Origin of the sequence: Chryseobacterium lathyri, from assembly GCF_003290185.1 — a bacterium.
Lineage (GTDB): Bacteria > Bacteroidota > Bacteroidia > Flavobacteriales > Weeksellaceae > Chryseobacterium > Chryseobacterium lathyri.
Window position 1 is genome coordinate 1 of the sequence record NZ_QNFY01000015.1, and the last position, 57,671, is coordinate 57,671.

Sequence of the window (57,671 nt, forward strand, 5' to 3'; positions counted from 1 at the left end):
AGCCCACCAGCGCCGATGGTACTGCGAAAGCGGGAGAGTAGGCCGCCGCCAGTTTTTATTAAAAGTCTCATACAACACAGTTTGTATGAGACTTTTTTTTGTTTTTATACCTTTATACCTATCCACCAAAAAATATCAATTATCTTTAAATAAGTAATAAATTCTATCTACAACCTCTGTAGAAATTTGTATAATCTGTGGTTTACCTTATTTATCCCCATTTATTCTAAATATTAATCAAGATTATTTTTATTCATAAAGATTAAAATAGATTAAATCTCTTAAAGGCCTTTTATTTATGTTGTAACTTTATTTCATGAAAGAGCATATCGTGAGAGGGTTCAGATTTGAAACTTACAAGGCACCAGAATTATCTGTATTTGATCGGCTGCTGGAAATTTTTACAGATTTGTTGACCCATACCTCGGGAGATTTTGATGAAGCGATTGACTGGCTTCGAATGTTGGATGAAGAATACCAACTTACTACTCCGGAATACACTATTGACGATTTTATTGAAGATCTTAAAAAGAAAGGATATATCCGTGAAGAAGTTGATCCTAATGGTGGAAATGGAATTCGCCTGAGCGCAAAAATGGAACAAAATATTCGTAAACAAGCGCTTAATCAAATATTCGGGAACCTTGGAAAAAGTGGCAATGGAAATCATAAAACCAATAAAAGCGGAACGGGGGAAGATACAACAGGGGAATTTCGTAGTTATAACTTTGGAGATCCGGTAGAGAAAATTTCTATTACCGAAAGTCTTAAGAATGCCCAGATCAATAACGGAATCGGAGATTTTCATCTTACTGAAGATGATTTAATTGTTGAAGACAGTATTCACCAATCTCAGATGAGTACGGTTTTGATGATCGACATCAGCCACAGTATGATTTTATATGGGGAAGACCGTATCACTCCAGCCAAAAAAGTGGCTATGGCGCTTGCAGAACTTATTACAACACGTTATCCGAAAGATACTTTGGATATTATCGTTTTTGGAGACGATGCATGGCCTGTTAAAATTCAGGAGTTGCCTTATTTGCAGGTTGGGCCTTACCATACAAATACGGTTGCCGGACTTCAACTGGCGATGGACATTTTACGCAGAAAAAGAAATACCAATAAACAGATTTTCATGATTACCGACGGGAAACCAAGTTGCGTTCGTCAGCCGGATGGTACATACTACATGAATTCTTATGGTCTAGATGAATATGTTGTTCAGAAATGTTATAATATGGCGTCTCAGGCTAGAAGACTACATATTCCGATTACTACTTTTATGATTGCGCAGGATCCCTATTTACAGCAATTTGTGAGTGAATTTACAGAAGCCAATCAAGGGAAAGCTTTTTATACAGGGCTTAATGGATTAGGGCACATGATTTTTGAAGATTATGAAACTAACCGTAAGAAAAGAATCCGCTAAAATTCATTATTCATAAAGATATATTTCAAGAAGTTAATAAATCAGATTTTAAATAAAATGACTGAAAAGCCAACTATAAAAACACTAGGCTCATTAAGAGCATCAGGATACCTATCAAAAAATATCAAAGACGAATTAAGAGATAATTTAAAAAGTAAAATTCGCAATAAAGAATCTGTATTTGAAGGAATTTTCGGATATGAAAATACGGTTATTCCTCAATTGGAGCATGCCATCCTAAGCCGGCATAATATTAATTTATTAGGATTAAGAGGTCAGGCAAAAACCAGGCTGGCAAGAATGATGACTTCATTGTTGGACGAATGGATCCCTTTCGTTGCAGGAAGTGAAATAAATGACGATCCATTCAACCCAATTTCTCGCTTTGCAAAAGAGTTAATTGAAGCAGAAGGCGATAATACTCCGATAGGATGGCTTCACCGCGATGAAAGATTTTTCGAAAAATTGGCAACTCCGGACGTGACTGTTGCCGACCTGATCGGTGATGTTGATCCTATTAAAGCTGCCAATCTGAAACTTTCTTATGCAGACGACCGTGTGATTCATTTTGGAATGATTCCTCGTGCGAACCGTTGTATTTTTGTCATCAATGAATTGCCGGATCTTCAGGCGAGGATACAGGTTTCCTTGTTTAATATTTTACAGGAAGGAGACGTACAGATTCGTGGATTTAAGGTGAGAATGCCTTTGGATATTCAGTTTGTTTTCACAGCGAATCCTGAAGATTATACCAACAGAGGAAGCATTGTGACTCCGCTGAAAGACCGTATCGGATCACAGATTTTGACACATTATCCTGAAAACATCAATATTGCAAGGGAAATTACCAGGTATGAATCCAGCTTAGATGGTCGTCAGAAAAATGGAGTATATGTTCCTTCTTTGGCGAAAGATCTTTTGGAGCAGATTGGTTTTGAAGCTCGTGACAGCGAATTTGTAGATTCAAAAAGCGGAGTGAGCGCCCGTATGAGTATCACTGCTTTTGAAAATCTATTGAGTACTGCAGAACGCAGATCTTTATTAACGGGTGATGAAACAACGTCTGTAAGATTAAGTGATTTTGTAGGTGTAATTCCTGCGATTACAGGGAAAGTGGAGTTGGTATATGAAGGCGAACAGGAAGGTGCGGAAGCAGTTGCCCAGCTATTAATTGATAATGCGATCAGAACTTTATTTACATTTTATTTTCCAAAAGTGGAAAAGCTGGAAAAAAAGAGTATTGATGGACCGTTTAGTCAGATTACGGATTGGTTTTTGGAAGACGACGGCTCTTTGGAAATTACTGATGAATCTTCAGATGAAGTTTATGCAAAATCTCTTAACAGAATTGCTCCTCTTGACCAGATCATTGAAAAATATCAACCAGATACGTTACCAGAAGATATTTTATTCTTAAAAGAATTTATTCTTTGGGGGCTGGCAGTTAATAAAAAACTGAATAAAGAGAGATTCAGAACGGGAGTGTTCTTTTCTTAGAATTCAAAAATTTCAACAGGATAAAAACAAAAGATGTGGAAAATCAATTCCACATCTTTTTTATTTTTAGGAAAATCAATATGATCAAACCTGGATAACTCCCAGGTTGAATTTCTCTGTAATAGGGGAATGATTGGCAGCTTCAATACCCATAGAAATCCATTTTCTTGTATCTGTAGGATTGATGATTGCATCTGTCCAAAGTCTTGCTGCAGCATAGGTAGCTTCTGTCTGCTTTTGATATCTTTTTGTAATAGTATTTAAAATCTCATTATGCTCTTCTTCGGTAATTTCTTTACCTTGCTTCTTTAAAGTAGATTCCTGGATTTGAACTAAAACTTTTGCGGCCTGCGAACCACCCATTACAGCGAGATCTGCCCAAGGCCAAGCTACTATTAATCTAGGATCATAGGCTTTACCACACATTGCATAATTTCCGGCTCCGTATGAGTTTCCTGTGATAATCGTGAACTTAGGAACTACAGAATTCGAAACGGCATTGACCATTTTAGCACCATCTTTAATAATACCTCCATGTTCAGACTTTGAACCCACCATGAATCCTGTCACATCCTGAAGAAAAACTAAAGGAATCTTTCTCTGGTTACAGTTGGCAATAAACCTCGTTGATTTATCGGCAGAATCCGAATAAATAACACCACCGAACTGCATTTCACCCTTACCGCTTTTTACAAGCTTTCTCTGGTTGGCTACAATTCCTACAGACCAACCATCAATCCTGGCTGTGGCACAAATGATGCTTTTTCCATAGTCCGGCTTATACTCATCATATTCTGAATTGTCAACCAAACATTTAATTATTTCGTATGTATCATACTGCTCTGTTCTTGAAACGGGAACAATTCCAAAAATATTATCAGGATTTTCCTTTGGCGGGAAACTTTCTATTCTATCAAATCCTGCTTTTTCATAAGTTCCAATAGATTTCATGATAGTTTTAATCCTGTCTAAGGCATCTTTATCATCTTTAGCTTTATAATCTGTAACGCCTGAAATTGAACAGTGTGTAGTCGCTCCACCAAGGGTTTCATTATCAATGCTTTCCCCGATAGCAGCTTTTACCAGATAACTTCCGGCAAGGAATATAGAGCCTGTTTTATCAACAATCATCGCTTCATCACTCATAATAGGAAGATAGGCACCTCCAGCCACACAACTGCCCATAACAGCCGAGATCTGGATAATTCCCATAGCGCTCATTTTAGCATTGTTTCTGAAAATTCTTCCGAAATGTTCTTTATCAGGAAAAATCTCATCCTGCATAGGAAGGTACACACCTGCTGAATCTACAAGATAAATGATAGGAAGCTTATTTTCCATCGCAATTTCCTGTGCTCTTAGATTCTTTTTTCCGGTAATAGGAAACCAGGCACCGGCTTTTACAGAAGCATCATTAGCAACAACAAGACATTGTTTGCCGGAGACATATCCCATTACGACTACAACTCCACCACCAGGGCATCCGCCATGTTCCTCATACATTTCGTAGCCGGCAAATGCACCAATTTCTATGGAATCTGAACCTTTGTCGAGAAGATATTCAATTCTTTCTCTTGCTGTCATTTTTCCCTCATCGCGAAGCTTTTGAAGCCTCTTTTCACCGCCTCCCTTTTTTATTTCAGCGAGCAATTGATTGATATCAGATAATTTTAATCTATTTTGATCTTCCCGTTTATTAAATTCAAGGTCCATAAAATTTTAATTTTTTACGGCTAAAGATACTATTTTTATAATGAATGGCGTTTGAAGTAAAACAGGTGTTTAATATATTGGTTCTCAGAAAATTGTGAAATTTTTAACAAAAAAATATTTTTAAATTACTGATATTTTTTCTAACTTTACTACAGAGTAAAAGGAATGATATTCCTTGTTAATTACTCTAAGTTCCTAGTTTATTTTTTTAATAGTTTATTATTTGAAGGCCCTGAACGTTGAACAAATTTTCAGGGTTTTTTATGCCATATTATGTGCAGATGAATTCAATTTTACATTTTCTGAATTTTCTTTGACTTAATTTATCTTTTTATCAGTATTTCTAAAAGCTATTTGTAAATTTGCCTGTTAAAAATTTACACAATTTAGAATATGCAAAAATTAGCACTTTTCAGGCTGCATTTAATTGTTTTTTTATGGGGGTTCACTGCAATTTTAGGAAAACTGATTCATGCTAATGCGCAGATCCTTGTATTTTACAGAATGCTGTTTGCAGCTGTGTTTTTATTTGTCTTTATCAGGGTTTATAAAAAGGAAAGTATTAAGGTATCCAGAAAAATATTTTTTCAGCTTGCCGGAATAGGTTGTGCTATGGCACTTCACTGGTATTGTTTTTTTTATTCCATTAAAGTATCCAATGTTTCTATAGCATTAAGCTGCCTGTCACTTTCTACCTTATTTGCTTCCATATTGGAGCCAGTTATTTTTAAAAGAAAGATTGATATATCAGAAGTTGTAATGGGCGTAGTAATAGTTGCCTGCATATTATTAATTTTTAAAACCGAGTTTCATTTTAAAGAAGGTATCATCTATGGGATTCTCTGTGCAGTATTCGGTACCATTTTCTCTGTTTTTAACGGTAAAATGTTTGGAAAAACAAGTTCAGGAAATATTATATTCTATGAAATTTTTTGTGGATGGTTTGTTCTGGCTGTATTTTATATGTTTACAGGACAGATTTTTCAGATGAATGAAATAAACTACAGAGATCTGGCGTTAATATGCTTATTGGCAAGTGTTTTTACAGCTTTTCCAATGCTGGAATCGGTGAAGCTTATGAAGTATATTTCGCCTTTTACTCTAATTTTAACAGTTAATTTAGAACCTGTCTACGGAATTATACTAGCTTTTTTTATCTTTGGAGAATCAGAAGAAATGAGTCCTATATTTTATGCAGCATCAGGCGTTATGATATTGGCTATCATTGTAAATGGATTAATAAAAGCCAGAAAACAAAAAAACTTTAACTAAGCATCAAATTTTATATGATGAAAAAATACTTTTTACTTGCATTTTCACTACTGTTTGGGCTGTCCCAGTCTCAGATTATAAGAAAATACTCCAATGAATTTTTGAATATCGGAGCCGGGGCAAGAGGGCTTGCCATGGGTGGGGCTGTAATTTCCAACCAGGATGATGTATATTCACCGATGTGGAACCCGGCCGGTTTAATGGCCATTGAGAAAGACTGGCAGGGAGCAGCAATGCACGCAGAATATTTTGAATCTATTGCGAAGTATGACTATCTGGCGTACGCAAAAGTCCTTGAAGAAGGAGTATTTGGAGTGTCAATAGTACGATTGGGAGTAGACAATATCCTGAACACAACTCAAATGATCGATGCCGAAGGTAATATCGACTATGATAAAATCACCAAATTTTCACAGTCTGATTACGCGGCTATTCTTTCTTATGCTTTCAATCCGGCAGGCAATCCTAAACTGGATGTGGGAGTAAATGCTAAAATTGTTTACAGGAATGTAGGTAAATTTGCAAGCGGTTATGGTTTTGGTTTTGATATTGGGGCTATTTATAAGGCTGACAACGGATGGAAATTCGGAGGAATGCTGCGTGATGCAACCACTACGGTAAACTTCTGGAGCATCAATCAGGGAGAACTTTCAACTGTAGTAAACGGTGAAGAGTTCAATCCGGCACCTAAAGATAAAATGGAGCTTACCATGCCTAAGCTGAATGTTGGGGCAAGTAAAATATTCAATATCAACAGCAGCGTGTATGTATTGCCGGAAGCTGGAATCAATGTCGATTTTGCTAAAACAGCAGCTTTGATATCTACAGATTTTGCAAGTATAACACCTTATGCAGGGGCAGAACTTGGGTATCAGAAAATGATCTTTGTAAGACTTGGGATAAACAGGTTCCAATCCATTACCGATATTGAAGACCTGAAAAGAAAAGTTTCTTTCCAGCCGAGTGCCGGTCTTGGAATAAGATATAGAGGACTTACACTGGATTATGCAATCACCAATTCAGGGATCGGAGGATCTAATTTCTATTCTAATTTTTTCTCGCTTAAATTAGATATGGGAGCATTCAGAAATGATTAAATTTAAAACAATGAAAAAAACTTCAATACTTACATTTATGCTGGCAGTAACTGCTGTTTTCGGGCAGAAAGTTTCTGACTATAAATATATTTCTATTCCTCAGACCTTTAAAGATTTCGAGACAGAATCCTATGGTCTTGATGATTCTTTAGCAAAGGCTTTAAAATCAAAAGGATATACGGTTGTCCAGGAAGGTAAAAGCCAGTGGCCTTCGGAAATAGAGAAAAGCTCTTGCAGCTTTGCTACAGGCAACATACTTAATAAAAGCAGTTTTCTAAGAAATAAAGTAGAGCTTGAGTTCAAGGATTGTAATGGAAAGGTATTATTTTCATCAAAAGGAAGTTCGAACATTAAAGAATATAAAGAAGGCTATCAGGATGCTCTTAAGCTGTCTCTGGTTTCACTTCCAGCTTCAAATCCTGTGGCAACTCTTCAGGTTATAAAGGAAAGCCCAAAAGAAAATGTTGTGACAAAAAGTGAAGAGAGTTCATCTGCACCTGTTACAGAAAATAAATCCGGGAAATATACTAACGGTAAGGTAAACCTTCAGAAAATCCAGGTAGATACCAATCAGTTTATCCTGGCAGACGGAGGAAGTTCTGTGCCATTTGCTGTTTTTAAAACTACTTCAAAAAGAGATGTGTTTAGAGTAAAACTTTCGGATGGAACTTATACTATCGGATATTATGAAAACGGAAATATAGTGATTGATATACCGCAAACGAACGGAGAATTTTCTAAGGAAGTATTTTCAGCAAAATAACAGATTATAAATAACATAATAATGATCCTTAATTCAATTAGAATTAAGGATTTTTTATTTCCTAATGGCTGTTGAAAAACTCCCAAATAACCTTCGCTTTACTTTTCCCCAGAATCTCTTCCAAAGTTTCCAAACTCGATTCCCTGATTCTTTTAACAGATTTCAGTTTGGAAAGTAAAAGCTCAATTGTTTTTTCTCCTACGCCCGGAATCTCTTCCAGCTCAGATTTGATGGTAGAATTTTTTCTTCTCGTCCTGTGATGCTTTACCCCGAAACGGTGCGCTTCGTCTCTTACCCGCTGCAGAATCTTTAATGTTTCCGATTTTTTATCCAGATATAAAGGAATAGAATCTTCAGGAAAGAAAATCTCCTCGAGCCTTTTTGCAATACCTACAATCGTGATTTTGCCGTAAAGACCTAATAATTTTAAACTTTTTACAGCGGAGGAAAGTTGTCCTTTTCCTCCATCTATAAGAATCAGTTGCGGCAGGTTTTCCCCTTCATCCAGCATTCTTTTATAGCGGCGGTAGATAACTTCTTCCATCGTGGCAAAGTCATTGGCTCCTTCTACTGTTTTCGGATGGAAAATTCTGTAGTCAGCCTTACTTGGTTTTCCGTCTTTAAAAACAACACATGCAGAAACAGGGTTCGTTCCCTGGATATTCGAGTTATCAAAACCTTCAATATGTCGTGGCTCCACTGGCATTCGAAGCAGCTTCTGCATTTCGGACATGATTCTGTTTGTATGCCTTTCCGGATCTATAATCTGGACCTGCTTTAATTTTTCTAAACGGTATTCTTTCGCATTTTTCTCCGAAAGTTCTACAATCCTTTTTTTATCACCTACTTTTGGAACGATCAATTTTACATTCGGGATTTCTACAGAAAGATGGAATGGTAACAATACTTCTTTAGAATCCGAGCTAAACTTCTGGCGGATTTCGATCAAAGCTTCTTCCATGATATCTTCATCCGTTTCCTCAAGGATCTTTTTGATCTCCGTGGTAAAACTCTGAATGATATTTCCGTTTCTGATCTTGAAAAAATTCACATAAGCAGCAGCTTCATCGCTGGTCATTCCAAAAACATCCACATCGTCAATATTTGGATTCACGACCGTATTTTTGGCCTGATAATCTTCCAGAATATCCAGTCTTTCCTTAATGATCTGTGCTTCTTCAAACTTAAGATTGGAAGCCATTTTCATCATCTGATTTACCAGATACTCTTTTGCTTTCCGGAAATCCCCTTTGATAATTCCGCGGATGGCATCGATTTTTTCATCATAATCCTCTTTGCTTTCCAGATCTTCGCAAGGTCCCTCACAGTTTTTAATATGATATTCCAGGCAGACTTTGTATTTTCCTTCTGCAATTTTAGCAGGTGAAAGATTAAGATTACAGGTTCTTAGCTTGTAAATATGTTTGATGGTATCCAGTAAAATCTTTGCAGGACGCACCTTAGCATAAGGCCCATAATATTCAGAGCCATCTTTGATTACATTTCTTGTGAGGAATATCCTTGGGAAACTTTCATTTTTAATACAGATCCACGGATACGTTTTATCATCCTTCAATAATACATTATAAAAAGGACGGTGTTCCTTGATCAGGTTGTTTTCAAGTAAAAGGGCATCATATTCACTGTTGACAATTGTTGTTTCAAGCCTTACAATCTTTCCCACCATGATTTTGATGCGGTAGCCCGGGAGATTCTTGTTGAAGTAGGAAAGAACCCTTTTCTTTAAATTTTTGGCCTTTCCTACATACAGTAATTGGTCGTTTTTATCATAATAACGATAAACGCCTGGTTCTGATGGTAAAGTTTTGAGCTGTAATTCTAAAGAAGGATTCATATAACAAAATTAAGGAAACTTTCCCTATTTAAAAAAGAAAACCTGCAGATGACTCTACAGGCCTATTTTATTATTCAAAGTATTTTATCCGTGGTTCATTTCAGTATATTGATAGATCAAAAAGCTTAGATAATCCCATTCTACAGAGTTTTTAGGATATTTTTTCATAAACTCGGCATTGTCTCCAAACAGGAAATCATAGTGGTCTTCAAAATCATCTTTATGAAGCCACATCACTTTGTCACCCTTTTTTATATAATAAGATTTTATGACACCGCCGCCAAATGCAGGAGCACCACCAAAACCTGTAGATATGGTTTCTGAAGCAAACGGATCATGATAAACTGTAATAAGTTCATTAAACTCAGGATTGATAACCTGCATTAAAAAAGCTTTGGGCTCTTTCTTGTTTTTTAAAGAAACAATCTGGTTTTCATATGGGATTGCATCATTGGTTACAGATTTATTGTATTTTTTAGTGCTGTAATTTCTCATGTTTGAAATAAACTTACCTGCTTTCATAGATTTTTCCATCTCTGTCGCATACAAATACATTTCAGCAATATCTGCCGCTGCAAATTTCATGGGCTTTCTCGTATCAACATCTTCAATTGTAATGGAAAGAATCTGTCCTCTCTGTTTTTCCCATGATTTACTGTAACCCTGGTATTCAGTATTGTCTTTTAAAATGATAGTAGAAACTTTTTTATCAGATGCAGTATTGAAACCTTCGTTAAACAGGTAACGATTCATTTCTTTTCTTTCTTCTTTAGAATATTTTACTTTCTGGGCGAAAGCAGTTGTGCTTGCTACACATACAGCAAGGAGTAGAGTTTTCAGTTTCATGTATTATTGTTTTTAATTTCGGCAGTAAAAATAGCAAAATAATCTACCAATAATCAGAAAAATATGAGACGGTAAAATTTAGCTTTTCCAATTATGGTTAAATGTGTAATTTTAAGGAAATTTTTAGAAATGATATACGGTGTAGATGTTTTTACTTTCCATGATGTCTTGGAAATCTGTAAAAAGCCAAATAAAGCTAAACTTAATAAAGTAGCTAAAGAACAGATCCTAAAATCCCAGAAAAATGTTCAGAAAATAGTAGAATCCGATAGATGTGTGTATGGGATCAATACAGGTTTTGGACCTCTTTGTGATACTAAGATATCAGCTGACGAAACGGCTCAGCTGCAATATAACCTTATCATTTCTCACGCAGTAGGGGTTGGAAAGCCCATTGACAAGGAATTTTCCAAAATCATGATCATTGCTAAAGTACATGCATTGTCCAAAGGGTTTTCAGGGGTTTCTCTGGAAGTGATTGAAAGACTGATCCTGATGCTTGAAAAAGATATCATTCCCGTAGTACCTGAGCAGGGTTCCGTAGGGGCTTCAGGAGATTTAGCTCCTCTTGCCCATCTTGTGTTACCATTACTTGGATTGGGACAGGTTTGGGAAGGAGATCAGATTTTCGAAACGATGGAAGTTTTAGACAGACATGGTCTTGAGCCACTAGCTTTAGGTCCGAAAGAAGGCTTAGGACTGATCAACGGAACTCAGTTTATTCTGGCCCACGCTATTAAAGGGTTAGAAAAATTCGAATACTTATTAAACTTAGCAGATATGACTGCCGCAATGAGTATTGAGGCGTATAGAGGCTCTGAAAGCCCATTCAAAAAAGAACTTCATGACATCAGACCTTTCGAGGGAAGCAAGAAAGTAGCAGCCAGAATGGTTAAGTTTTTAAAAGGTTCTGAAAACATGAAAGCTCATGAGGACTGTGAAAGAGTTCAGGATCCTTATTCCATGAGATGTGTGCCACAGGTGCACGGAGCCAGCAGAAATGCTTTTGAACACCTTAAACTGATGGCTGAAACAGAGCTGAATTCTGTAACGGATAACCCGATCGTCCTAAGTGCTGAAGAATCTATTTCCGGAGGAAACTTCCACGGACAGCTGATGGCTCTTCCTTTAGATTATGCTACGTTGGCTGCTGCCGAATTAGGAAATATTTCAGATAGAAGAAGCTATTTATTATTAGAAGGAAAATATGGACTGCCAAGATTGCTGACAGAAAGCTCTGGACTGAATTCAGGATTTATGATCCCTCAGTATACTTCAGCAGCTTTGGTTACAGAAAATAAAACATTATGCTTCCCGGCATCAGCAGATTCTATTCCGACAAGCTTAGGACAGGAAGACCACGTTTCTATGGGAAGTATTTCCGGTAGAAAATTCAATCAGGTGCTAGGAAACCTGGTCAATATTTTAGCTGTGGAATTAATGTTTGCCGCGCAGGGATTAGAATTCAGAAGACCTGCCAAATGTTCGAAAATTATTGAAGAAAACTATGCGGTGATCCGTTCTAAAGTTAAGAAACTGGAAGACGACAGATTGATAGGAAAAGATATGCTGGCGATTGCAGAGCTGATCAATAACAGAGAATTTAAAGTAGATTAATTTCAATTAAGAAATATAAGGCTTCCAGAAATGGAAGCTTTTTTTTGTTCAATAAAGTGCATAAACCGCTTTTAAAATACAGCAGGAAACAGATTTTTTGTATTAAGTCAACGAAATACCTTTGCCTGTAAAATAACACTATTCATAAAATATGTACACCCTCTATTTTGTACTTTGGTACCCCGGTAATACTTATTTCAACAGTAAATGAGAACAGCAGTTTCAATGCTGCTCCTATTTCATCCATTTTCTGGTTAGGCTGGCGTTGCGTAATTGGTATCTCTGCAGTATCTAAAACCTGTGAAAATTTGTTGAGAACCGGTGAGTGTGTCATTAATCTTCCTTCAGAAGATCAGGTGGGAATGGTTAATAAGCTTGCTCTGACAACGGGTTCTAATCCTGTTCCTCAAGGAAAGAAAAGTAAAGGATACCGTCACGAATCCCGAAAATTTGAAATTGCCGGAATGACGCCTGTTGAATCTACATTGGTTAATTCCCCCAGGATATTAGAATGTCCGGTACAAATGGAAGCCCGTCTTATTAAAATAAATCTATTGGCAGAGGATAATGAGATCCAGCGCGGAAATATTATCTATGCTGAACTGAAAATAGTAAGGGTGCATATGGAAGAATCCATACTGATGGACGGCCTTCCTAACCGGGTTGACCCGGACAAATGGCGCCCGCTTATCATGAGCTTTCAACAATTTTATGGACTTGGTATGAAGCTTCATGAGTCTACATTAGCCCAGATCCCGGAAGAACTTTATCGTACCGCTGAATTTAATTCTATTCAAGAAAGTAAATAAAAGTGGAGATAGTTTTCAATAAGGTAATCATTTATTAAATTTGTTGTGTCTGTAAAAGTTTAAAAATCAACAGAAATAATAATCTTTAAATATTTATTTAATTCGTAAAACAAAAAGATGATTACCAAAAGAACAGATTCTTCCAATATAGATTTCCAGAATTTAGTCAAACTCCTGGATGCTGATCTTGCAGTACGGGATGGAGAAGATCATGAATTTTATCACCAGTTCAACTCAATCGACATGTTGAAAAACTGTGTAATAGTTTACTCTGATGATACGGCGGTGGGCTGTGGTGCTTTCAAACCTTTTTCTGAAGATACGGTAGAAATAAAAAGGATGTATACGGATCCAGAAAGAAGAGGCAAAGGTTTTGCTTCGAAAATATTGAATGAGCTGGAAATCTGGGCCAAAGAAGAAAGATACAACAGATGCGTTCTGGAAACAGGAATCAAACAACCCGAAGCTATTGCATTGTATGAAAAATCTGGGTATAAGAGAATTCCCAATTATGGACAGTATATCGGGATTGATAATAGTGTATGCTATGAGAAAATATTGTAAAATTTTCAAAAATTAGAGATAACTATTAATATTCAGGTAATACTAAATTCATTTTTTCTAAGCTTTTAAATCACGTCAAAGTGTTATATTGTGGTTCCAAACCATAAAATTAAAACTATGAAAAAAAGAGTATTTTACCTCTTGGCATTGGTTTTTGTTTTGAATTCATGTACCAGAGATGAACTGCAAAACGAAAATCCTGTCATTGAAGCTGTTCAGAAAGATCCTTTGACGGGAAAGCAGATCAATGCAGAAATTAATAACACGATCAAGAACACCGGATCTTTTAACTGGAAAAATGCTTCAGATCATCTGCTTTGGAGTGCGATTTTCAGGGGAAACAGAATTGTATCCATCGGATTTGGTTCTTCAAAGGATGATTTTGACAGAAGTCTTTCTCCTGACAACAAAACAATGGAAGCCGAAATTTTAGGACTGATTCAGCAATATGAAGGTGTTGAGCAGACTAGATTTCTGATTTCTTCCGATCAGTATCTTAATCAGATGGATGTTATCATAGACAAAGAAGAAACCATCACAGCATTAAGAAAGATGAAAAACATCCGGTATGTGGAGCCGGGGGATTATCATTATTTTGAAATAGAAAACAGCCTTAATTCTAATGCAAAGTCCTCCAGTGGCTCATCAGGATGCGGATTTGAATCTACAGCTTTAAATGCTGCAGATTATACTACTACTGCTCCCAATGCCAAAGTGCCATGGGCATTTACGAAACATAATATTCCAAATGCGTGGAGCTATAGTACAGGAGCAGGAGTTACCATAGGGCTTATTGATACCGGAGTTTCACCGGAACAGACATTGCTGGGAAGCAGTTTTAATACAGGAGCGTCTTCTGGAAGAACAATTAGTAAATTTGGATCATATGTCAACGGATCTACTACAGACGGACCAGCAGATCAGTGCGGGCACGGAACAAAAATGGCTTCAGTGATGGCAGCCCCGAAAAATAATGCAGGACTTCCTGTAGGAGTTGCTTACAATGCCAATCTCATCACTTACCGTGCAGCTTCCAATGTGGTGCTGGAAACTTCCAGTGAGCAAAATGGAGTAAAAACAGCATTTACGGATCTGGCGAATAATACCAGTGTAAAGATCATTTCCATGTCAATGGGACATATTTTCTCGGTAGGAAAGATTGAAGATGGAGTGAAATACGCTTATTCAAGAGGAAAACTAATCTTTTGTGCAGGAGGAACCTCTACCAGTTTTACCAATTTTGTGGGTGTTATTTTTCCGGCAAGCATGTCTGAAACACAGGCTGTAACCGGAGTAAAAGAAGGAACATCCAACCAGAAATGTGACGTTTGCCATTCCGGAAGCCAGATCGATTTTACTTTCCAGATGGAAAGAGCCAACGGAAATACCGTTCCTGTTTTAAGCTATTATAACAATCAGGCAGATTATGTAGGCGGTTCATCCGTAGCAACAGCTGCCACGGCTGGAATTGCGGCTCTTGTCTGGGCTAAAAACCCTTCATGGACAAGAGATCAGGTACTCAATAAAATGAGACAGTCTGCTACGTATTATCCCACAGTGAATTCAAGCTACGGCTATGGAAATATCAATGTCCTGGCAGCTGTGCAATAATTTTTAAGTAAAAATACCAGGGAATATCTCAGTCTCCTAATTGATCAACAGGCAGAATTATATTTCAATTCTTTGAAAAATTATCTTACTTGATGATCAACTGATACAGATTGGTGATATTCCCTTCTTTTGAAACCTCCAATATCTTGCCTTCAGGAGGTAAGGCTTATCCTATCCTTACACTGGTCATGCTTAATGATCCGCCAATCAGTTCGTCATTAAATAAAGATAGATTCTCAGCATGATCTTTTAAGCCTAAGGTGTAAATCAGCGGAAGATAATGATCCGGTGTAGGAACCGCGTATTGCAGAAATGTTCCCTGCTTCTGATAGTCTATGATATTCTGAAAATTCCCATCCAGAAGCCAGTTATTTGTTTTTTCTCTGGCTTCCACAGCCCAGTCCCAGCCGGCGCCTACCTTATCGATATTCTTCCAGTCAATCAGCCGGAGATTATGGACGATATTTCCACTTCCTATAATGAGGATTCCTTTTTCACGGAGCTTATTCAGTCTTTTGGCCAGATCGAAATGATATTGTGGTGGCTTGGTATAATCTATGCTCAGCTGGATCACGGGAATATCAGCTTCCGGATACATATGTTTGATCACCGACCATGCGCCATGGTCAAGTCCCCAATTGTGATCTTCCTCTACCAAAACAGGGGCTAAAAGCTCAGCTGTTTCTCTCGCCAGTTCCGGGCTGCCCGGAGCAGGATACTGTACATCAAATAATGCTTTCGGGAAACCACCGAAGTCATGAATCGTTCTCGGCATATCCATCGCAGTTACAAAAGTGCCCTGCGTATACCAGTGTGCAGAAATACACAGAATAGCATTAGGTTTAGGAATCTCCTGTGCTGCCTTTCGAAATCCCTGTACAAACTGGTTTTCTTCAATGGCGTTCATCGGTGAGCCGTGCCCGAGAAATAAAACGGGCATTCTTTGAGTGTTACCAAAATTGTTGCTGATATTTTGCAGATCGTTAAGGTTCATGATAAGAATATAATTAAAAAGGTCCAAGGCTTTTAGAAATCCCTGAACCTTTTATGTTTTAATTGGTATAGATATTTTTGGAGAATCTCCCCAAAACTCAATTTTTATTATGCCTGTTTTACAAACTGTAATTCTCCGGCAACTTTTACTTCGTCGCTTACCATTACACCTCCAGCTTCAAGAGCTGCATTCCAGTTCAGACCAAAATCTTTTCTGTTGATCTTTCCTTCAAAAGAAAATCCAGCTTTCGTATTTCCCCATGGGTCAACATTGATCCCTCCGAAGTCTACATCCAAAGTAATAGGTTTTGTAATACCATTTACGGTAAGGTTTCCTGTTACTTTATCATTTAAAGCCTGAGATTCAAATGTGATGGAAGGATATTGTTCTGCATTGAAAAATTCTCCGGATTTTAAATGATTATCTCTGTCTGTATTATTGGTAAATACAGAATCAGTCTGGATAGTAGCTGTCGTTTTAGCATTTGCAAAGCTATCATCCTCAGCTTCAATTTCAGCGTTGAAAGTTCTGAAACTTCCTTTTACATTAGAGATCATCATGTGTTTTACTTTAAAAGTAATTTCACTATGTGTTGGGTCTAGGTTCCATTTTGTTGCCATTGTATTGTATTTTTTGTTTGTTATTAATACTGCAAATGTAGGGCGGAGATCATATACAAATCATTGATTTAGGTTAAGAAATGAAATAACTCCAATTTTAATGTGAATCGTTAATTTGCTTCGCAAGTGAAATGTCAATTATTTACGCTATAAAATTCACTATTGACCATTCACCCTAATTTTAATGTGAATCGTCAATTTGCTTCGCAAGTGAAATGTCAATTGTTCATGCCTATAAAATTCACTATTGACCATTCACCCTAATTTTAATGTGAATCGTCAATTTGCTTCGCAAGTGAAATGTCAATTGTTCATGCCTATAAAATTCACTATTGACCATTCACCCTAATTTTAATGTGAATCGTCAATTTGCTTCGCAAGTGAAATGTCAATTGTTCATGCCTATAAAATTCACTATTGATACTTCATCATTCACCCTAATTTTAATGTGAATCGTCAATTTGCTTCGCAAGTGAAATGTCAATTGTTTATGCCTATAAAATTCACTATTGACACTTCACCATTCACCCTAATTTTAATGTGAATCGTCAATTTGCTTCGCAAGTGAAATGTCAATTGTTTATACCTATAAAATTCACTATTGATAATTCACCATTCACCTAATTTCCCAACTATTAAGTTAAGAATTTATTTTTATCAATGCATTAATCCTGTTTTATGAATGTTTTATTTAACATTTATTAACGGATGATTTTTATTTCTTATTTTTGAAGGATTCAATTTTATACAATGAAATTACATAGATTTTCTTTATTGATGCTGGTTTTGGGCAGTTCTGCAATCGCGCAGACCCAAAAATTTACAATGGCGGAGGCAGTAAATGGACTCAGAACGAATCTTGCCGTAAAAAATATATTCCAGTTCTCATGGGCTGCAGATGGTAAATCATATATTCAGGCTGTAAAAGGCGGTTATCTGATTACTGATCTGAAGACTAATAAACAGGATACTTTAGTTTCTTTGACCCAACTGAACAGGTCATTTTCGGATGCTAAGCTAAAGGCAGTTCCTCAAATCAAATTTATCGGAGGTTCAAGCGGTTATTTCAACGCGAACGATAAAATGTTCTGGATCGAAAAATCGGGAAACGACTGGAAGATAAAGACAACAGCTGCAGTTGATGAAAATGCTTCCAATATGAAAATGTTCGGAGATAACCAGACCTTTGCCTTTACCATAAAGAATAATTTATATATCAATAAAAACGGTAAAACAATTGCTGTAACCAATGATTCTGATGAAAATATCATCAATGGAGGTGCAGCGGTTCACAGAAATGAGTTTGGAATTGATACAGGAATTTTCCCGTCTCCTAATTCTGATGCTGTAGCATTTTACAGAATGGATCAGACGATGGTGGCAGATTATCCTGTTATTGACTGGTCGATAACGCCTGCTGTAAATCATAATATCAAGTATCCTATGGCAGGGCAGAAGTCCCATGAAGTCACTTTGGGAATTTATAATATCAAAAATCAGTCAACTACTTTTCTAAAAATTGAAGGTGAAAAAGATCAGTATTTAACAGCTGTTACGTGGAGTCCGGATTCAAAATATGTTTTTGTAGGTGTTCTGAATCGCGGACAGAATCATTTAAAGATGAACCAGTACGATGCTGTTACAGGAAATCTGGTAAAAACCTTATTTGAAGAAACCAGCGATAAATATGTGGAGCCTCAGCATCCGCTTACTTTCTTCCCGAACTCCAATACAGACTTCATCTGGCAAAGCCAGAGAACAGGTTATAATCACCTGTTCCATTACAGTCTTGAAAAAGGTCTCGTTGCCCAAATCACGAAAGGAGACTGGCTGGTAACTGACATTCTAGGCTTTAATGAAAAGAAAAAAGAGATCTACTTTACATCTACCAAAGAGACACCGCTTGAAAAGCATTTATATAAGATCAACTGGACAAACTTTAAAATGCAGCGAATGGATGATGCATCTGGTGTACATACAGGAATCCTGAGCAGTGACGGGAATTATCTGTATGATACCTACAGCAATGCAGGCACACCAAGGTCTGTGAATATTATCAATACCAATACTGCTAAGTCAATCAATATTCTTACTGCAGAAAATACATTAAAAAATTATCAGAGGCCTGAAATTAAAAATGTGGAATTAAAAGCGGATGACGGAACACCGCTTTACGGAAAGATTATTCTCCCTACAGATTTTGATGCCACTAAAAAATATCCGGTAATTGTTTATCTGTACAACGGGCCACACTTGCAGCTGGTAACCAATACATTCCCTGCATCAGGAAACCTTTGGTACGAATATATGGCCCAAAACGGGTACATTATTTTCACCATGGACGGAAGAGGTTCTGCCAACCGTGGAATGAAGTTTGAGCAGGCTGTTTTCAGAAACCTGGGAACAACAGAAATGAACGATCAGATGAAAGGAGTGAACTATTTAAAATCTCTTCCTTATGTAGATGCCCAGAGAATGGGGATTCACGGATGGAGCTTTGGCGGATTTATGACGACAAGTTTCATGCTTCGTCAGCCTGATGTTTTCAAAGTGGGGGTTGCCGGAGGTCCGGTGATCGACTGGAAAATGTACGAGATCATGTATGGTGAAAGATATATGGATACACCTCAGGAAAACCCTCAGGGGTATGCCACGGCTAATCTATTGGATAAAGTTCAGAATTTAAAAGGAAAATTACTGATGATCCACGGTGCCCAGGACGATGTGGTGGTATGGCAGCATTCCATCAAATTTATAAAGTCCGCGGTAGACAATGGAGTTCAGCTGGACTACTTTGTTTATCCGGGACATCCGCATAATGTGATCGGGAAAGACAGGGTTCACCTGATGCAGAAAGTGACAGATTATTTTGATCAGTATCTTAAGAAATAATAGTGAAATCCAGCCTTTAGGCTGGATTTTTTATTGGTAACAGTATTCTTTAATAGCAAATCCGTTCTTAACAAACATCAATGTTTCTGAGCTTTTTCATCCGTAATTTTGTGTATCTAAAATCTAAAAATATGGAATTAGGAATAGGAATGTTTGGGGACCTGGCTTTTGATCAGGCTACCGGAAAATATAGAGATGCAGGCGTGAAGATCCGTGAAATACTGGATCAGGTAAAATTAATGGATGAGGTAGGCATTGATGTTTTTGCAATGGGAGAACATCACCGTCCGGATTATGCAGTTTCGTCACCGGAAATGGTATTGGCAGCAGCAGCGAGCATCACCAAAAATATAAAGCTGGCAAGCGGAGTTACGGTGTTAAGTTCTTCAGAACCCGTGAAAGTATATGAAGACTTTTCAACTTTGGACCTGATCTCAGACGGAAGAGCTGAAATATTTGTCGGAAGGGGAAGTTTTATCGAATCGTTTCCGTTGTATGGCTATTCACTGAATGATTACGAAGAACTTTTTGACGAAAAACTTGAATTGCTGCTAAAGATCAACTCAGAAGAAAATGTAACCTGGTCAGGAAAACTTCGTGCGCCAATGCAAAACCAGACTGTTTATCCGAGAGCTAAAAACGACGGAAAATTATCGATCTGGAGAGCAGTAGGTGGAACTCCGCAATCTGTTTTAAGTGCAGCAAAATTAGGAATGCCATTGGTGGTAGCCATCATTGGAGGGATGCCGGTACAGTTTAAAAATCTGGTTGAATTTTACAAGCAAGAGTATCAGAAAGCAGGGCATGACGTATCCAAAATGCAGATCGCAATTCATTCACACACGTTTGTAAGTAATGATCAGGCTGTAGTGGACGGATATTTCAATAATTATAAATCTCAGATGGACAGAATCGGGGCAACCAGAGGCTGGGCTCCTTATACGAAAATGCAGTATGACGGCGGAAGAGCTAGAGAAGGCGCCCTGTTCATCGGAAGTCCTGCAGAAGTGGCTGATAAAATCACCTACATGAAGGAGATTTTTGGCATTACAAGATTCATCGGGCATATGGATATTGGTGATCCTGCTCACGATATTATGATGAAATCTATTGAACTGTTCGGGGACGAAGTAAAACCGGCTATTCAGGATTTATAAACTATTAATTCTAAGCAGAGAATTTCTTAATGGACGTAGTTATTTTTTATCATCTTTCATTAAAGCTTTAGCTGAAAATTTGAAAATGTATTAATTAATTGTATTTTTGGTTAAAACAATACAATGAGAAATATTCTGATTGTCTTATTTACTTTTGCTTGTACAGTTATTGCCGCTCAAAATGTAGAAAACATTGCAAAAGAGGTAAAAGAAGAAGGAATTGCACTTTATCACAGTGAAATGGCTAGCTGGTACGGCACAGATATTTTTAGAGAGAATTATGATAAAATGGACAATGTGGGTGGATATTTCTCTTACGTGGATAAGACAGTTCCCAAATGCATTTTCTTTTCTAAGAATAATAAAGTGATTGCAACGATATCTTTTCCTGCAAATTTTAATCCGAAGGATGCTAAAAAAGATTTCAACGAAAGAGAATTTACAGCTACTGAGAATGATTATTTTAACATTCGACAGAAGGCATTGACAAGAGTTCAAAACGATACTATTTTTAAAAATTATAAAAATGCAAGTCTTAATTTGATTCCTGTCATTAAAAATAATATTAAGAAAGTATATATAGTGACGGGGCCTTCTATTGCAAATATTGTCATATTCGGAAATGATTATCTGATCACTTTTAATGATAAAAATGATATTCAGAATGTAGAAAAAATGCATCAGGGAATGATTGTTCAAAAAATCAAAGATGATGATGGTGAATCCAGTGGTGGAGCTCACACTCATATTCTGGAGAATTGGCAGACAATAACACCAACCGATATCTGTACACTAATGCTTTATCAAAGATTTACAAATTGGGGGAATTATAGTGTAGTTTCAAAAAAATATATAAGCCTTTGGGATAACAAATCAAATAGCCTAACTATCATGAAATCCGAAGACTATGATAAAATAGCTAAAAAAGAAGAAGAAAAAAATAAATAAAATTATCCGGATATCTTAACTAATAAATTAAAAATATTTAGAGTTTTAAGCAAAAATAAACTGCAGAACAGCTGCAGTTTATTTTTTTAATGTAAAATTAAATAGTGCTTATTACATTTTATACAATCACAATCAAGCTTCTTTTTTCATCCTTTACGATAATGAGGGCAGTTTATGACATGTGATATTGTCTGCTGGATTTCCATATCTACTTATAATATTCTACTTTTACAAAAAAAACAATGCAGGAACCGTCAAAAGATCCGTTACACGGGAAAAGGCTAGATGCTATTCTAGAAGAACTGGTAGAATATTACGGAGGCTTCGAGAAACTTGGCGAGCAGATCAATATAAAATGCTTTACAGATAATCCAAGTATTAATTCTTCTTTGAAATTTCTGAGGAAAACAGATTGGGCCAGAGCAAAGGTAGAAAGCCTGTATCTCTATGTATTGAGACAGAAAAAGCGGGATGAAACAAAGAACGGGAAATAAAAAGGTGCTCTTTTTGATATTTTTGTTTTAACATCTTTTCCAAAGTCAATCATTTCAAAAATAGTATATTTGTGCCGTTAATCGTGAAAAAAATCACGAAAAAAAAGATAAAATATGACAATTGAAAACAACCATGTTGTAGCAGTAAGTTACGTACTTCACACGATCGAAGAAGATGGAAGTAAAATTCTTGTAGAAGAAACAACAGCAGAAAGCCCACTTACATTTTTATATGGTGTAGGAATGATGATTCCAAAGTTTGAACAAAATATCCTTGGCCTGAAGGCTGGTGATAAAGCAGCTTTTGTTATTCAGCCTGAAGAAGCTTACGGAGAAAAAGATCCTAATTCAATCGTGCAGTTGCCTATCGATATGTTTCAGGAATCAGGAACTCCGCCTTTAGGCGCTATTTTGCCTTTATCAGATGGGCAGGGAAATAATTTCCAGGCATTTGTGTTAGAGGTAACCCCTGAAGCAGTAGTGGCAGACCTTAACCATCCAATGGCGGGGAAAGTTTTAGATTTCCAGGTAGAAATTGTAAATACACGTCCTGCGACGGAAGAAGAACTGGCACATGGTCATGTTCATGGAGCTGACGGAACAGAAGCCCACTAAACTATAATCAATGTCCGGATTTTTTCGGACATTTTTTTTATTCTAAAAATTCCCCACTCACGTAAAACCAACGGTTTTGAATCATTTTGAATTTTGATAATTCATGATGGATTTGCTCATGTCCTTCTTCATCAGTATAAAAGGCTTTAAACTCAACTTTGCTGACAGAAGGTTTATCTATAATTTCCAGTTTTGTCCATTCGTTAATCTCTCCCCATTCCTGCAGATCTTCTATGTTGTGGAATTTTCTTTTTGCCGGAGATGTAGTTTCCATCAGGTATTTTCCGTTCGGAATGGCAAATGCAGAAAATCTGGAACGCATCAGGGCTTCCGCAGTTGGAGCATATTTTTCTCCGATGTGATAAGGTCGGCAGCATTCTTCGTAAAGTTTTCCTGAACAGCAGGGACAATCCATTTTTATTTATTTTATTGAACAGCAAAAGTAAAAATTTTATCAGTAGGAATGGGCTTTAGCCCATTTACATAAAAAAAGAAGCATCCAATCGGATGCTTCTCAATATAATTTATTTAATAAAACCTCTGTTTCTCAATAAAGGTTTGATATCAGGATCATGTCCTGTAAAATCTCTGAATGCCTGGTTAAGGTCTACAGAGTTTCCTACAGAAAGAATATATTTTCTGAAACGGTCGCCATTTTCTCTTGTCAGGCCTCCATTGTTTTTAATCCACTCCCATGCATCATTATCAAGGGTTTCAGACCATAAATAAGCATAATATCCAGCTGAATACCCTCCGCCCCAGATATGGGCAAAATAAGGAGTATGATATCTTGGTGGTACTGTAGCTAAAGTAAACCCATGGCTGGCTAACGACTGTTTTTCAAAATCCAGAACAGGAATCAACTGACTTTCATTCGTCACGGTATGCCAGTCCATATCCAGAGCTGCTGCAGAAACAAGTTCTGTCGTCATATATCCCTGGTTGAATGTAGCTGCCTTTTTAATTTTTTCAACTAAGGCCTGAGGAATTGGTTGTTTTGTTTCGTAGTGAAGCGCATAATTTTTAAGAACGACAGGATCTAAAGCCCAGTGCTCATTGATCTGTGAAGGGAATTCCACGAAATCTCTAGGAACACTTGTTCCTGAAAGTGACGGGTATTTCTGACTTGCAAACATACCGTGGATTGAATGTCCAAACTCGTGGAACATTGTGGAAACATCATCGTAGCTAATTAGTGACGGCTTTCCTGGAGCCGGCTTCTGATAATTATAACAGTTTACAATCACAGGTTTGGTTCCTAAAAGATAAGACTGCTCAACAAAATTGCTCATCCATGCACCTCCATTTTTAGAATCTCTGGTATAGAAATCAAGATAATAAATCGCGATAGATTTTCCATCGTGGTCAAAAACCTCATAGGTTACTACATCCGGATGATAAACCGGAAGATCGGTTCTCTTTTTAAAAGTAAGCCCATAGAACTTTTCAGCAGCATAGAAGACTCCTTTTTCCAAAACAGTAGTTACCTCAAAATAAGGCTTGATCTGGTTTTCATCAAGATCATATTTTGCTTTTCTTACCTGCTCAGCATAGAAATTCCAGTCCCATGGCTCTACTTTGAAACCACCTTTCTGCTGATCGATCAGATCCTGAATATCTTTTGCTTCACGTTTTGCCGTTTCTACTGCTGGTGTAGCAATTTGGTTCATTAGTTTTGTAGCTGCTTCAGGTGTTTTGGCCATCTGGTCCTGAAGTTTCCATTCAGCAAAGCTTACTTTTCCTAAAGTCTGAGCTTTTTTAAGTCTCAGTTTAGCTAGTTTTTCAATCGTTTCACGGGTATCGTTTCCGTCACCCTTTTCAGCTCTGAGCCACGATGCTTTGAACAGTTTTTCTCTTGTAGCTCTGTTCTTAAGATTTTGAAGAAGAGGCTGTTGTGTAGTATTCTGAAGGGCAAGAAGATATTTTCCCGGTTGTCCTGCAGTTTTAGCATCCGTTGCAGCTGCTTCGATTTCGTCGGCTGAAAGTCCGTCAAGTTCTTTAGCATCAGAAAAAAATACACCTCCCTGCTTTCTGGCTTCCAATAGCTTATTGGCATATTGAGTGGAAAGTGAAGCGAGTTCCTGATTGATCTGCTTTAGTTTTTCTTTATCAGCAGAAGAAAGATTGGCTCCTGCAATTTCAAAATTCTGCTTATAATACTGAACCAGTTTTTTGCTTTCAGGATCTAAACCGTCTTCTTTAATAGACTTAATTCTTTTATATAAATTTTCATTCAGGTACATTTTATCAGAATGCGCTGCAAAAATAGGAGCATATTCTTCATCCAAAGCCTGAAGGGTAGGATTTGTATTAGCGCTTGTAAGATTTGAAAATACAATAGTGGCTCTTTTTAAAACTTCACCGCTTTTTTCAAGGGCAACAATAGTGTTTTCAAAAGTAGGAGCTTCCGGATTATTTGCGATCTTCAGGATCTCAGCATCATGCTGTTTAAGTCCGAAATCAAATGCAGGTTTGAAATGTTCATTTTTAATTTTATCGAATTCCGGAGCTTCATACTGAAGCTTGCTTTTCTTCATAAAAGGGTTTGAAGATAAGGATGGATCGGTAACAGGAATCTCCTGTTGAGTATCGGTTTTCTTCATTGTAGTACAAGATTGGTTAAGTGCCAGGGCAGAAATTAACAATACCGATGAAATATTTTTCATAAATTAGTTGTTATTAAAGTATAAAGATATTAAAACTTAATTTATAAAAGCAGTAAACATGAAATCGACAACTCTTTTTGTACTTTCAGCCTTCTCGCTGATAACCTCATGCAATGAAAGGCATGATAAAAGAAACAATGAAAATAATGACCGTAATAACGATAACGGTTGGGTAGACAAAGTGATCGACAAAGACAGTGGTCCGGTTAAAGAAAAAGTATTTAACGGAGATTTTGACGAAATAGAAGTTTCCCAGGCTATTGGTGCTGAGATAATCAAATCCGAAACTGAAAAGGTTGTTATTTCTGCGCCTGAAAATATCCTCAATGAAATTCTTGTGGAAAACAGTGGCGGAAAGCTTCATATCCATTATAAGCTTGGTATCAGGGTTATGAACAGCCATAATGTGAAGGCTAAGATCTATACCAAAGATTTTTCTAAGCTCGTTGCTAATTCTGCTGCAAGTGTTACCATAAAAGATAAATTCACACAGGAAAAAATGAATGTTGAAATCTCCAGCGCATCAAGCGTTTCTGGCGATCTGGAAGCTAATGATTTTGATCTTTCGGCAGACAGCAGCAGCAGTTTCAGCGGTAAAGTTTGGGCGGTGGACCTTGATGTTGATGCCTCATCAGCAGCAAGCATTAATATTTCAGGAAAAACAAAAAATGCAGAGATTACTTCCTCATCAGCCAGCAGTATTTCAGCAAAAGAAGTTATTGCCGATCATGTAAAAGCTGAGGCGTCCAGCGGCGCAAGCATTCAGATCAGTGCTGTTTCTTCGCTGAATGCAGAAGCTTCTTCCGGCGGGAGCATAGATGTTTCTAAAAAAGGTGAACTGAAAAGCATAACCAAGCAGGAAAGCAGTGGCGGAAGCGTCAGTATTCAATAAATTAATTAGGAGGTTCCTCGTCGTTCTCTTCACCTACTGACGAGGAACCCTCCCAATTCTTATTATCAAAATTAAGGTTATCATAAGCCAGTAATTCCTCCTCACGCTGGAGGATTTCTTTTGTGGTGAACAATAAAATCTCGTCATCCTCCTTTGCTTTGGCCAGCCTTCTGATAGAAGCTTTGTCTATGGCCATAAACCTTTGTCCGAGTCGTCTTGCCGCATATTTTCTCATCCCGGTTTCATGAAGGACATCTACAGCCATATCTACTGCGGTTCCCAATGTTTCCCGGTAAATGTTTTCAATACCGTTGTTAAGGTAATTATAAGCATCGATTCTGTTTTTAGCCCTTACAAAAATCCGCACTTTAGGATAATGTTCCCGCACCAGTTCCGCTATGAACTTATTGTCATCAGGATCATCAAGACAGAGAACAAGAATTTCTGCATCTTCAATTCCTGCAGCCCTTAAAATGGGAATTCTTGTGGCGTCACCGTAATAAACCTTAAAACCATAGCTTCTCAGCAGTTTTACACGGTCAGAGTCTCTGTCCAGAACTGTTGCCGATATTTTATTGGCTTTTAAAAGACGCCCTACCGTACTTCCAAAATGCCCGAAACCTACAATAATGATCTTCTTTTGGCTTACATTATTGTCCAGGATATTAAAATCATTCTCTTCATCAGGGATTTCTTTAATAAATTTAGGAGTAATGAGCCGGTCGTTAATGATCAGGAGAATAGGAGTGATGCACATTGTGATTGCAGTAACGGCCATCATTTGTGCATTGAGTTCAGGACTTAAAAGATAAAGATCTGAAGCATAATTGATCAGGACAAAAGCAAATTCTCCCACCTGCGAAAGAGCAAACGCATAAAATAAACTCTGTGATGTATCAATCTTAAAAAACTTGCCAATAGCATACAGAACCACAAATTTTACAGTCAATACTGCAAAAACAGTAGAGAAGATAAAGATAGGATCCTGCTGAATGATGTTAAAATTAATTGTAGAGCCTACACTCACAAAGAATACAGCTAAAAGCAGCCCTTTAAAAGGATTGATCTGCGCTTCAAGCTCATGGCGGAATTCACTGTTGGCAAGCATTACCCCGGCTAAGAAAGCACCCAGTGCAGGAGACAGACCAATGGCAGCCATAAGTTCCGAAACTCCAATCACTAAGAATAAAGAGGAGGCGGTGAGGAGTTCCGTCATTCCCGACTTTGAAACATATCTTAAGAAAGGAACAAATACATATCTTCCCAGAAGGATCAGAATAGCAACCCCTAAAATCACAGTTCCGGCCTGCATCCATTCCGGAAGTTTCTGAATAATAATTTGGATTTCGTTATCGTGATGATTTGCTTTATAATTAGCAATAAGTGGAAGGATAGCCAGGATAGGGATCACCGCAATATCCTGAAACAGGAGGGTAGAGAACGAGGCTTCTCCAGCCATAGTTTTAAAATTGTTTTTTTCCTGAAGGGTTTGTAGCACGATGGCAGTAGAAGAAAGAGCAAAACACATCGCGATAGCAATGGCTTTGTCTATTCTCCATCCGGCACTGATAAAAACCAAAAAAAGCAGTGAAATAGAAAGAAGCATCTGTGTAAGCCCGAGGCCCATAATTTTCTTCCGCATTTCCCAGAATTTCCGGGGTTCCAGTTCCAGCCCTACCAAAAAAAGGAGCATGATCACTCCAAACTCACTGGCATGCATGATGTCGTTAACATCTTTCCCGGTAAGCCTTAGAACATATGGGCCGATGATGATACCTCCTAATATATATCCGATAACTGAACTCAATCCAAATTTTCTCGCCAGCGGAACCATAATAATGGCTACACCTAAGAAAAGTAATGTATTCATTGCTAAGCTGGACTCCATATGTTATTGGTTGAGTAGTTCTGTAAATTCTTTTTTATGTAGAATAATCTCTTTTTTGCTCAGTTTATTGGCTTCATAAACGATTTTGATATGTTTTATATTCGCTTTGAAAACCTTTAAAGATACGATTAGCCCGCTGATCAGTTCTTCCACTGTATACTGATACGTTCCGTTTTTACTGAATGATCTTTCCTTTCCCCCGGTCGTTATCAGAATATAAATTTCTTTTCCTTCCAGTGGATTGGTTTCACCTTCTCTGAGCCAGTCCCTGTCGAACACTTCATCGATCCATAATCTTAATAAAGGGGGGATTCCGAACCAGATAAGCGGAAACTGAAAAATAAAACGGTCATAGCTTCTTAATCTTTTCCTCTCCCTGAATGCGGCAATGTGAAAATCCGGATATTCTTCGTAAAGATCTCTAAGGGTAAAATGCTGGTGGCGGACATAGAAATTGATAAGCTCCACATTTGAATTGGAGTGCTCTAAATAGGGATGTGCAAAAACTACCAGCGTCTTTTTCATAAACCTGTTTTCAGTAAATATAATGAAAAAAAATTGGATAAAAGACGGATTTTATATGGTTTTGTTAATTTTTTACTATGAAAAATTGAATTTAATATTAAAATAAAACAAAGAAATGAAAGGATTTTAGTGTTTTAAATAAAAAATCGGGCACTGGGCCCGATTATATTGAATTTTTGTTATCTTTTAAATTACCATCCGCCTGAAGCGCCACCGCCGCCGAAGCTTCCTCCGCCACCAAAACCGCCGAATCCTCCGCCGCCTCCGGAACTTCCACCTCCAAAACCGCCTCCACCGAAGCTGCCAGGGAATGGAAAGAATCCACCGGGGTAATTTCTGCGTCCTCTTCTGGTAATGATCACATCGTCGTCATCATTATTACCGCCGCCACGTCCTCCGCCTCTGCCTCCAAAGATAAAGGCCAGAATGATAAAGATGACAAATGCGATAATAAGGATCTTAAAAGCACTTCCATTACCTGAAGGTGCTGAGGTTTCCATAGGTTTGAATTTTCCCTGAACAGCCTCCATGATCGCTGAGGTGCCACGGTTGATGCCGTCATACCATTGCCCCTGTCTGAAATTGGGAGTGACAATATAATCAAGGATCTGTCCTGCAACAGAAGCGGTAAGGTACTGTTCTACAGCTCTTCCCTGTTGGATAGACATGGTTCTGTCTTCTGTAGCGATCAGGAAAACCACGCCGTTATCCACTCCTTTTTTTCCGATTCCCCACTTTTCTCCGAACATGGTTGCCAGAAAGTTCACATCTTCTCCTTTGGTAGAAGGGATAATAACCACTTCGATTTCCGTGGAAGTAGAATCTGCAAATTTAATCAGCTTATTGTTCAGTTCGTCTTTTTGCTGTTGTGTGAGCAGGCCAGCCTCATCAAACACAGGATATAGAACCGCCGGTTTGGGCGGGATTGTATACTGTGCCGATACAAAAGTGTAAAAGCAGAAGAGTATAAATGAAAATACCAGTTTAAGAGAACGTAATTTCATTAGACAGCTGATTGGGGTTTTCTCCTTCTACAGGAAAATGTTTTTTTAATTCAAGACCGGTTTCCAGAATGCCGCTTTTTAAAGCTTTATAATAATTTCCTTTGGCAAATTCAGCAGTGATATAGTCGTGCAGGTGATCCCAGTACGATTGGTGTACCTTGTCATGGATTCCAATGTCGCCAATAATGGTCAGATATTTCTGTTCAAAATTGACATGAAAAAGCACAGCGTTTCTGTCGGCAGTTTTATTCATACACAGTTCTTTGAAAACCTCAAATGCAGTCTGTGCATTCTCCGTTTCCGTGTTCGAGTCAATATGTACTCTGATCTCGCCTGTAGAATGTTCTTCTGCCGACTGTATAGCTTCCACAAGGGAAGTGATCTGCTGATTTGTCAAAAAACGGCTCATTATTTAAATACTTCTGGTGCTTTTTCTGCACCGGCTTCAGCCTTGAAGAAAGGTTTTTCTTTAAAGTTTGTAAAATTCGCCAGAATATTATTCGGGAATGTTTTGATTGTTGTGTTGTAATCTTTGGCCGCATCATTATAATAAACCGTTTCGGTTCTGATGCTGTTTTCTATCGCCGTAAATTCTCTCTGAAAATTAATATACTGCTGGTCCGCTTTTAAATTCGGATAAGATTCCACTACAGCCATTAACCTGCTTAGTGCTCCGGATAATTCTCCCTGTGCTGCCTGGAATTTAGCCATATCAGCTTCTGTCATATTCGTAGGATCGATGTTGATAGAAGTTGCTTTGGAACGCGCCTCAACAACTTTAGTCAATGTTTCCTGCTCAAATTTTGAATACGATTTAACGGTTCTTTCCAGATTCGGAATAAGATTGGCTCTTTTCTGATATACAGTTTCTATATTAGACCATTTGGAGTTTACGTTCTGTTCTTTCGAAACAAAATTATTATACCCGTTTTTCCCCCAGAAGAATAGTACACCTACAATAATAAGCAGTGCAATACCGATAGTTCCTGCACTAAGGCAGCCTTTATTTTTCATAGTTTATTTTTTTTTAATTTTTTGTGCTAATCAAATATACAAATTATGTGCTAATTTTGTAAAAAATTATTAGAATGACAACAATAGTGGTGGCCATGGGAGAGAAAAACGAGATCGGTTTTGAAAATAAACTGCTGTGGCATCTTCCTAAAGACCTGAAACACTTTAAAGATATTACTTCCGGACATCCTGTTATTATGGGAAGAAAAACCTATGAAAGTATAGGGAAACCGCTGCCTAACCGTACCAATATTGTAATTTCCAGAAAGAAAAACTGGTTTGAAGAAGGAATCCTGATCGTTGGAAGCATTAAAGAAGCAGTAAAATTCGCCAAAAAGATCGATGAGGAAGTATTCATTATCGGTGGCGGAAATATCTATGAGCAGACTATAGAAATTGTTGATAAACTGGAAGTTACTTTAGTTAAGGCTGATCTTGATGCCGATACATTTTTTCCAAAGATAAATCCGAAAGTCTGGAAAAAAACTGAAGAGACCTGTCATGAAAAGGATGAAAAGAATGAATACGATTTTTGCTTTCAGACATTTGAACGAATCAAGAGCGAATAGTTGTGGAAATTCTAACTTTTTACCTCTAGCTTCTAACCTGTAAATTTTCTATCTTTGCACTTCTAAAATTGAACAATGAATAAGTACATAAAAATTGTAATTGCAGCAGTTCTTATCCTTTTAGGACTTTATATGATGATTTTCACAAGAAGTCTGGGCTGGGGAATCGTAGTTTTCCTTCTTGCAGCACTGCCTATTATACTTTTCATCAAGAATGAATACATTCTCCTTGCCTTCTGGCAGCTGAGAAAGCAGAATATGGAAAAAGCCGCAGAATGGTTAAACGGAATCACCAATTATCGGGCGCAGCTTCATAAATCCCAATATGGATATTTCCACTATTTACAGGGACTGACCCAGGCTCAGGAGCATCCTGCAAAAGTGGAACCGCTGATGAAAAAAGCTTTGGAATATGGCCTGAATATGAAGCACGACAGAGCGATGGCAACATTGAATCTTGCAGCAGCAGCCATTTCTAAAGGAAGAAAACAGGAGGGGCAGAGGCTTCTGGACGAGGCTAAAAGATTAGACTCGGCAGGAATGATGACGGATCAGATCAAAATGATGAAAGATCAGCTGAAAATGCCTTCTATGCAGAAGCATATGCACAACCCGAATATGAGACAGAGAGGGAAATTCTTCTAAGACAATATACGAAACTGAAAAAGCACCTGATCCAGGTGCTTTTTTTGTTATGTGAATACATGACCGCTACATCTCAGAATTCTGATCATATCCATAGAACTTAGGTATTTGCCAGTGATATTTTACAGCAAGAGTTCGAATGGAAACAATTAATATAATAGTGAATATCTGTATAAATGTATAGGAAAGCGGGATAAACTTTGTCATCAGGAGAAATGCAGATCCGCCAACAATACATGCTGTAGCGTAGATCTCTTTTCTAAAGATCAGTGGAATCCTGTTGAGGAGGATATCCCGTATGATTCCTCCGAAACACCCGGTTATGGTTCCCAGTGCGATACATATAAGCGGATGAATATCAGCATTGAGCCCTTTCTGAACCCCGATAATGGTAAATAACCCCAGTCCGAAGCTGTCAAAAATAAATAAGGTTACCTTGAAGTTCTTTTCAATAGACTTGAAGACCATGGCAAAAATGCTGGTACCCAAAATCAGGGCGCACGTTAAAAGATCATGCATCCAGAAAACCGGAATATCCAGCAGGAGGTCTCTTACAGTTCCTCCTCCCACAGAAGTGACGAATGCAATAATCAGTACCCCGAACGGATCAAGGCGTTTCTGCATCGCTGCAAAACTCCCCGACATCGCAAAGGAAATGGTTCCGAGCACCTCTATGGCAAAATTGAACTGTTCGTGCATAATTTATGAGTAATAGGTAATGGGCAATGAGTAATAAAAATTATGCCATTTAAAGCTGGGATAATCTAAATTTATACTTAGTCATAACCTTTACAAGTTCTTCACATTCTGATTTTAAATGAATCATTTTTTCAGATCTTGCTCTTGAAGCAGCTCGGTAATTTGCGGCTACTGAAGTAGAAGATCTTATAATTTGCTTTCTTATGACCGATACATCATCTGAATAAGGTAATGATGAAAGAGATTTAATCACAAGAATAGAAAAATTTTTTAGCTCTTTCCCGAAAAATTTGATTATAATCCATATTTCCCAAATTACTCATTACCTATTACTCATTACTTATCGTTGTACCCTGACGGCTTCCGGGACCAGCAATTCATATTCTCCATTGTGGTTGATGATTTCCCTTACGATGCTGCTGCTGATGAAAGATTTTCCGGATGAGGTTAATAAGAATACGGTTTCCAGCTTTTTATGGGCCAAAGTTCTGTTAGTGTGGGCTATTGCTTTTTCAAATTCAAAATCAGCGGGATTTCTTAAGCCTCTCAGGATGTATTGCGCGTCCTTTTCAAAACAGTAGTCCACCGTTAATCCTTCAAAAAAGTCCACTTCTACATTGGGGAATTCAGCGACGGAGTTTTGAATAAATTCCATTCTTTTTTCCAGGGGAAACATATATTTTTTTTGGGAATTCTGCCCGATCGCAATAATCAGTTTGTCAAAAAGCGGAGCCGCTCTTTCAATAATATCATAATGTCCCAGAGTAATAGGATCAAAGGATCCGGGGAAAACAGCAATTTTCATGTTTTACGTGTTATGATGAGTTATGGGGTTACGAGGTCTGTGTTTTGGGTTTCGGTTGCGAGATTTAGGTTGCCGGGGTGAACTATTCACCGGGTTTTCTTCCATCTTCAAACTTCCATTCATTAACGACTAACTTCTAACCTCTAGATTCTAACTTCTATTATTATTTATTCAATGCTTTTTCTACTTCGTTTCCGCAAAGGTCTGTGATGGATATTCCGTAAATTTTTGCCTGTTGCGGAAGAATACTGGCAGGAGAGAATCCCGGATTAGTATTCATTTCAAGCATATAAGGAATACCATCCATAAGGATGAATTCACTTCTTGAAAAACCGCTCATGCCAAGGGAATTGTAAGCTCTTTTTGAAATTTCTTCCACTCTGATTCTTGTTGCATCGTCAATTCTTGCCGGGGTAATTTCTTCTGAAGCTCCTTCGTATTTAGCTTCATAATCAAAGAATTCATTGGTCGGTACGATTTCAGTGATTCCTAAAACGATGGTTTCGCCTTTGAAATCTATGACCCCTACAGAAACTTCCATTCCGTCCAGGAAGCTTTCAATAAGAATTTCATCATCCTCTTTGAACGCGATTTCCGTTGCAGCAATTAATTCTGACTTTTCCTTTACTTTTGAAATACCTAGAGATGAACCGGATTGGTTGGGCTTAACGAAAACCGGAAGGCCAAGACTTTCAATAATTTCGTCTGTATTGATGTCTTCTCCTTTTCTTAAATAAATGCTTTTGGCAGAAGGAATTCCATACTTTGATAAGACAGCCAATGTGTCTTTTTTATTGAAGGTTAAAGCGCTTTGGTAGAAACCACAACCGGTATATTTCTGCCCGATAGCGTCCCAATAGGCCTGCAGGATTCCGTTTTCACCCGGAGTTCCGTGGATAATGTTGAAACAGGCATCGAATTTCAGTTTTTCATGATTATCTAAAGTCACTGAAAAATCTCCGCGGTTGATTTCATATTTTTGATCGTTTTCTCCTAAAAAATACCACTCATCTTTAAGAATGACTACTTTATATACATCATATAGATTTCTGTCCAGAGAATCGTAGATCAACTGACCGCTTTTTAAGGAAACCACATATTCATCCGAATAGCCTCCCATGACAACGGCAACACTTTTTTTGCTCATAACCATTATAGTATCAATTAAGGCAAATTTAATCATTTTATGTAATGCAATAAGGGAAATTCAGAAATTTTAAAATTGAAATGAATTGTGTTAAATAAAAGCACATTTAAAATTATTAGCTATATTTGCCGTTATAATTAAAGTATTTTTAAGTATGCTTAAATCACTTTTCAATTGGAAAGTTTTACTGAATTTAGCAGTAGCCATCGGTATTTTTGTGGGGTTAGTGTGGCTTACTTTCCGCTGGCTGGAATACCATACCAATCACGGTCAGGAAATTCCTGTGCCCAATGTTATTAATAAATCGGTTTATGATGCCGTAAAAATATTAGAGGATACCGGACTGGAATATGAAGTAGACAGTGCTGAATATAACCCTAAATATAAGCCTTTCCAGGTTTTGAAGATGCACCCTTTATCCAGTTCGCGTGTAAAACCGGGATCGCTGGTAAGAATTGTAGTTAATCCCAGAACATGGGCTCCTATTACGGTTCCGGATGTGATCAATAAATATTCAGGGCTGGCTTTTCAGAGACTGGATCAGGTTGGTCTTAAGATCGGCGATACCATCTATGAGCCGAGTATTCAGAAAGATGCTCTTTTAAGGGTATTATATAAAGGTAATGCAGTTAATCCCGGATCACGTCTTCCGAGATTCTCCGTGATTGATGTTGTAGTGGGTTCAGGACCTATGAGAAATATTTCTATTCCTAACGTGGTAGGGCTTTCGGTAAAAGAAGCAAGAGCTGTAATCGCCAGAAGCTTATTTGAGGTAGGTTTGGTAGAACATGAAGACGGAAGTAAAGATGAATCTGATATTATCTATTATCAGGATCCGGCCTCCGGAGATGTACGAGATCAGGGAATGCAGATTGATCTTTGGGCAAGTAAGAGAACACCTGCCGAGCTTAGGGCCAAAGTAGAACAGCTGAATTCTATCTACCGAATGAAAGTAGATACATCACTGCCTCCGGTACATTATGATGAAGTTCCCAACTATCCGGAACCAAGTTATAATCCACCTGCAGCAGTACCTGTACCCAAAAAAGAAGTTCCTAAATCTGAACCTGCTAAAACAGAGCCGGCAAAGACGAGCAGTGCAGCAACTGGAGCCAAACCTGCCGGAACCGGAACAGAAAAACCTAAATCCGCTGTAACAAACAGCCAGAGTTCAGGAAATAAGCCGGCAACAACGACAGGAAATGCAACACAGCAGCCGGTCCAAAAGCCAAAGGCTAAAAAAGTAGTGGTAGAATAATCACAGTTTATTATATAAAATATAGGCTTCAACTGCAAAATGTTGAGGCCTTTTGCGTAAAAAAATAAAATAATGGCAGAAGATAACGAAGACTTTTTAGATGAAGAATTATTAGATTCCGACAGTTTGGAGAACATCGATATTGATGAGGAAAATAAAGGACTGTATGAGCATCTTAATATCAAAGTCGATAAAAACCAGGAGCCGTTAAGAATTGATAAGTTCTTATTAATATACAGACAAAACTCTTCACGGAATAAAATTTCACAGACCTGCAGAGCCGGAAATGTGGTTGTAAACGGTGCTCCGGTAAAACAGAATTACCGTGTAAAACCCGGTGACCAGATCTCGGTGCTTCTTGCCCATCCGCCGAGGGAAAATGTGATTATTCCTCAGGATATCCCTGTGAATATCATTTATGAAGATGATGATCTGGTAGTGGTAGACAAAGAACCGGGGATGGTTGTGCATCCAGGCCATGGAAACTGGGACAAAACATTGGTGAATGCATTGGCCTTCCATTTTGAAAAGAGCGGTGAGAAATCTGACCTGGACAGGGTAGGACTTGTTCATAGGATTGATAAAGATACCTCAGGCCTTTTGGTGATTGCAAAAAACGAATATGCATTGAGCTTTTTAGCCAAACAGTTTTTTAACAGAACTACAAAAAGATTATACTGGGCTTTCGTATGGGGGAATCCTCAGGAAGATGAAGGGACCATAAGAGGGCATATCGGGAGGCATCCCAAGAACCGGATGCAGATGTCCGTTTACGAGGACGGAAGCCACGGAAAGCACGCGGTGACGCATTATAAGGTTTTAGAACGGTTTAAATATATGACCTGGGTAGAATGTAAACTTGAAACAGGAAGAACACACCAAATCCGTGCTCATTTCAAACATGTCGGCCATACTTTGTTTAATGACGAAAGATATGAAGGTCATACGCCTTTAAGAGGAGTGAATCTACCTAAGTATAAGCAGTTTATAAAAAATGTTTTTGAAATTCTGCCAAGACATGCACTCCATGCCCATACTTTAGGGTTTATACATCCAACTACTAAAAAGGAATTATATTTTGAGAGCCCAATGCCCAAAGATATGGCGGATGCTGTAAAAAAATGGAGAAATTATTTAGAAAACTAAAAATATATTGAGAATTTTTTTATATTTGTTGAATTGAAATCAAGATTTGTTATGAGAAAACTATATGCTATCGTATGTTTAGCTCTTTTGTCAAATGCATACAAAGCACAAGAATCACTACCATACTATCAGCAATATCTTTTGGATGGTGAATTCCTGTTCAACCCAGCTCAGTACGGAAAGACCGATTACGTACAGCTTAATGCTAATTACCACAAACAATTTGACAAGTTCAGCGATTCTCCAAATACGCAGTCTATAGGAATCAACGGGAACATTTTCGACAGAGTGGGAGCAGGGCTCTCTATTTTCAGAGACAGCAATGGCCCTATTTCTGCAGGCGGTATTACAGCGGGAGCTTCATACTTTATTCCACTAAGTAGTGAGGGAGACAGAAAAGACCAGTTCTCTTTCGGTACCAGTGTTTCATTTTATAATATGAACTTCGACTATACTTCAGTGAACGTTGAAGATGGTTACGATCCATTGTTGATTGGAAAAGAAGGGAATATTTTTATGGCTTACGCCAACTTTGGTGCAGCTGCTACCTATAGAAATATCTTTGCAGGAGTATCTGTAAACGATATTGCACTAAGCAATGACAAGGCTATAGTAAACGGAATTGAGCCTTCACCAATTAAATTTTTCTTAAACTTAGGATATGACTGGCATTTTGCTGACAATATCTTCGTAACGCCATCAGCGTTGATTAACCTGAATACCAATTCAACAAGAATGATCGACTACAACTTAATGGCAACTTTCTTCAATGATATCAACTCATTCTCTGCCGGTGTAAGTTACAGAACGGTACAGAACCGATTTGACAGCCAACAGTTACAGGTTGCACCAGTTGTTAAAGTGAGAATTAATAAATTAATGATCGGAGCAACTTATAACATCGGAATGTCTGATATCCAGACGTATGGTGGAAACAGCTTTATGTTGAGCTTAGGTTATAACTTTGATAACTTTATTAATCATAGAGGATATAGATATTAATTTGATTTAATTTAAATAAATTTGAGCTCTGAAATTTTCAGGGCTTTTTTATGATATATATTCACATTCCATTCTGCAAGCAGAAATGCAGCTACTGCAACTTTCACTTTTCTACCTCTTTGAATTTTAAAGATGAGATGATCCGTGCTATGAAGACCGAAATCCGGCTTAGAAAAGATGAACTGCAGAATAAAAATCTGAAATCTCTGTATTTTGGAGGTGGAACACCATCCATTCTTTCAGCAGATGAAATCAATTCTTTAATCGATGAAGTCCTGAAATACTTCAGTTTTGATACTGATATTGAAGTCACCCTGGAAGCCAACCCCGACGATCTGGATAAAAACTTTTTAAAACAACTGGCTCAATCTCCGGTCAACAGGCTTTCCATCGGTACCCAAAGTTTTTTTGAGGAAGATCTTAAACTCATGAACCGTGCCCATAATGCTTCTGAAGCAGAGAGTTCAATCAAAAGAGCACAGGATTTTGGGTTCGAAAACTTAAGTATAGACCTTATTTATGGCTCTCCAACCTCGAATCTGGAGATCTGGAAGGAGAATTTAAACAAAACCATAGCCCTTGAAGTTCCGCATATTTCATCTTATGCATTGACAGTTGAGCCCAAAACAGCTTTAGAAAACTGGATTTCAAAAGGAAAAGTTGCCAGTCCTAGAGAAGAAGAACAGAATAAGGAGTTCTATTATATGTCAGATTTCTTAAAAGGCAACGGATTTGAGCATTATGAAGTCTCCAATTTTGCAAAACCTGGCTTTTATTCAAGGCATAATTCTGCATATTGGAAGTACAAAGAGTATCTTGGAATCGGTCCTTCCGCACATTCGTACAACGGATTTGATGTCAGAAGCTGGAACGTGGCCAACAATCAGCAGTATATTAAAAAGCTTCATGCCGGAATTCTGGGCAAAGAAGAAGAGATTCTCTCACAATATGATCAATTCAATGAAATGATTATGATTGGCTTGAGGACAATCTGGGGAGTAGATCTTGAAAGCCTGAAAAGTAAATTCAGTGATCAAATTCTTGAACATTTCCAATACGAGGTAAAATCTAAAATAGAAGAAGGTATTTTAATCCAGGAGAACAATCATCTGAAAATACCGGAAAAGCATTGGTTTATGGCGGATGGAATTGCTTCAGATTTATTTTTGGTGTAACGTTTATTAATGTATATTTGAGATTATACTTTAAATAAAAACCATGAACTATGAGAAAAAACTTACTCCTATTTTTTCTTTTTTTAAGCGCTTTACATTTCTCTCAAAAACCAATCTTTACAAAAGCAAAAGTTAATGCTGTAAATGTTTACAGAACTTCTGCTGAACTCCATAATTCTGTGAGTGTTTCACTTCCTGCAGGAACTTCTGAGGTTGTTGTGACCAATATTTCGGACGAAATTGTGGAGAAATCTATACAGGTTAATACCAACAATAAAGATGTCTCAATTCTTTCTGCGCAATACAGAGACAGCTACAACTCGAATTATTTTGAAAATAATAATCCTAACGGAAAAAGAATTAAAGACAGCATCGCTATTTTAGAAAATCTCAGTACAAAAATCAATATCGAGCGGCAGACGAATGAAAAAACATTGGAACTTTTAGACAAGAATCAAGGACTTTTAGTTGGCAGTAATACTTCCAGTGTGGCCCAGCTGATGCAGCTGACAGAATATTATAAGACGAAAAGAAATGAAATAAGTGTAGCACAACTTGATATTAATAAAAAATATACACAAACTGTTCAGAAACTTGAAGCTTTAAAAAATCGTTTGAAAGCTAATACAGAAGCTGAGGAAACTTTTTCTGATGGCGTTCTTGTTCTGAGAATTGCAAGCAATGGGGGAGGAAATGCAAAAATGGATCTGGGATATCTGGCAGAAAACGTTTCCTGGGAACCATTTTATGAAGTGAAGGGCAATAAGCTTACTGAACCTTTGGATATCACTTTTAAAGCAAAAGTAAGACAGGATACAGGGCTTGACTGGAAAGGAGTGAAGCTTTCGCTGATCAATTCAAGATCTTCAAGAAATAACGAAGCTCCAGTTATGAATCCTTGGTTTTTGAATTCTTATAAGAATGAAGAAAGGACAAACATTGGCTATTCTGGTAAAAGAGATACTATGCGCACGATGGAGATTGAAGAAGTTGTAATGACAGGTTATGGAATTAAAATTAATGAAAATCAATTGAATGTAAGTTTTGATACAGATATTCCTTATGATATTCTGTCAAATGATGAAGATCATTTTATTAATCTGAAACAAATAAAGCTTCCGGCTGAATACAAATATTACACTGTTCCAAAATACAATACCACTGCCTATTTGGTTGCAGATATTAAAGATTTTAATAAATATAATCTGATTTCAGGGGCTGCCAGCGTGATCTTTGAAAATATGTATGTAGGCGAAACAAGGATCAATCCCAACCAGACGAATGATAAAATGAGCATTACTCTTGGTGATGACAAAAAGATTAGCATCCGCAAAGAAGTGGTAAATGATAAGGCAAGTGAAAAATTATTTTCTTCCTATCAGGAAAAAACCATTACTTACGATCTGGTTGTCCGGAATAACAAAAAAGAAGCAATTAATATCGAGATACGGGATCAGATTCCTTTGAGTAAGGATGAAGCTGTAAAAATTGAGCTTCTTCAAAGTGATAATGCTGAACTCGATAAAGAAAAAGGATTCTTACTGTGGAACGTTAAAATCTCCTCATCAGAAACCAAAAAATTCAGGGTAAGCTATAAAGTAAGATATCCAAAAGATTTTTCAATAAGTAATCTTAATTAAATATCCGATTATTCACTATTTTTGTATAAAATTTCAGTTCACTTGAAAACTAAAAAGCAAGATTATTCACATCTTTCACCAAGCCAGCCTATCGGTATTTTCGATAGTGGGGTGGGAGGACTTACCGTAGCTAAAGAGATCAAAAGACTTCTTCCCCACGAAGATCTGATCTATTTTGGAGACACCAAACACCTTCCGTACGGTGAAAAGTCGAAGGATGCGATTATAGAATATTCTACCAAGATCACCAATTTTCTGCTTCAGCAGAACTGTAAAGCCATTGTCATTGCTTGTAATACGGCTACAGCCAATGCTTTAAACGAAGTGATGCAATCTGTGAATGGAAAAGTTCCCGTCATAGACGTTATTAATCCTGTTGCTGAAAAAGTAGCGTATGAGATCCACAATAATGTTGGAGTCATTGCTACAAAAGCAACCGTCAATTCCGGATTGTATAAGAAAAGCATCAGGAAACAGAATAAATGGATCAAAGTTGATGAGCTGGCGACTCCGTTATTGGTTCCTGCTATTGAAGAAGGATTCAAAAACCATCCGATTACGCATGCCATCATTTATAATTATTTAAGCAATAACAAGCTCAAGAATATTGAAACCCTTATTCTGGGGTGCACTCATTATCCTTTGCTGATCGATGAGATTAAGCAGTATTACGGAAACAGGGTCCGCGTGATCGATTCACCCAATATTGTTGCCAATCACCTTAAGATCATCCTGGATAAATACCATCTTCTGAATGACAATAATCCAAAACCGAATTATCATTTTTATCTTTCGGACCTGACGAAGAACTTTGAAAAAATCTCTAAGAAATTCTTTGGAAAGACGATAGATCTGGAATTGAAAGTACTATAATACAAAAAGCTGTTTCACCCGAAACAGCTTTTATTTTATGAAAGCTTTTGAAAAGTTATGGCTCTAAAATAACCATTTCACTCTTCAGCCTTCTTTTAGGAGTCGTTTCAGGATGATTGCTGTCGTTTTCATCTCTTTTCCCGATGGCTACTGCAAAAAGTGTTTCATAAGAATCATTTTTAAGGATTTCGTCATATTTTTCAGTTTCAATACCTTCCATCGGAGTGGAATCTATTCCCATAGCAGCGCAAGCAGAAAGAAGAACACCCAGTGAAAGATACACCTGATGCCCCATCCATGCCCGGATGGAAGCCTCGCCGTGTGGTTTTACCATAGTTCTGTAGTAATTAACGGAACCTTCAGGAAGATTTTCTTCGATCTGTTTTTCAAAGTCTTCGGGATTCTTTATCACCTGGAATACAATAATATGGCTGCTGTCTAATACTTTTCCCTTATTGAAATATGATGCTTCTGCCAGCTGTTCCCTGAGTTCAGACTTATTAATGAAAATAAAATTCCATGGCTGGCTGTTGATTGAAGAAGGGCTTAGATTAAGGATCTCTTTCAATTCTGCAATCTGTTCTGCACTGATTTTTTCCTGTGGGTTATACTTTTTTACCGTATACCTTTTTTTCATTTGTTCTAAAAAGTTCATAATTTATATACTATCAATTTTATAGTTACAAAAGTAATTTAAGTTTAATATCTTTGCAATAACGGTAAAAAAGGATAGTATAAAAATGTACACGATAGATAACAAAGAATACCCGTGCTGCACCAGTGTCACCATGAAGTTTATAGGAGGAAAATGGAAAGCCGTTATTTTATTCCATCTTACAGACGGCGCCAAAAGGTATAATGAACTTAGGAAATTAATTCCTACCATCACAGAAAGAACATTGAGTCTTCAGCTGAAACAGCTTGAGGAAGATCACATCATCAACAGAAAGGTATACACCGAAAAGCCTCCACTGATGGTAGAATATACGCTGACGGATTTTGGAAAGACTCTCCAACCTGTTATAGAAGCTATTACAAACTGGGGAAAAGCTGCACCGGGTCTTTCCGTAAAAAAAATAATCAGGAATTAAATTTCCTGATTATCTTCTTTATTTGCTTCGAAAAAACTGAAACTTACATTTCCGTATTTCCGGGTATCTATTAAGTTAGGATGTTCCAGTTTCATTCTGCTCTGATGTTCTACGATTAAAACTCCGTTAGGTTTAACAAATTTATTGTTTAAAACCAGAGACAGCAGCTCATAGTATTTCTTCTCTTCCATTTCAAAAGGAGCATCGGAAAATACAATTTCAAAGCTTTTCTTATTTCTGAATTTTTTAAGCCAGTCAAAAACATCACCTCTCTGAACATTGATCTGCAGTGACATATCAAGCTCTGAGGCCGTAGAATTGATAAAACTTGTATGCTTTGGATTCAGCTCAACCGAAGTAACATCCTGGCATCCTCTGGACGCAAATTCGAAAGTGATAGAGCCAATACCTGCGAAAAGATCAAGCACAGAAACCGACTGCATATCATATTTGTTTTCCAGGATACTGAAAAGCGCCTCCTTGGCAAAATCTGTAGTAGGTCTTACATCAAAATTTTTAGGAGCGGCTATTTTTTTGGCTTTCCACTTGCCTGAGATTATTCTGAACATATTTTTTAGGGTTTAGGTGGTAGGAATTAGGGATCAGGGAAGTATGTCGGGCCTAAGCCCTCATCCCTAATTCTTGGTCCCTTTTAATTAAGTATAAAATTCTTATTGGGAATATTGTCAAAAACAATTCTCATATTTTTGACGAATTTCTGAAGTTCGGAAATAAAAGTTTCATTTTCAGTAGTTTCGCCATAGGCGTAAAAATTGGTTTCATTGATTCCAAAGCCTATTTTACTGAGCGTAAACATCACGAAATACAGAAAATCAACCTCAGAATTCACATCCAGGTTGTTGTATAAAATAACTTTTTTGTTATCAATAGCAAAAAACTCACACTGGTTATGGTACAGGTTGATGTGAATCTCCTTACTGTTTTTATTGTTGAGTGAATTCAAAAACTTTTCCCCTGAAAAATTAAAATGAACCGGAATGGCCAGCTCCTTTATTTTTTTGTAAAAGTTTTTAGGGAATGTATAATAAAACTGTACCCCGAACTTTTTATTGACAGAAAGCATGAGCTCCTCTTTTTCCCTGTCAGCCGGAGCATTGAAAGCAATCAGCTCAAATCCTGCCTCATGCTCAGAAAATCCTTCAGGCATCAGGGTAAAGTGATTCAGTGCCGAGATCACATGGATTTCGTCAAACCTCTGCTTAAGAAGAATTTCATCAAGCTTATCTTCAATAAGATTCTCTGGAGTTTCTTCAGTAACGAAATAAGACTTTTCTTCCTGAATGCCTTTGTTTTTTGCAATCTGGTAGATTAATCCGTCTTTGGTAAAAAGTAAATTAAGTACGTTCATATTTCAATTGCTGCAAATTTAGTGAAATTCTATCATAACGGCACCGGATTGATGGTGAAGTATTTCCTTATTATAAAAATCGATATCTCTCTGGCTTTCCAAAACATCCATAACCATTCTCTGCAGCGTTCCGTCACCAATACCGTGAACAATCTCCAGCCTCTTCAGATGATGCTTTCTGCAGAAATCAAGAACTTCCGTTAATTTCGCTTTTTGGATAAAGAGTCTTTCGAAACTGTCATAATCACTGGGATTTCTGACGAGATTGTGAAAATGCAGATCCAGAACCATATGATTTTTCTGATGTTTTTTGGAAGTCACTTTCTTCGGTTCTGCTTTTCTCACTACCCGGATATTTTCATAAAGTTCTGCGTTTTTCGGAACCAGTTTCTCTTTCGGATATTGGTAGGTAAAACCATACTCATCTTTGAAAACAACAATATTGCCGTTCACGGAAGTAATGATCCCGCTTAAATCCTCATCTACTACAGAAACTTTGTCCCCGATTTTCATGTATTGTACTCCTTCTTTTATTGTTTTCAAAATTAAATCTTAGGTCCCAGTTCAATGATTTCCAAATCTTTGATCTCTTCACCTTCCACTACGAAACGCATCATGGTCCTCGTTTTATGCCATCCCTGTTTTCCACAGGCTCCGGGATTCAGGTGAAGGAGATTATTCTTTTGGTCAAACATGGCTTTTAAAATATGGGAATGTCCTGAAATAAACAGCTTTGGAGCTTTTGCAGAAATTTCTCTGTTTGCCAGCGGCGTATATTTTCCGGGATATCCACCAATATGGATCATTAAAACTTCAAGATCTTCGCAGAAAAAACGGTTCACCTCAGGAAATTCAGCTCTGATCTTCGCATTGTCTATATTTCCGTAAACACCCTTTAAAGGTTTTATTTTTTCCAGTTCTTCAATCACTTCCATACTTCCGAAATCCCCGCAATGCCAGATTTCATCAGCCTGACGGGCATATTCTAAAATCCTGTCATCTATATAGGAATGGGAATCGGAGAGAAGAAGAATTTTCGTCATGAAGATTTGAAATTTTTACAAATTTAGGAAAGATTTATTTTCTATTAAGGGTCAGATTATTTTTAAATACACAAAGTTTTACAGGAGAAGCCTGCATCGCCTAATATTTACTAAATTTGAGAAAATTAAAAAAATGAAGCAGAAATTTTCTCTTTTACTTTTTCTTTTAGCCGTAGGGCTTTTCAATGCCCAGGTTGAAGAAAAAAAATTGGATGAACTGATCCAGAGTACTTTAAAAACTTTTGATGTTCCTGGAATGTCAGTAGGAATCATAAAAGACGGGAAAGTGATTTATTCCAAAGGTTTCGGACAACGTTCTTTAACCACCAAACAGCCGATGGATGATAATACATTGGTAGGAATTGCATCTAATTCAAAAGGGTTTACCTGCACTGCACTGGCTATTTTAGCCGATGAAGGAAAATTGAGCTGGGACGATAAAGTTTCAAAATACATCCCTGAATTTCAGATGTATGATCCCTATGTTTCCCAAAACGTAACCATTAAAGATCTTGTAACCCACAGAGCTGGATTAGGCTTGGGACAGGGTGACCTGATGTTCTTCCCTGAAGGTGGGAACCTGACGGTAAATGATATTGTTCACAATGTAAGATATCTGAAACCTGAAAACCCTTTCAGAACGACACTGGATTATAACAATATTATGTTTATTGTAGCGGGAGAAGTGATCCGCAGGATTTCCGGGCTGAGCTGGGCCGAATTTATTGAGCAGAGAATTATGAAGCCTGTCGGAATGACTTCCAGTTTTGGAAGCTACAACAGAGCTAAAGCCGTATCAAACAAAATTGATGCCCATGCTCCTGTAGACGGGAAAGCTGTTGCCGTTCCGCACGATTGGAATGAAACAGGGAATGCAGCAGGAGGAATCATGAGTAATATTAAGGATATGACCACCTGGGCAGATTTTCTTTTAAATAATTTCACAACCAAAGACGGTAAAAAATTAGTTTCAGATAAAAATGTACAGCAGCTATGGAGTCTGCAGATCCCGGATAAAGTTGCTTTAAAAAATCCTTACGATACGAGCTTTTACGGATATGGGTTAGGATGGTTTTTAAGCGATGTGAAAGGACACAAGCAGATTCAGCATACGGGAGGATTGATTGGAACTGTTACGCAGTTTACTCTGATTCCAGATATGAAATTAGGAATTGTAGTACTGACCAACCAGCAATCCGGAGCCGCTTTTAATACAATTACCAACACGGTAAAAGATTCTTACCTGGGAGTAGCAGACAGAAACTGGCTGAAAACCTATGGTGAAAGAATGGCAAAAGTAAATGCCGAATATGATAAGCAGAAAAAAGAAGCTTACACCAAATCAGAAGCCTTTAAAAAAGAAAAAAATCTTCTGCCGAAAGCCGAACAGTTTGTTGGAAAGTATAATGACCAATGGTTTGGCGATGTAGAAATTTCTCAACAGGGAAATACCTACAGAATGTCCTGCCAAAACTCTCCAAGACTGAAAGGAGAACTGCTTCCCTATTCCAGTAATTCTTTTATTGTAAAATGGGACGACAGAAGTTATGACGCTGATGCTTATATTATTTTCAGCTATGATGAAAATGGAAAGGCAGAGTCTGCAAAGCTAAAGCCTATTTCGGATGTTACAGATTTCAGTTTTGACTTTGATGATCTGGATCTCAAAAGAAAGTAAATTGGGATAAAATAAAATTGCTGAGCAAAATTATAAATCACAAAAAATATAAAATTCAATAGGAGCGGGCTTTAGCCCGCTTTTTTATGAATAATACATTTGGCTTTAGCCAAAACTTCAGATTATCTGAGTAGATTGAGATTTTCTTTGGCAAGTGAATATTCAGAATTCAAATGCTGATATCATTTACCACAATAGTTTCAATATAGGTCCTATCCTTTTTAGCACATGAAAAAAGGAGTAGGATAGGCAAAAAAGATACAATTAAATTTTCCCTGGCTCATAAAAGAACAGGAGTCTTTTCTTGGCGCCATCAAATTCAGACCATGAATTACAGTCTATTTCAAAACCGGCAACTCCACAGGTGGGGAAATGGAAAATATCTTCTGAAATGGAATTCGCAAAATTGGAAATTCCATTGTTATGGGAGAAAAAAGCTACAGAGTTCACATTGTCATCCAGGTCATAGATCACAGATTCAAAATTTCTTTCCGAGGGATTATAAAGCTTATCCTCCGTAGAGACATTAAGCTGATAGGCTTGGTTAAAGATTTTACACGTATTCAGGGCACGCACAGCCGGGCTGGAAACAAACTGGTCAATAGAAATATTATTGTTTTTCATGAATCTGGACATGTTCATAGCATCTTTCAATCCTTTGTCTGCCAAAGGTCTGTCGAAGTCCTCCGTTTCTTCCGGCCAGTCGCTTTTCGCATGTCTTACGAGGATGAGTTTCTTCATATTTTCGTTTTTTGGAAGATTAAAATTATAAAAAAAATAATGGAATAAAACATGATTTTTATAAAAAAACTGCGTTATGAATAAAATCATTAAATTTTACTAAATTTGCACACTTATGGGACAGATCCTTGCAATAGACTATGGAAAGGCACGCTGCGGTATCGCTGCAACAGATGATATGCAGATTATTGCAAGTAGTCTGGATACTATCGAAACCCGGTTTTTGATGGAGTTTCTGAGAAAATATTTCACAGAAAACAAAGTGGATGATGTGGTAGTAGGCCTTCCTACAGATTTGAAAGGAAATATTTCCGAAGTGGAGACAGATATTTTAAAATTCATTGAAGAATTTCAGAAGGAATTTTCCGGTATCACGGTCCACCGTTTAGATGAAAGATTTACCTCTAAAATGGCTTCTTTTTTTATCTCCCAAAGCGGGAAAAGTAAAAAAAAGAGACAGGAAAAGGGATTAATAGATAAAGTAAGTGCAACAATTATATTGCAGAATTTTTTAGAACAAAGAATAAGATGATTTTACCGATAAGAGCTTTTGGGGATCCTGTTTTAAGAAAAGTAGGGAAAGATATAGACAAAGATTATCCCGGTTTACAGGAACTTATAGATAATATGTTCGAAACGATGTACAGTGCGAATGGCATAGGGCTTGCAGCACCACAAATCGGTTTGGACCTGCGATTGTTTGTGATTGATGTAACGCCACTTGCAGATGACGAAGATTATGAAGACATCAAAGACGAGCTGGCTGAGTTTAAAAAAGTTTTCATTAACGCAAGAATCCTTGAAGAATCTGGTGAAGAATGGAAATTCAATGAAGGATGCCTTTCTATTCCGGACGTAAGAGAAGATGTGAAGAGAAAAGGAACAATCGTTATTGAATATTATGACGAAAATTTTGTGAAACATACAGAAACTTTTTCCGATATTAGAGCCCGCGTAATTCAGCATGAATATGATCATATTGAAGGCGTGCTGTTTACCGATCATCTGAGTATATTGAAGAAGAAACTCGTAAAAGGTAAGCTGGCAAAAATCTCACAGGGTGATGTAAGCATCAGCTATAAAATGAGATTTCCAAAGTAATTTAAACAAGGATTAAAAAACAAAATAATAAACAGCAAAAAGCCCCGTGCCTATTGCAGAATTTACAAAAAATAAAATTATGCTGTTAGAAAAAATAATTTCAATTTCTGGAAAGCCAGGACTTTTCAAATTAGTTTCTCAACTAAGAAACGGTTTTATCATTGAAGATGTTACGACTAAGAAAAAAGTAAGCATTGGAAACTCAAGTCAGGTGAGTTTATTGGATAATATCGCTATGTTTACATTTGATAAAGAAGTTCCTTTGTTCGAGGTTTTTGAAAATATTGCTAAAAACTACGATTATAAAGAAACGATTTCTCACAAATCTTCCGATGATGTTCTGAAAGAATTCATGACGGCTTCTCTTCCTAACTATGATACAGAAAGAGTATATGCTTCAGATATCAAAAAATTGGCTCAGTGGTATAACCTTCTTCAGAAAGCAGGATACATTACTCCTGAGAGCTTCGTAAAAGCAGAGCCTGAAACACTGGATGGTGCAAAGGAAGAAGTGAGCATTGAAAAAGAAGCTCCTAAAAAAGCAGCGTTAAAAGCAGAAAAGCCTGCAGCTCCAAAAGTAAAAGCTACTTCTGCAGCTAAAGCCGCTCCAAAAAGTACACATACTAAGAAGGGATAATTTATCCCAATTGTAAATACGGAACCCTGTCAAAAATCTTGACAGGGTTTTTATTTTAAACACAAACTCCTAAGCTTTATTTTCCGTTCTTTTGTTTCAAGACAGAACTTAATTAAATAAAGATTTACCCTAAATTTGTATCACTTTGAATCCTCAATTATGAATACCAGACAAGAAAAATTAGAAGCCTTCGGAAGATTATTGGACATCATGGATGATCTGCGCGAAAAATGCCCATGGGATCAGAAGCAAACCCTGCAATCCCTTCGTCATTTAACCCTTGAAGAAACCTACGAGCTTTCAGATGCTATTCTGCAGGAAGATTTGCAGGAAATCAAAAAAGAGCTGGGTGATGTTCTGCTTCATCTTGTTTTTTATGCCAAAATTGGTTCTGAAAAAGAAAGTTTCGATATTGCAGATGTCATCAATTCTTTAAACGAGAAACTGATTTTCCGTCATCCCCATATTTATGGTGATACAGAAGTGAAAGATGAAGAAGAAGTAAAGCAGAATTGGGAGAAGCTGAAGCTGAAAGAAGGGAATAAATCGATTTTAGGTGGTGTTCCGAAAAGTCTTCCAAGTTTGGTAAAGGCCTACAGGATTCAGGATAAAGTAAAAGGAATTGGATTTGAATTTCACGATGCAGAAGATGCATGGAAAAAAGTAGATGAAGAAATTCAGGAATTTCATGCAGAAACCGATTTAGATAAAAAAGAGCTGGAGTTGGGTGATGTATTTTTCTCACTCATCAACTATGCAAGAATTTCAGGACTGAATCCGGATTCTGCATTGGAAAGAACCAATTTAAAATTTATCTCAAGATTCCAGAAAATGGAAGTGTTGGCAGAGGAATCAAATCTAAAGCTGGCCGACCTGTCTTTGGAAGAAATGGACGTATTGTGGGAAAAAGCAAAACTGCTGTCATAAATAAAACCCTGACATAGAAGTATTCCGAGAATCCTTATTGGAATAGGTTTTGCATGGCTCATCGTGTTCTTTGATCCTGCAAACCGATTAATTCTTATTACGATTGATGGAACCCAAAAACAAGTCTCGTTATCAACAAGATTATTTAATACCTTAGAGAAAAATATACGGTATCCGTATTTTCAGTTTTAAAAATTAAAAAAATAGCTATGCTGCGTATTCTTACCCTATCTGCATTCTTATTATGGAGTTGTAATCCAAAAGCACAGGATTCTCCTAAAACCGACGAAATCAAAGTTGAATTTTCCCTTCCGAAAAAATTGAAAGAAGTTTCAGGAATCGTTCTGTCTCAGGATAAAAATACCATTTGGGCGATAGAAGATCAGGGAAATAAAAATGTAGTTTACGGTTTGGATAAGCAGGGCAAGCTGGTAACAGATGTTTTGGTAGAAAATGCTGAAAACAACGATTGGGAAGATATTACCAAAGATGCCCAGGGAAATATTTACCTCGGTGATTTTGGAAATAATGATAACAACAGACAGAATCTGGCTATTTTAAAGCTGGATTTAAAGGATGCTTCCCAAAAAACAACAAAAGTTGTTCAGACAACAAAATTTCATTACGAAGGGCAGACTGAATTTCCTCCAAAGAAATCAAACTGGCTGTATGACTGTGAAGCTTTCGTAGAAATGAACGGAAACTTCTATCTTTTCACCAAAAACAGAAGCAAAGGTTTTGACGGAACTTTCCTTGTATTTCAGATTCCTAATAAAGAAGGGGATTTTGAAGCCAAATTGATAGGGAAACTTAAGCTTGCAGGGAAATACAGTGATGCTGCCATCACTTCTGCCGCCATCAACAGTACCAATGATAAAATCGTTCTGCTTACCCATAAAAACATTCATGTACTTTCCGGGTTCACAACTGATAATTTTAATACTGCGAAAATTGAGAAAGTATCTTTAAATCATAATTCGCAGAAAGAAGCTGTTGTTTTCCTGGATGATAAAACTCTGCTGATCGCGGACGAAAAAGATAAGGAAACAAGCGGAAATGTATATAGGTTTGAATTTGACTCCAAAACTAAATAATGACAGTTGCAAAAGCTTAAATCCGGCATTAAGAAAAAACAAGAGGGACAAAAAATTGTCCCTCTTTTGTATAATTAATATAGAATTAAATATAAGAAAGCGATAAAATTTAAAAAGTCATTCCTACTCCGGCAGAAATTCTTCCTCCGTCAGAACCATAGAAATAATTCAGTCTTGCAGAAAACATTTCTACAACACTCAGCCAGAATCCTGCTCCTACAGACTGATGCCACTTTTTAGAATCCTCACCATCGTTCCAGACGCGTCCAAGATCATATCCAACCAGTACACCCATATTGGCAGGAATAATATTGTTTCTTACTCTCCCAAAATCCCAGCGGATCTCAGAATTGTTGGTGAAATAAGATTTACCTGAAAACCTGTCATTCCGGAAAGCCCTCATCCCATTATTGCCGCCTATGCTTGCTGCCTGGTAGAATTCGAAATTATTATTGCTGATCCACATGGCATTGCTGGAATTCGCAAACACAAAATTTCCTCTTTTGTCAAGTCTGTGGTCTATCGTCAGTGTTCCGTTCAGGGTGAAGAAGTTTTTCTTGGTATCGGACAGATTGGTTTTCCAGTCTGCATTCATCAGTAATTCCAGTCCCAAAGTCGGGAAGGCATTATTATCAAGGTTTTTGAAGCTGAAGGTATAATTGGCCCCTGCAAACTGCTGGCTTTTGAAAACTTCAGGTCTCACGTCCGGTGACTGATCTATAAAACGGTCACCGTTTCTCTGTACCTTATTATCTTCAAAGGTCAACTGAAACTGATGCTGAAGGTTCATCCAGCTCTTCTTAGAGATAGAAGGAGCAAAATTGAACTTAGAAATCCTTGCCCGGTTGTATTCCCTCTCCGTATTTTCCTTGTCGTATTTACTTTCATTGGACAGTCCGAAGAAATTTTCGGAAAACCGGGGTGTTGTATAAGCCGCATCAAGATTGAAATCCCATCCGGATATTGCTTTTTTGAAAATTCCTTTATAAGCTGCATTAAATCCTCCGGTTGCAGTATAAAAATTAACTTTAAGACTATGCTTTTGGGTATAAGGATCGCGGATGAAGTTATTCACCGTATAATTAGCCAGAACTCCTAAGATCACACCGTCATCCGGGTTGTAATCTGCATTAGGATAGCCGGCAAAGAAATTATATTTCGGATGCTTATAATTGTAGGTGTTGATATCGTAATCATCAGAAATATTTTTCTTTCCGGAACCGTTGTAAGTATTTTTCTGACTTTTAAAATCATAAATCTTCACACTTTTTCCGTCTGCAATATTGTAGACATCATGGTTGTAACCGCCAATCAGCCTGATATTCGTTTTAGGTCTTCCTTCTCCTGATACTTCATAAATATCATCATCTTCAAGACCATAAATCCAGAGCTCCTTTGTTTGGGAATCCTCGTACGTTTTTTCAAAAACCAGTTCGGGGTTCTCTTTGTTTTTATCTAATTTATACTGCTTTACATTGATGGAATGTGCCGTTTTTGTAATGATGAACTTATCTGGATTCACCGTCCCGGCAAGAGGAACTTTTTCCTGCAGTACATCATAATATTGGGCGGCGTAATCCTGCAGCTTTGTTTTTCTGATTTTTAATTTACGTTGGATATCGGCAATGGTCTCATCTTTTACTTCTTTAGGAAGATTGCTGAATGCATCATCAATATCCGAATCAGTAAGATGTTCCTGGATATACTTTGCCTGCGTAGTCCATTCTTCCTGTGAAGCGCCCTTTAAAAAGATAAGGTCCAGCGGATACGGTTCCATATTGATCCACTTTACATTTTTGATCTCCTCTTTAAAAGTCTTCATATGACGGATAGCCGGAACATTCATAATAAGCTTGAAGGCGGCACCGTCATACCGGCTGAAAGCCTGATCCCTGTCCTTCGGGATCGGTTTATAAACTACATTGTCGCCATCCTGATATTCCGCCCATTTCCATTGATCTGAATGCCTGTCCCAATCACCGATCAGCATATCAAATATCCTTGCTCTTATGTACGATTCACGGTCTACGGAATACTTATAATTTTTGGTGAAATTTTTCAGAACATCATCCGTAGAAACAATATCTTTAGCATTGTCCAGTGAAGCCAGTGTTTTAGGGTCAGAAGAAAAGCGCTCTTCAATCATGTACATTTCATCGCCATAATTTTTATTATATTCTCCTAAAGCATATTGCTTCGGAATGTAATATAATTTCGGATTACTATGGAAGATACCGAGCTTATCAGCCATATTTCCTACTGAAAAAGGAGTAAACGGATGATTGGTCGTATAAAAATCGAGCAGAAATTTTTCAGGAAATGTATTGTTCAGCTCGTTCCCGAAAGTGCTCTTTTTGAAAGCCATATTATTCAGAAAACGGACGGCGCTTTTTTTCACGCCCCGCATTACAAATTCCTGTCCGTCTGCCGCTTTCAGCCTTAAGCTGTTCGACTGATTGCCTCCGCCTTCTCTGAAAGGAGTAAAGCCACCATTCAGGGAAGCCAGATCTGCCGTAGGTGCCTCAATTGGAATGCCATAATATTTCCGGTAATGCTCGCCCCACAGCCAACGGTAAACAGGTCCTTTTTGAGTAAGCTTTACCGGATAAATACTTGAAGTGGCAGTGGCCGGAAAATCTTTCGGATAATTATTTACAAAAACATCCGGTTTTGAGATCACAGAAATATGGGCAAGCCTTTTAGTGTTGTTATCTTTTGTTGAAAAATATTCTACATCTGTGCTCTGGTCTTTTCTGATATTCAGAACGGCAAACCCACTTCCTCCGTAAGAAAAATCGGTTTTTTCAGCAATAGTGGCAGGATCCGTTTTAGAGCCTGCACCGCTAATAATTTGCCTGATATTCCTTTCTTCATGATATTGCAGATTATGATCATGTCCGGAAACAAAAATAATATTTTCCTTATCCTGAACAATGCTTTTTAAACGGTTGGCCAGATCTGCATAGTGCTGATTATTAATGTCCTCCGGATTTGCTCCTGAAGAACTTCTTAATATATTGATGAAACTTGCTCCAATGGGAAAAGGAATCTTACTTTTCAACGGGTAAAGATGTGCTTTTGCAGAATTGAATCCTGCATGCGTTCCGCTGCTGATCACAGGATGATGCAGGGCAACAATAATCTTTTTATCCTGGTTTTTGGTAACAAGATCTTTAAACTCTGTGAAGAAATCTTCACGTGTTTTAATTGTACAGTTTTTATTGATCCCGGGATATTGATCCCAGTTTGCAAGCGCCCATTCGGTATCTAAGACAATAAGTTTAATATCTTTTGATAAATTGATGTCATCAATTCCGCAGGAATTTTTAGGAAGAAAAGCTTTCTTATCATTGAAATAGGCTTTCACCAGATCTTCCTGTCCTTTTAATCCGTCCAGGCCGCTGTTCCAGTCATGATTTCCCGGAATAACCAGTGTTTTCCCCTTGAAATTTTTGGCAATGGCAAGCTGGTTTTCCAGTTTTTGCTTAGCCAGCGCATACTCTTTATCAGATTCTTTGGGCAATCCATTGGGATAGATATTGTCCCCCAGGAAGATCAGCATGGAGTTGCTGTCTGCTGAATCCAGTTTGTTTTTGAGTAAATTTAAGGTGTTCTGCGCCTGAGGCTCATCTGCATTTCCGGCATCCCCGATCAGAAAAATTTTAAAATCATTTTCAGATTTTACATCAGAATTGTTTATTTCAAATAAGTTTTTACCCTTTTTTACGTTATATGTTGCGCACGAATAGAGAACTCCTGCAGATAATACTGTCCGAAAGGCAATAGAGGTTTTTTTTAAATGAGTTTTAAAGGATAAATTCATAAATTTACATTAACAAAAATTCAGGGATGAATATTTTACACAAAGCTAAAGATTATGTAGAAATCTTATTCAAAGATAAGTTATCTTCTGTATACTTTTATCATAATTTTATTCACACGACCTATACGGTAAACAAGGCCGAAGAGATCATGCGAAATACGCCTGTTTCCAAAGAGGATCAGGAGAAGGTGCTTCTGGCACTCTGGTTCCACGATACGGGTTACGTAGAATGTGCACAGAATCATGAAGAAAAAGGAGTAGCCATCCTGACTGATTTTCTGAAGAAGGAAAATTATCCTGAAAGCTTTATTCAGGATGTTTCTCAATTGATCCTGGCCACTAAAATAACCTATGAACCGCAGAACCTTCTGGAAAAGATTGTAAAAGATGCGGACTGCAGTCATTTTGCCAGCCACGATTATAATGATATTTCCGATGCGCTGAGAAAAGAATGGGAGCTTACCAATGTAAAATGCTTCTCCAATGATGAATGGAATGCCGGAAATCTTGAAATGCTTAAAAACAAGCATCATTATTACACAGAATATGCAAAGGAAAACTGGGAACCTCTGAAAAAGAAAAACATCAAGAAAATAGAAAAAAAGCTTGAAAAGGAAGAGGATAAAAAAGAAAATTCAGACAATAAGAAAGAACCGAAAGAGACAAAGCCTGACCGAAGTGTAGATACTTTGTTCAGGGTAACATTGAACAATCATACTAGGCTGAGTGATATTGCTGACAGTAAGGCGAATATTCTTCTTTCGGTTAATGCTATCATTATTTCAGTCTGTCTTTCCGTACTGGTTCCTAAATTGGATACCCCAAAGAATGCACACCTTATCATTCCTAGCTTTATATTGCTTACTTCAAGTGTTCTGACCATCATATTTGCGATCCTGTCCACAAAACCGAATGTAACGAAAACCAATTTTACGGCGCAGGATATTACAGACAGAAAAGTAAACCTGCTGTTTTTTGGAAACTTTCATCAAATGATGTTCGGAGATTTTCAAGATGCTATGAAAGATCTCATCAAGGATAGAGATTATATCTACGATTCTATGGTGAAAGATCTCTATTTCCTGGGGAAAGTCCTTGACAGAAAATACAAGCTTTTATCTATAACGTATAAGATCTTTATGGCAGGAATTATTATTTCCGTACTTTCTTTTGCCTATGCTTTTCTTTCGCTTTAATAAAATAAATATGGGATTGTAAGACAGTGAACTTTTTAAAGAGAAATTTTCGATGATGAAATAGTTGAAAAAGCCGGATTCTTATTTTATAGATTAATCGTGGGTGAGAGAAACTCTCAACGCCAGCAATCCCGTAATTCCCTGCAAATCCTCTACTTTTAAAAACTCTATATCATTCTGCAGAATTCCTTTTTTCTGAAGCTTGTTGATGTATTCCAGGTATTCTTTCTGGTTTTCCATACCGAAATAAACAATGGTAATTTTTCCGGGACAGGTAATTCTTTCTGAAGAATCTTTGACATGGGCTTTATCCAGACGTTTTTTTACAATCTCATAATACGAATTGTAGGCACCATCTACATCAAAACGTTTTTCATCCATTCTGAAGCGGATATCTATCTTTTCGTTATAAACAAAAAGCAGTGAGGCAATATCGAGCTGTATCGGCAGATCTTTTTTAAAGGTCTGGAATTCACGTTCCATACTGCAGATCGTCTTCAGCTGCCAGTATCTTAATTTGTGGACTACTTTTGAAGTATAACTGAGATCCGGAGCAATATTATGTCCGATATACAGATTGTGCTCTACACCATCAGATTTAAACCTCTCATAATAGTGCGGAAAAATTTGCTGGGCTTTGATCTGGCTTTCATCCAGCATGTCGGCAAGTTTTCTGTTGACCAGCGTTATGGAATCATCTAAATTTTTTCTGTTGGCATAAAACAGATCGGTTTGAGCAAAAACCTGCACAAAATAATCTTTGATTTTATTTTTTATTTCCCTGTCGGTTTTCAGTTCCAGCTTTCCCTGCAGATAAGGATGGACTTCCTCTCTCAAAAGTCTCTGAAGGCGTTGTTCCGTATCAGCTTTGATTTCGTTGTTCAATTCATTTTCAAAAACATCAAGAGCCAGAAGGTATTTTTCTGAATCGGAATTGATGAGCGTGAAAATATCATGAAGGCTTTCAAGCTGTTGGTTGAGGTCTTCAAGCATCAGATTAAAGCGCTTCTCTGAAGAGGAACGGATATCCGAGAATCCGAATAGTGGTGTCAGGTTTTTGAAGGAGATCTGTTTCAGTGTGTACATTTTTTTCCCCAGTGAAGCATTGAAATATTTTTCGGCTTCATTTCTGAATTTCCACACTACACTGTCGTGGATGGAAGTATATTCACGCTGGATGATAGCTTCTATCTGGTAGTTTTTTTCAAAGCTGAATCTGTTCAG

General features: G+C 37.5%; 55 protein-coding genes (1 of these 55 running past the window's edge). 31 read left to right on the forward strand and 24 right to left on the reverse strand.

Annotation, left to right across the window (positions count from 1 at the left end):
• Nucleotides 1-316: 316 nt before the first annotated feature.
• Both DRF61_RS18840 and DRF61_RS18845 read left to right on the forward strand, forming a co-directional pair.
• A complete protein-coding gene (locus tag DRF61_RS18840; RefSeq protein WP_111959944.1) occupies nucleotides 317-1,435 on the forward strand; it encodes a vWA domain-containing protein in 1,119 nt (372 codons plus the stop codon).
• A 57-nt stretch (nucleotides 1,436-1,492) separates the two neighbouring features.
• Nucleotides 1,493-2,932, forward strand: a complete 1,440-nt coding sequence (locus tag DRF61_RS18845; protein ID WP_111959946.1) for an AAA family ATPase — start codon at nucleotides 1,493-1,495, stop codon at nucleotides 2,930-2,932.
• Between the two features lie 84 nt (nucleotides 2,933-3,016).
• Here the strand turns inward: DRF61_RS18845 and DRF61_RS18850 are convergent, their stop codons facing one another.
• Nucleotides 3,017-4,645 (reverse strand): acyl-CoA carboxylase subunit beta, encoded by a 1,629-nt coding sequence (locus DRF61_RS18850; RefSeq protein WP_111959948.1) that lies wholly within the window; start codon nucleotides 4,643-4,645, stop codon nucleotides 3,017-3,019.
• Between the two features lie 393 nt (nucleotides 4,646-5,038).
• Between DRF61_RS18850 and DRF61_RS18855 the strand changes: the two genes are divergently transcribed.
• Genes DRF61_RS18855 through DRF61_RS18865 form a run of 3 tightly spaced genes read left to right on the forward strand, consistent with a single transcriptional unit; the run spans nucleotide 5,039 to nucleotide 7,777 of the window.
• Nucleotides 5,039-5,917 carry a DMT family transporter gene (locus DRF61_RS18855; protein WP_111959950.1) on the forward strand — a complete coding sequence of 293 codons (879 nt, stop codon included), beginning with the start codon at nucleotides 5,039-5,041 and terminating at the stop codon, nucleotides 5,915-5,917.
• A gap of 14 nt (nucleotides 5,918-5,931) precedes the next feature.
• Nucleotides 5,932-7,014, forward strand: coding sequence for a putative type IX sorting system protein PorV2 (locus DRF61_RS18860; protein ID WP_111959952.1), 1,083 nt, complete (start codon nucleotides 5,932-5,934; stop codon nucleotides 7,012-7,014).
• Between the two features lie 10 nt (nucleotides 7,015-7,024).
• Complete coding sequence (locus DRF61_RS18865; RefSeq protein WP_111960207.1) at nucleotides 7,025-7,777, forward strand: hypothetical protein; 753 nt, start codon at nucleotides 7,025-7,027, stop codon at nucleotides 7,775-7,777.
• Nucleotides 7,778-7,838: 61 nt separating this feature from the next.
• Here DRF61_RS18865 and uvrC read toward each other — a convergent pair whose 3' ends face one another.
• Nucleotides 7,839-9,632: an excinuclease ABC subunit UvrC gene (gene uvrC, locus DRF61_RS18870; protein ID WP_111959954.1), complete on the reverse strand. Its 1,794-nt coding sequence runs from the start codon at nucleotides 9,630-9,632 to the stop codon at nucleotides 7,839-7,841.
• Between the two features lie 84 nt (nucleotides 9,633-9,716).
• Entirely contained in the window at nucleotides 9,717-10,478 is a 762-nt protein-coding gene (locus tag DRF61_RS18875; RefSeq protein ID WP_111959956.1) for a hypothetical protein, read from the reverse strand.
• Nucleotides 10,479-10,607: 129 nt separating this feature from the next.
• Between DRF61_RS18875 and hutH the strand changes: the two genes are divergently transcribed.
• The 4 genes from hutH to DRF61_RS18895 all read left to right on the forward strand — a co-directional run bounded on the left by hutH (nucleotide 10,608) and on the right by DRF61_RS18895 (nucleotide 15,079).
• On the forward strand, nucleotides 10,608-12,095 hold the full coding sequence (gene hutH, locus DRF61_RS18880; protein ID WP_111960209.1) for a histidine ammonia-lyase: 1,488 nt from the start codon (nucleotides 10,608-10,610) through the stop codon (nucleotides 12,093-12,095).
• 167 nt (nucleotides 12,096-12,262) lie between these two features.
• Nucleotides 12,263-12,904 (forward strand): flavin reductase family protein, encoded by a 642-nt coding sequence (locus tag DRF61_RS18885; RefSeq protein ID WP_202974507.1) that lies wholly within the window; start codon nucleotides 12,263-12,265, stop codon nucleotides 12,902-12,904.
• A gap of 117 nt (nucleotides 12,905-13,021) precedes the next feature.
• A complete protein-coding gene (locus tag DRF61_RS18890) occupies nucleotides 13,022-13,468 on the forward strand; it encodes a GNAT family N-acetyltransferase (protein WP_111959960.1) in 447 nt (148 codons plus the stop codon).
• 117 nt (nucleotides 13,469-13,585) lie between these two features.
• Nucleotides 13,586-15,079: a S8 family peptidase gene (locus DRF61_RS18895; protein ID WP_111959962.1), complete on the forward strand. Its 1,494-nt coding sequence runs from the start codon at nucleotides 13,586-13,588 to the stop codon at nucleotides 15,077-15,079.
• A 166-nt stretch (nucleotides 15,080-15,245) separates the two neighbouring features.
• Here the strand turns inward: DRF61_RS18895 and ygiD are convergent, their stop codons facing one another.
• Both ygiD and DRF61_RS18905 read right to left on the reverse strand, forming a co-directional pair.
• Nucleotides 15,246-16,073 carry a 4,5-DOPA-extradiol-dioxygenase gene (ygiD, locus tag DRF61_RS18900; protein ID WP_111959964.1) on the reverse strand — a complete coding sequence of 276 codons (828 nt, stop codon included), beginning with the start codon at nucleotides 16,071-16,073 and terminating at the stop codon, nucleotides 15,246-15,248.
• A 107-nt stretch (nucleotides 16,074-16,180) separates the two neighbouring features.
• Nucleotides 16,181-16,693: a YceI family protein gene (locus tag DRF61_RS18905; RefSeq protein WP_111959966.1), complete on the reverse strand. Its 513-nt coding sequence runs from the start codon at nucleotides 16,691-16,693 to the stop codon at nucleotides 16,181-16,183.
• Between the two features lie 750 nt (nucleotides 16,694-17,443).
• On the opposite strand from DRF61_RS18905, the gene DRF61_RS18910 reads away from it, so the two are divergent.
• The 5 genes from DRF61_RS18910 (at nucleotide 17,444) to DRF61_RS18930 (ending at nucleotide 22,799) form a co-directional block, all read left to right on the forward strand.
• A complete protein-coding gene (locus DRF61_RS18910; RefSeq protein ID WP_111959968.1) occupies nucleotides 17,444-19,585 on the forward strand; it encodes a S9 family peptidase in 2,142 nt (713 codons plus the stop codon).
• A gap of 131 nt (nucleotides 19,586-19,716) precedes the next feature.
• Nucleotides 19,717-20,742, forward strand: coding sequence for an LLM class flavin-dependent oxidoreductase (locus tag DRF61_RS18915; protein ID WP_111960211.1), 1,026 nt, complete (start codon nucleotides 19,717-19,719; stop codon nucleotides 20,740-20,742).
• A 123-nt stretch (nucleotides 20,743-20,865) separates the two neighbouring features.
• Nucleotides 20,866-21,690 (forward strand): hypothetical protein, encoded by an 825-nt coding sequence (locus DRF61_RS18920; protein WP_111959970.1) that lies wholly within the window; start codon nucleotides 20,866-20,868, stop codon nucleotides 21,688-21,690.
• Between the two features lie 242 nt (nucleotides 21,691-21,932).
• Entirely contained in the window at nucleotides 21,933-22,184 is a 252-nt protein-coding gene (locus DRF61_RS18925; protein WP_111959972.1) for a VF530 family protein, read from the forward strand.
• 114 nt (nucleotides 22,185-22,298) lie between these two features.
• Nucleotides 22,299-22,799 (forward strand): FKBP-type peptidyl-prolyl cis-trans isomerase, encoded by a 501-nt coding sequence (locus tag DRF61_RS18930; protein ID WP_111959974.1) that lies wholly within the window; start codon nucleotides 22,299-22,301, stop codon nucleotides 22,797-22,799.
• A 37-nt stretch (nucleotides 22,800-22,836) separates the two neighbouring features.
• On the opposite strand, the gene DRF61_RS18935 is transcribed toward DRF61_RS18930, so the two are convergent.
• Entirely contained in the window at nucleotides 22,837-23,214 is a 378-nt protein-coding gene (locus tag DRF61_RS18935) for a YchJ family protein (RefSeq protein ID WP_111959976.1), read from the reverse strand.
• Nucleotides 23,215-23,323: 109 nt separating this feature from the next.
• Entirely contained in the window at nucleotides 23,324-25,465 is a 2,142-nt protein-coding gene (locus DRF61_RS18940; protein ID WP_111959978.1) for a M3 family metallopeptidase, read from the reverse strand.
• Between the two features lie 58 nt (nucleotides 25,466-25,523).
• Between DRF61_RS18940 and DRF61_RS18945 the strand changes: the two genes are divergently transcribed.
• On the forward strand, nucleotides 25,524-26,357 hold the full coding sequence (locus DRF61_RS18945; RefSeq protein ID WP_111959980.1) for a head GIN domain-containing protein: 834 nt from the start codon (nucleotides 25,524-25,526) through the stop codon (nucleotides 26,355-26,357).
• Nucleotide 26,358: 1 nt separating this feature from the next.
• Here DRF61_RS18945 and DRF61_RS18950 read toward each other — a convergent pair whose 3' ends face one another.
• The 5 genes from DRF61_RS18950 to DRF61_RS18970 all read right to left on the reverse strand — a co-directional run bounded on the left by DRF61_RS18950 (nucleotide 26,359) and on the right by DRF61_RS18970 (nucleotide 30,788).
• The gene (locus DRF61_RS18950; RefSeq protein WP_111959983.1) at nucleotides 26,359-28,245 is read right to left on the reverse strand and encodes a monovalent cation:proton antiporter-2 (CPA2) family protein; all 1,887 of its coding nucleotides are present in this window, start codon (nucleotides 28,243-28,245) and stop codon (nucleotides 26,359-26,361) included.
• Between the two features lie 3 nt (nucleotides 28,246-28,248).
• Nucleotides 28,249-28,770 carry an NAD(P)H-dependent oxidoreductase gene (locus tag DRF61_RS18955; protein ID WP_111959985.1) on the reverse strand — a complete coding sequence of 174 codons (522 nt, stop codon included), beginning with the start codon at nucleotides 28,768-28,770 and terminating at the stop codon, nucleotides 28,249-28,251.
• 191 nt (nucleotides 28,771-28,961) lie between these two features.
• Complete coding sequence (locus DRF61_RS18960; protein WP_111959987.1) at nucleotides 28,962-29,774, reverse strand: TPM domain-containing protein; 813 nt, start codon at nucleotides 29,772-29,774, stop codon at nucleotides 28,962-28,964.
• Entirely contained in the window at nucleotides 29,755-30,183 is a 429-nt protein-coding gene (locus tag DRF61_RS18965) for a TPM domain-containing protein (RefSeq protein WP_174772338.1), read from the reverse strand. The genes DRF61_RS18960 and DRF61_RS18965 overlap by 20 nt, the downstream gene beginning before the upstream one ends.
• Nucleotides 30,183-30,788 carry a LemA family protein gene (locus DRF61_RS18970; RefSeq protein ID WP_111959991.1) on the reverse strand — a complete coding sequence of 202 codons (606 nt, stop codon included), beginning with the start codon at nucleotides 30,786-30,788 and terminating at the stop codon, nucleotides 30,183-30,185. The genes DRF61_RS18965 and DRF61_RS18970 overlap by 1 nt, the downstream gene beginning before the upstream one ends.
• Nucleotides 30,789-30,862: 74 nt before the next feature.
• On the opposite strand from DRF61_RS18970, the gene DRF61_RS18975 reads away from it, so the two are divergent.
• Nucleotides 30,863-31,357, forward strand: coding sequence for a dihydrofolate reductase (locus DRF61_RS18975; RefSeq protein WP_111959993.1), 495 nt, complete (start codon nucleotides 30,863-30,865; stop codon nucleotides 31,355-31,357).
• A gap of 75 nt (nucleotides 31,358-31,432) precedes the next feature.
• Nucleotides 31,433-32,002: a DUF2892 domain-containing protein gene (locus tag DRF61_RS18980; protein WP_111959995.1), complete on the forward strand. Its 570-nt coding sequence runs from the start codon at nucleotides 31,433-31,435 to the stop codon at nucleotides 32,000-32,002.
• A gap of 66 nt (nucleotides 32,003-32,068) precedes the next feature.
• Here the strand turns inward: DRF61_RS18980 and DRF61_RS18985 are convergent, their stop codons facing one another.
• The 4 genes from DRF61_RS18985 to DRF61_RS19000 form a co-directional block, all read right to left on the reverse strand.
• Complete coding sequence (locus DRF61_RS18985) at nucleotides 32,069-32,701, reverse strand: trimeric intracellular cation channel family protein (RefSeq protein WP_111959997.1); 633 nt, start codon at nucleotides 32,699-32,701, stop codon at nucleotides 32,069-32,071.
• A 49-nt stretch (nucleotides 32,702-32,750) separates the two neighbouring features.
• Nucleotides 32,751-32,954, reverse strand: coding sequence for a four helix bundle protein (locus tag DRF61_RS18990; protein ID WP_228452729.1), 204 nt, complete (start codon nucleotides 32,952-32,954; stop codon nucleotides 32,751-32,753).
• 87 nt (nucleotides 32,955-33,041) lie between these two features.
• Nucleotides 33,042-33,506: a pantetheine-phosphate adenylyltransferase gene (gene coaD, locus DRF61_RS18995; protein ID WP_111959999.1), complete on the reverse strand. Its 465-nt coding sequence runs from the start codon at nucleotides 33,504-33,506 to the stop codon at nucleotides 33,042-33,044.
• A 163-nt stretch (nucleotides 33,507-33,669) separates the two neighbouring features.
• On the reverse strand, nucleotides 33,670-34,653 hold the full coding sequence (locus tag DRF61_RS19000) for a D-alanine--D-alanine ligase (protein ID WP_111960213.1): 984 nt from the start codon (nucleotides 34,651-34,653) through the stop codon (nucleotides 33,670-33,672).
• Nucleotides 34,654-34,807: 154 nt separating this feature from the next.
• Here DRF61_RS19000 and DRF61_RS19005 point away from each other — a divergent pair, with 154 nt between their 5' ends.
• The 6 genes from DRF61_RS19005 to murI all read left to right on the forward strand — a co-directional run bounded on the left by DRF61_RS19005 (nucleotide 34,808) and on the right by murI (nucleotide 41,747).
• Nucleotides 34,808-35,911, forward strand: a complete 1,104-nt coding sequence (locus DRF61_RS19005) for a PASTA domain-containing protein (protein ID WP_111960001.1) — start codon at nucleotides 34,808-34,810, stop codon at nucleotides 35,909-35,911.
• A 72-nt stretch (nucleotides 35,912-35,983) separates the two neighbouring features.
• The gene (locus DRF61_RS19010; RefSeq protein WP_174772339.1) at nucleotides 35,984-37,057 is read left to right on the forward strand and encodes an RluA family pseudouridine synthase; all 1,074 of its coding nucleotides are present in this window, start codon (nucleotides 35,984-35,986) and stop codon (nucleotides 37,055-37,057) included.
• A gap of 51 nt (nucleotides 37,058-37,108) precedes the next feature.
• The gene (locus tag DRF61_RS19015) at nucleotides 37,109-38,059 is read left to right on the forward strand and encodes a PorP/SprF family type IX secretion system membrane protein (protein WP_111960004.1); all 951 of its coding nucleotides are present in this window, start codon (nucleotides 37,109-37,111) and stop codon (nucleotides 38,057-38,059) included.
• A gap of 50 nt (nucleotides 38,060-38,109) precedes the next feature.
• Nucleotides 38,110-39,234 carry a radical SAM family heme chaperone HemW gene (gene hemW, locus DRF61_RS19020; protein ID WP_111960006.1) on the forward strand — a complete coding sequence of 375 codons (1,125 nt, stop codon included), beginning with the start codon at nucleotides 38,110-38,112 and terminating at the stop codon, nucleotides 39,232-39,234.
• A 50-nt stretch (nucleotides 39,235-39,284) separates the two neighbouring features.
• Complete coding sequence (locus tag DRF61_RS19025; RefSeq protein ID WP_111960008.1) at nucleotides 39,285-40,874, forward strand: DUF4139 domain-containing protein; 1,590 nt, start codon at nucleotides 39,285-39,287, stop codon at nucleotides 40,872-40,874.
• A 42-nt stretch (nucleotides 40,875-40,916) separates the two neighbouring features.
• Entirely contained in the window at nucleotides 40,917-41,747 is an 831-nt protein-coding gene (murI, locus tag DRF61_RS19030; protein WP_048502928.1) for a glutamate racemase, read from the forward strand.
• Nucleotides 41,748-41,802: 55 nt separating this feature from the next.
• Here the strand turns inward: murI and DRF61_RS19035 are convergent, their stop codons facing one another.
• Nucleotides 41,803-42,402, reverse strand: a complete 600-nt coding sequence (locus tag DRF61_RS19035; protein ID WP_111960010.1) for a nitroreductase family protein — start codon at nucleotides 42,400-42,402, stop codon at nucleotides 41,803-41,805.
• 85 nt (nucleotides 42,403-42,487) lie between these two features.
• On the opposite strand from DRF61_RS19035, the gene DRF61_RS19040 reads away from it, so the two are divergent.
• Nucleotides 42,488-42,838, forward strand: a complete 351-nt coding sequence (locus DRF61_RS19040) for a winged helix-turn-helix transcriptional regulator (RefSeq protein WP_111960012.1) — start codon at nucleotides 42,488-42,490, stop codon at nucleotides 42,836-42,838.
• Here the strand turns inward: DRF61_RS19040 and DRF61_RS19045 are convergent.
• The 4 genes from DRF61_RS19045 to DRF61_RS19060 all read right to left on the reverse strand — a co-directional run bounded on the left by DRF61_RS19045 (nucleotide 42,835) and on the right by DRF61_RS19060 (nucleotide 45,250).
• Nucleotides 42,835-43,407: an RsmD family RNA methyltransferase gene (locus tag DRF61_RS19045; RefSeq protein ID WP_111960014.1), complete on the reverse strand. Its 573-nt coding sequence runs from the start codon at nucleotides 43,405-43,407 to the stop codon at nucleotides 42,835-42,837. The two genes, DRF61_RS19040 and DRF61_RS19045, sit on opposite strands and share 4 nt — an antisense overlap.
• Nucleotides 43,408-43,490: 83 nt before the next feature.
• On the reverse strand, nucleotides 43,491-44,207 hold the full coding sequence (locus tag DRF61_RS19050) for a DUF3822 family protein (RefSeq protein ID WP_111960016.1): 717 nt from the start codon (nucleotides 44,205-44,207) through the stop codon (nucleotides 43,491-43,493).
• An 18-nt stretch (nucleotides 44,208-44,225) separates the two neighbouring features.
• Entirely contained in the window at nucleotides 44,226-44,720 is a 495-nt protein-coding gene (locus DRF61_RS19055) for a Smr/MutS family protein (RefSeq protein ID WP_111960019.1), read from the reverse strand.
• 32 nt (nucleotides 44,721-44,752) lie between these two features.
• Nucleotides 44,753-45,250, reverse strand: coding sequence for a metallophosphoesterase family protein (locus DRF61_RS19060; protein ID WP_111960021.1), 498 nt, complete (start codon nucleotides 45,248-45,250; stop codon nucleotides 44,753-44,755).
• Nucleotides 45,251-45,383: 133 nt separating this feature from the next.
• Between DRF61_RS19060 and DRF61_RS19065 the strand changes: the two genes are divergently transcribed.
• Nucleotides 45,384-46,928, forward strand: a complete 1,545-nt coding sequence (locus DRF61_RS19065; RefSeq protein ID WP_111960023.1) for a serine hydrolase — start codon at nucleotides 45,384-45,386, stop codon at nucleotides 46,926-46,928.
• Nucleotides 46,929-47,192: 264 nt separating this feature from the next.
• Here DRF61_RS19065 and DRF61_RS19070 read toward each other — a convergent pair whose 3' ends face one another.
• Nucleotides 47,193-47,669, reverse strand: a complete 477-nt coding sequence (locus DRF61_RS19070) for a SixA phosphatase family protein (protein WP_111960217.1) — start codon at nucleotides 47,667-47,669, stop codon at nucleotides 47,193-47,195.
• Nucleotides 47,670-47,784: 115 nt separating this feature from the next.
• Between DRF61_RS19070 and ruvX the strand changes: the two genes are divergently transcribed.
• The 5 genes from ruvX to DRF61_RS19095 all read left to right on the forward strand — a co-directional run bounded on the left by ruvX (nucleotide 47,785) and on the right by DRF61_RS19095 (nucleotide 51,428).
• The gene (gene ruvX / locus DRF61_RS19075) at nucleotides 47,785-48,201 is read left to right on the forward strand and encodes a Holliday junction resolvase RuvX (RefSeq protein ID WP_111960026.1); all 417 of its coding nucleotides are present in this window, start codon (nucleotides 47,785-47,787) and stop codon (nucleotides 48,199-48,201) included.
• Nucleotides 48,198-48,770 carry a peptide deformylase gene (def, locus tag DRF61_RS19080; protein ID WP_111960029.1) on the forward strand — a complete coding sequence of 191 codons (573 nt, stop codon included), beginning with the start codon at nucleotides 48,198-48,200 and terminating at the stop codon, nucleotides 48,768-48,770. Before ruvX ends, def begins: the two co-directional genes overlap by 4 nt.
• Before the next feature lie 79 nt (nucleotides 48,771-48,849).
• Nucleotides 48,850-49,407, forward strand: coding sequence for a DUF5606 family protein (locus DRF61_RS19085; RefSeq protein WP_111960031.1), 558 nt, complete (start codon nucleotides 48,850-48,852; stop codon nucleotides 49,405-49,407).
• A 159-nt stretch (nucleotides 49,408-49,566) separates the two neighbouring features.
• A complete protein-coding gene (gene mazG, locus DRF61_RS19090; RefSeq protein WP_111960033.1) occupies nucleotides 49,567-50,334 on the forward strand; it encodes a nucleoside triphosphate pyrophosphohydrolase in 768 nt (255 codons plus the stop codon).
• Nucleotides 50,335-50,543: 209 nt separating this feature from the next.
• Nucleotides 50,544-51,428, forward strand: coding sequence for a hypothetical protein (locus DRF61_RS19095; RefSeq protein WP_111960036.1), 885 nt, complete (start codon nucleotides 50,544-50,546; stop codon nucleotides 51,426-51,428).
• 109 nt (nucleotides 51,429-51,537) lie between these two features.
• On the opposite strand, the gene DRF61_RS19100 is transcribed toward DRF61_RS19095, so the two are convergent.
• On the reverse strand, nucleotides 51,538-55,251 hold the full coding sequence (locus DRF61_RS19100) for a metallophosphoesterase (RefSeq protein WP_111960038.1): 3,714 nt from the start codon (nucleotides 55,249-55,251) through the stop codon (nucleotides 51,538-51,540).
• 26 nt (nucleotides 55,252-55,277) lie between these two features.
• On the opposite strand from DRF61_RS19100, the gene DRF61_RS19105 reads away from it, so the two are divergent.
• Complete coding sequence (locus tag DRF61_RS19105; protein ID WP_111960040.1) at nucleotides 55,278-56,447, forward strand: Pycsar system effector family protein; 1,170 nt, start codon at nucleotides 55,278-55,280, stop codon at nucleotides 56,445-56,447.
• 93 nt (nucleotides 56,448-56,540) lie between these two features.
• Here the strand turns inward: DRF61_RS19105 and DRF61_RS19110 are convergent, their stop codons facing one another.
• Nucleotides 56,541-57,671 carry the 3' portion of a GAF domain-containing protein gene (locus DRF61_RS19110; RefSeq protein WP_111960042.1) on the reverse strand. The gene runs 1,176 nt beyond the window's last position, so only the last 1,131 of its 2,307 coding nucleotides appear in the window; the start codon falls outside the window, past its right edge; its stop codon occupies nucleotides 56,541-56,543.

Excerpts from the sequence above, each read along its gene's own strand:
- DRF61_RS18920 (WP_111959970.1), top strand. The coding sequence starts at position 20,866 with ATGAGAAATATTCTGATTGTCTTATTTACTTTTGCTTGTACAGTTATT.
- DRF61_RS19025 (WP_111960008.1), top strand. The coding sequence starts at position 39,285 with ATGAGAAAAAACTTACTCCTATTTTTTCTTTTTTTAAGCGCTTTACAT.
- DRF61_RS19045 (WP_111960014.1), bottom strand. The coding sequence starts at position 43,407 with ATGTTCAGAATAATCTCAGGCAAGTGGAAAGCCAAAAAAATAGCCGCT.
- DRF61_RS18975 (WP_111959993.1), top strand. The coding sequence starts at position 30,863 with ATGACAACAATAGTGGTGGCCATGGGAGAGAAAAACGAGATCGGTTTT.
- DRF61_RS18865 (WP_111960207.1), top strand. The coding sequence starts at position 7,025 with ATGAAAAAAACTTCAATACTTACATTTATGCTGGCAGTAACTGCTGTT.
- DRF61_RS18895 (WP_111959962.1), top strand. The coding sequence starts at position 13,586 with ATGAAAAAAAGAGTATTTTACCTCTTGGCATTGGTTTTTGTTTTGAAT.
- DRF61_RS18945 (WP_111959980.1), top strand. The coding sequence starts at position 25,524 with ATGAAATCGACAACTCTTTTTGTACTTTCAGCCTTCTCGCTGATAACC.
- DRF61_RS19095 (WP_111960036.1), top strand. The coding sequence starts at position 50,544 with ATGCTGCGTATTCTTACCCTATCTGCATTCTTATTATGGAGTTGTAAT.
- DRF61_RS19035 (WP_111960010.1), bottom strand. The coding sequence starts at position 42,402 with ATGAACTTTTTAGAACAAATGAAAAAAAGGTATACGGTAAAAAAGTAT.
- DRF61_RS19015 (WP_111960004.1), top strand. The coding sequence starts at position 37,109 with ATGAGAAAACTATATGCTATCGTATGTTTAGCTCTTTTGTCAAATGCA.
- DRF61_RS19100 (WP_111960038.1), bottom strand. The coding sequence starts at position 55,251 with ATGAATTTATCCTTTAAAACTCATTTAAAAAAAACCTCTATTGCCTTT.
- coaD (WP_111959999.1), bottom strand. The coding sequence starts at position 33,506 with ATGAAAATTGCTGTTTTCCCCGGATCCTTTGATCCTATTACTCTGGGA.
- DRF61_RS18930 (WP_111959974.1), top strand. The coding sequence starts at position 22,299 with ATGACAATTGAAAACAACCATGTTGTAGCAGTAAGTTACGTACTTCAC.
- DRF61_RS18855 (WP_111959950.1), top strand. The coding sequence starts at position 5,039 with ATGCAAAAATTAGCACTTTTCAGGCTGCATTTAATTGTTTTTTTATGG.
- DRF61_RS18955 (WP_111959985.1), bottom strand. The coding sequence starts at position 28,770 with ATGAAAAAGACGCTGGTAGTTTTTGCACATCCCTATTTAGAGCACTCC.
- DRF61_RS18940 (WP_111959978.1), bottom strand. The coding sequence starts at position 25,465 with ATGAAAAATATTTCATCGGTATTGTTAATTTCTGCCCTGGCACTTAAC.
- DRF61_RS18850 (WP_111959948.1), bottom strand. The coding sequence starts at position 4,645 with ATGGACCTTGAATTTAATAAACGGGAAGATCAAAATAGATTAAAATTA.
- DRF61_RS19000 (WP_111960213.1), bottom strand. The coding sequence starts at position 34,653 with ATGAGCAAAAAAAGTGTTGCCGTTGTCATGGGAGGCTATTCGGATGAA.
- DRF61_RS18905 (WP_111959966.1), bottom strand. The coding sequence starts at position 16,693 with ATGGCAACAAAATGGAACCTAGACCCAACACATAGTGAAATTACTTTT.
- DRF61_RS18965 (WP_174772338.1), bottom strand. The coding sequence starts at position 30,183 with ATGAGCCGTTTTTTGACAAATCAGCAGATCACTTCCCTTGTGGAAGCT.
- ygiD (WP_111959964.1), bottom strand. The coding sequence starts at position 16,073 with ATGAACCTTAACGATCTGCAAAATATCAGCAACAATTTTGGTAACACT.
- hemW (WP_111960006.1), top strand. The coding sequence starts at position 38,110 with ATGATATATATTCACATTCCATTCTGCAAGCAGAAATGCAGCTACTGC.
- DRF61_RS19050 (WP_111960016.1), bottom strand. The coding sequence starts at position 44,207 with ATGAACGTACTTAATTTACTTTTTACCAAAGACGGATTAATCTACCAG.
- DRF61_RS18890 (WP_111959960.1), top strand. The coding sequence starts at position 13,022 with ATGATTACCAAAAGAACAGATTCTTCCAATATAGATTTCCAGAATTTA.
- DRF61_RS19070 (WP_111960217.1), bottom strand. The coding sequence starts at position 47,669 with ATGAAGAAACTCATCCTCGTAAGACATGCGAAAAGCGACTGGCCGGAA.
- DRF61_RS18860 (WP_111959952.1), top strand. The coding sequence starts at position 5,932 with ATGATGAAAAAATACTTTTTACTTGCATTTTCACTACTGTTTGGGCTG.
- DRF61_RS19085 (WP_111960031.1), top strand. The coding sequence starts at position 48,850 with ATGCTGTTAGAAAAAATAATTTCAATTTCTGGAAAGCCAGGACTTTTC.
- DRF61_RS18960 (WP_111959987.1), bottom strand. The coding sequence starts at position 29,774 with ATGAAATTACGTTCTCTTAAACTGGTATTTTCATTTATACTCTTCTGC.
- DRF61_RS19005 (WP_111960001.1), top strand. The coding sequence starts at position 34,808 with ATGCTTAAATCACTTTTCAATTGGAAAGTTTTACTGAATTTAGCAGTA.
- mazG (WP_111960033.1), top strand. The coding sequence starts at position 49,567 with ATGAATACCAGACAAGAAAAATTAGAAGCCTTCGGAAGATTATTGGAC.
- DRF61_RS18985 (WP_111959997.1), bottom strand. The coding sequence starts at position 32,701 with ATGCACGAACAGTTCAATTTTGCCATAGAGGTGCTCGGAACCATTTCC.
- DRF61_RS18875 (WP_111959956.1), bottom strand. The coding sequence starts at position 10,478 with ATGAAACTGAAAACTCTACTCCTTGCTGTATGTGTAGCAAGCACAACT.
- DRF61_RS18845 (WP_111959946.1), top strand. The coding sequence starts at position 1,493 with ATGACTGAAAAGCCAACTATAAAAACACTAGGCTCATTAAGAGCATCA.
- DRF61_RS19040 (WP_111960012.1), top strand. The coding sequence starts at position 42,488 with ATGTACACGATAGATAACAAAGAATACCCGTGCTGCACCAGTGTCACC.
- DRF61_RS18925 (WP_111959972.1), top strand. The coding sequence starts at position 21,933 with ATGCAGGAACCGTCAAAAGATCCGTTACACGGGAAAAGGCTAGATGCT.
- DRF61_RS19065 (WP_111960023.1), top strand. The coding sequence starts at position 45,384 with ATGAAGCAGAAATTTTCTCTTTTACTTTTTCTTTTAGCCGTAGGGCTT.
- DRF61_RS18950 (WP_111959983.1), bottom strand. The coding sequence starts at position 28,245 with ATGGAGTCCAGCTTAGCAATGAATACATTACTTTTCTTAGGTGTAGCC.
- DRF61_RS19055 (WP_111960019.1), bottom strand. The coding sequence starts at position 44,720 with ATGAAAATCGGGGACAAAGTTTCTGTAGTAGATGAGGATTTAAGCGGG.
- DRF61_RS19105 (WP_111960040.1), top strand. The coding sequence starts at position 55,278 with ATGAATATTTTACACAAAGCTAAAGATTATGTAGAAATCTTATTCAAA.
- DRF61_RS18910 (WP_111959968.1), top strand. The coding sequence starts at position 17,444 with ATGAAATTACATAGATTTTCTTTATTGATGCTGGTTTTGGGCAGTTCT.
- DRF61_RS18980 (WP_111959995.1), top strand. The coding sequence starts at position 31,433 with ATGAATAAGTACATAAAAATTGTAATTGCAGCAGTTCTTATCCTTTTA.
- DRF61_RS19060 (WP_111960021.1), bottom strand. The coding sequence starts at position 45,250 with ATGACGAAAATTCTTCTTCTCTCCGATTCCCATTCCTATATAGATGAC.
- DRF61_RS18915 (WP_111960211.1), top strand. The coding sequence starts at position 19,717 with ATGGAATTAGGAATAGGAATGTTTGGGGACCTGGCTTTTGATCAGGCT.
- ruvX (WP_111960026.1), top strand. The coding sequence starts at position 47,785 with ATGGGACAGATCCTTGCAATAGACTATGGAAAGGCACGCTGCGGTATC.
- DRF61_RS18970 (WP_111959991.1), bottom strand. The coding sequence starts at position 30,788 with ATGAAAAATAAAGGCTGCCTTAGTGCAGGAACTATCGGTATTGCACTG.
- hutH (WP_111960209.1), top strand. The coding sequence starts at position 10,608 with ATGATATACGGTGTAGATGTTTTTACTTTCCATGATGTCTTGGAAATC.
- DRF61_RS18935 (WP_111959976.1), bottom strand. The coding sequence starts at position 23,214 with ATGGATTGTCCCTGCTGTTCAGGAAAACTTTACGAAGAATGCTGCCGA.
- DRF61_RS19010 (WP_174772339.1), top strand. The coding sequence starts at position 35,984 with ATGGCAGAAGATAACGAAGACTTTTTAGATGAAGAATTATTAGATTCC.
- uvrC (WP_111959954.1), bottom strand. The coding sequence starts at position 9,632 with ATGAATCCTTCTTTAGAATTACAGCTCAAAACTTTACCATCAGAACCA.
- DRF61_RS18840 (WP_111959944.1), top strand. The coding sequence starts at position 317 with ATGAAAGAGCATATCGTGAGAGGGTTCAGATTTGAAACTTACAAGGCA.
- def (WP_111960029.1), top strand. The coding sequence starts at position 48,198 with ATGATTTTACCGATAAGAGCTTTTGGGGATCCTGTTTTAAGAAAAGTA.